The organism is Streptomyces sp. NPDC005866 (assembly GCF_040629895.1).
Classification (GTDB): Bacteria; Actinomycetota; Actinomycetes; order Streptomycetales; family Streptomycetaceae; genus Streptomyces.
Genome location: NZ_JBEXWP010000028.1, coordinates 57672 through 113397 on the forward strand (window position 1 = coordinate 57672; position 55726 = coordinate 113397).

At 70.0% G+C, this 55726-nt stretch carries 51 protein-coding genes, 5 tRNA genes and 3 pseudogenes (2 of these 59 only partly in view); 37 read left to right on the forward strand and 22 right to left on the reverse strand.

All coding sequences use genetic code 11. The features are described from left to right. A protein-coding gene (locus ABZ396_RS32910) for a helix-turn-helix transcriptional regulator (protein ID WP_358922501.1) crosses the window boundary here: on the reverse strand, positions 1–508 show its 5' portion. It extends 353 nt beyond the left edge of the window; 508 of the gene's 861 nt are visible here — the first part of the coding sequence; its start codon is at positions 506–508; the stop codon falls past the left edge of the window. Between the two features lie 88 nt (positions 509–596). Here ABZ396_RS32910 and ABZ396_RS32915 point away from each other — a divergent pair, with 88 nt between their 5' ends. The 3 genes from ABZ396_RS32915 to ABZ396_RS32925 all read left to right on the forward strand — a co-directional run bounded on the left by ABZ396_RS32915 (position 597) and on the right by ABZ396_RS32925 (position 2309). Beyond that, a complete protein-coding gene (locus ABZ396_RS32915; RefSeq protein ID WP_358922503.1) occupies positions 597–1292 on the forward strand; it encodes an SDR family NAD(P)-dependent oxidoreductase in 696 nt (231 codons plus the stop codon). A 20-nt stretch (positions 1293–1312) separates the two neighbouring features. Beyond that, entirely contained in the window at positions 1313–1852 is a 540-nt protein-coding gene (locus ABZ396_RS32920) for a GNAT family N-acetyltransferase (RefSeq protein WP_358922505.1), read from the forward strand. Between the two features lie 325 nt (positions 1853–2177). Continuing rightward, positions 2178–2309 (forward strand): hypothetical protein, encoded by a 132-nt coding sequence (locus tag ABZ396_RS32925; RefSeq protein ID WP_358922507.1) that lies wholly within the window; start codon positions 2178–2180, stop codon positions 2307–2309. A gap of 135 nt (positions 2310–2444) precedes the next feature. Here ABZ396_RS32925 and ABZ396_RS32930 read toward each other — a convergent pair whose 3' ends face one another. Further along, positions 2445–4025, reverse strand: a complete 1581-nt coding sequence (locus ABZ396_RS32930) for a metallophosphoesterase family protein (RefSeq protein ID WP_358922509.1) — start codon at positions 4023–4025, stop codon at positions 2445–2447. A 132-nt stretch (positions 4026–4157) separates the two neighbouring features. Here ABZ396_RS32930 and ABZ396_RS32935 point away from each other — a divergent pair, with 132 nt between their 5' ends. The 4 genes from ABZ396_RS32935 (at position 4158) to ABZ396_RS32950 (ending at position 9027) form a co-directional block, all read left to right on the forward strand. Beyond that, positions 4158–5201 (forward strand): 3-isopropylmalate dehydrogenase, encoded by a 1044-nt coding sequence (locus ABZ396_RS32935; protein WP_358922511.1) that lies wholly within the window; start codon positions 4158–4160, stop codon positions 5199–5201. Between the two features lie 265 nt (positions 5202–5466). Then, positions 5467–6555: a branched-chain amino acid aminotransferase gene (locus ABZ396_RS32940; RefSeq protein ID WP_358922513.1), complete on the forward strand. Its 1089-nt coding sequence runs from the start codon at positions 5467–5469 to the stop codon at positions 6553–6555. An 81-nt stretch (positions 6556–6636) separates the two neighbouring features. After that, positions 6637–7710 carry a hypothetical protein gene (locus ABZ396_RS32945; RefSeq protein ID WP_358922515.1) on the forward strand — a complete coding sequence of 358 codons (1074 nt, stop codon included), beginning with the start codon at positions 6637–6639 and terminating at the stop codon, positions 7708–7710. A gap of 15 nt (positions 7711–7725) precedes the next feature. Beyond that, entirely contained in the window at positions 7726–9027 is a 1302-nt protein-coding gene (locus ABZ396_RS32950) for a lysine 2,3-aminomutase (RefSeq protein ID WP_358922517.1), read from the forward strand. A gap of 88 nt (positions 9028–9115) precedes the next feature. Here the strand turns inward: ABZ396_RS32950 and ABZ396_RS32955 are convergent. Then, positions 9116–9394 (reverse strand): annotated as a pseudogene (locus tag ABZ396_RS32955) (cytosine permease); the annotation flags it as partial. 155 nt (positions 9395–9549) lie between these two features. Here ABZ396_RS32955 and ureA point away from each other — a divergent pair. The 6 genes from ureA to cimA all read left to right on the forward strand — a co-directional run bounded on the left by ureA (position 9550) and on the right by cimA (position 16951). Beyond that, entirely contained in the window at positions 9550–10248 is a 699-nt protein-coding gene (gene ureA / locus ABZ396_RS32960) for an urease subunit gamma (protein WP_358922519.1), read from the forward strand. Next, the gene (locus tag ABZ396_RS32965; protein ID WP_358922521.1) at positions 10245–11957 is read left to right on the forward strand and encodes an urease subunit alpha; all 1713 of its coding nucleotides are present in this window, start codon (positions 10245–10247) and stop codon (positions 11955–11957) included. The genes ureA and ABZ396_RS32965 overlap by 4 nt, the downstream gene beginning before the upstream one ends. Positions 11958–11969: 12 nt before the next feature. Next, positions 11970–13037 (forward strand): agmatine deiminase family protein, encoded by a 1068-nt coding sequence (locus tag ABZ396_RS32970; RefSeq protein ID WP_358922523.1) that lies wholly within the window; start codon positions 11970–11972, stop codon positions 13035–13037. An 18-nt stretch (positions 13038–13055) separates the two neighbouring features. Continuing rightward, positions 13056–13655, forward strand: coding sequence for a TetR/AcrR family transcriptional regulator (locus ABZ396_RS32975; RefSeq protein WP_358922525.1), 600 nt, complete (start codon positions 13056–13058; stop codon positions 13653–13655). Positions 13656–13755: 100 nt separating this feature from the next. Beyond that, entirely contained in the window at positions 13756–15057 is a 1302-nt protein-coding gene (locus tag ABZ396_RS32980) for an MFS transporter (RefSeq protein ID WP_358922527.1), read from the forward strand. 283 nt (positions 15058–15340) lie between these two features. Beyond that, entirely contained in the window at positions 15341–16951 is a 1611-nt protein-coding gene (cimA, locus tag ABZ396_RS32985; protein ID WP_358922529.1) for a citramalate synthase, read from the forward strand. Between the two features lie 4 nt (positions 16952–16955). Here the strand turns inward: cimA and ABZ396_RS32990 are convergent, their stop codons facing one another. Then, positions 16956–17450, reverse strand: coding sequence for a hypothetical protein (locus ABZ396_RS32990; protein ID WP_358922531.1), 495 nt, complete (start codon positions 17448–17450; stop codon positions 16956–16958). 7 nt (positions 17451–17457) lie between these two features. Further along, positions 17458–19371: a ricin-type beta-trefoil lectin domain protein gene (locus tag ABZ396_RS32995; protein ID WP_358922533.1), complete on the reverse strand. Its 1914-nt coding sequence runs from the start codon at positions 19369–19371 to the stop codon at positions 17458–17460. A gap of 127 nt (positions 19372–19498) precedes the next feature. Between ABZ396_RS32995 and ABZ396_RS33000 the strand changes: the two genes are divergently transcribed. The 3 genes from ABZ396_RS33000 to ABZ396_RS33010 all read left to right on the forward strand — a co-directional run bounded on the left by ABZ396_RS33000 (position 19499) and on the right by ABZ396_RS33010 (position 24706). Then, positions 19499–22513: a glycoside hydrolase family 3 N-terminal domain-containing protein gene (locus ABZ396_RS33000; RefSeq protein WP_358922535.1), complete on the forward strand. Its 3015-nt coding sequence runs from the start codon at positions 19499–19501 to the stop codon at positions 22511–22513. A 41-nt stretch (positions 22514–22554) separates the two neighbouring features. Next, positions 22555–23913 carry a hypothetical protein gene (locus tag ABZ396_RS33005; RefSeq protein ID WP_358922537.1) on the forward strand — a complete coding sequence of 453 codons (1359 nt, stop codon included), beginning with the start codon at positions 22555–22557 and terminating at the stop codon, positions 23911–23913. 421 nt (positions 23914–24334) lie between these two features. Then, positions 24335–24706, forward strand: coding sequence for a nuclear transport factor 2 family protein (locus tag ABZ396_RS33010; RefSeq protein ID WP_358922539.1), 372 nt, complete (start codon positions 24335–24337; stop codon positions 24704–24706). Positions 24707–24717: 11 nt separating this feature from the next. On the opposite strand, the gene ABZ396_RS33015 is transcribed toward ABZ396_RS33010, so the two are convergent. After that, the gene (locus ABZ396_RS33015; RefSeq protein ID WP_358922541.1) at positions 24718–24960 is read right to left on the reverse strand and encodes a DUF397 domain-containing protein; all 243 of its coding nucleotides are present in this window, start codon (positions 24958–24960) and stop codon (positions 24718–24720) included. After that, a pseudogene (locus ABZ396_RS33020) lies at positions 24957–25777 on the reverse strand (helix-turn-helix transcriptional regulator). Before ABZ396_RS33020 ends, ABZ396_RS33015 begins: the two are co-directional and overlap by 4 nt. Before the next feature lie 112 nt (positions 25778–25889). Between ABZ396_RS33020 and ABZ396_RS33025 the strand changes: the two are divergent. After that, entirely contained in the window at positions 25890–26303 is a 414-nt protein-coding gene (locus ABZ396_RS33025) for an ATP-binding protein (RefSeq protein ID WP_358922543.1), read from the forward strand. 48 nt (positions 26304–26351) lie between these two features. Here ABZ396_RS33025 and ABZ396_RS33030 read toward each other — a convergent pair whose 3' ends face one another. Together ABZ396_RS33030 and ABZ396_RS33035 are read right to left on the reverse strand one after the other, a co-directional pair. Further along, positions 26352–26810: a MarR family transcriptional regulator gene (locus ABZ396_RS33030; protein ID WP_358922545.1), complete on the reverse strand. Its 459-nt coding sequence runs from the start codon at positions 26808–26810 to the stop codon at positions 26352–26354. Further along, positions 26807–27301 carry a MarR family transcriptional regulator gene (locus ABZ396_RS33035; RefSeq protein ID WP_358922547.1) on the reverse strand — a complete coding sequence of 165 codons (495 nt, stop codon included), beginning with the start codon at positions 27299–27301 and terminating at the stop codon, positions 26807–26809. Before ABZ396_RS33035 ends, ABZ396_RS33030 begins: the two co-directional genes overlap by 4 nt. Positions 27302–27499: 198 nt before the next feature. Between ABZ396_RS33035 and ABZ396_RS33040 the strand changes: the two genes are divergently transcribed. After that, positions 27500–28183 carry a DUF899 family protein gene (locus tag ABZ396_RS33040; protein ID WP_358922549.1) on the forward strand — a complete coding sequence of 228 codons (684 nt, stop codon included), beginning with the start codon at positions 27500–27502 and terminating at the stop codon, positions 28181–28183. A 113-nt stretch (positions 28184–28296) separates the two neighbouring features. Here ABZ396_RS33040 and ABZ396_RS33045 read toward each other — a convergent pair whose 3' ends face one another. After that, positions 28297–28896, reverse strand: coding sequence for a YceI family protein (locus tag ABZ396_RS33045; protein ID WP_358922550.1), 600 nt, complete (start codon positions 28894–28896; stop codon positions 28297–28299). Positions 28897–29390: 494 nt separating this feature from the next. Between ABZ396_RS33045 and ABZ396_RS33050 the strand changes: the two genes are divergently transcribed. Beyond that, entirely contained in the window at positions 29391–30986 is a 1596-nt protein-coding gene (locus ABZ396_RS33050) for an acyl-CoA carboxylase subunit beta (RefSeq protein WP_358922552.1), read from the forward strand. Positions 30987–31020: 34 nt separating this feature from the next. Then, entirely contained in the window at positions 31021–31218 is a 198-nt protein-coding gene (locus tag ABZ396_RS33055; protein ID WP_089098553.1) for an acyl-CoA carboxylase subunit epsilon, read from the forward strand. A gap of 634 nt (positions 31219–31852) precedes the next feature. On the opposite strand, the gene ABZ396_RS33060 is transcribed toward ABZ396_RS33055, so the two are convergent. The 8 genes from ABZ396_RS33060 to ABZ396_RS33095 form a co-directional block, all read right to left on the reverse strand. Beyond that, a complete protein-coding gene (locus tag ABZ396_RS33060; protein ID WP_046729246.1) occupies positions 31853–32434 on the reverse strand; it encodes an ATP/GTP-binding protein in 582 nt (193 codons plus the stop codon). Further along, positions 32415–32978, reverse strand: a complete 564-nt coding sequence (locus tag ABZ396_RS33065; protein ID WP_358922555.1) for a DUF742 domain-containing protein — start codon at positions 32976–32978, stop codon at positions 32415–32417. The genes ABZ396_RS33060 and ABZ396_RS33065 overlap by 20 nt, the downstream gene beginning before the upstream one ends. Positions 32979–33073: 95 nt before the next feature. Continuing rightward, positions 33074–33487 (reverse strand): roadblock/LC7 domain-containing protein, encoded by a 414-nt coding sequence (locus ABZ396_RS33070; protein WP_033321188.1) that lies wholly within the window; start codon positions 33485–33487, stop codon positions 33074–33076. Positions 33488–33497: 10 nt separating this feature from the next. Next, positions 33498–36812, reverse strand: a complete 3315-nt coding sequence (locus ABZ396_RS33075) for a nitrate- and nitrite sensing domain-containing protein (protein WP_358922557.1) — start codon at positions 36810–36812, stop codon at positions 33498–33500. A gap of 381 nt (positions 36813–37193) precedes the next feature. Continuing rightward, positions 37194–37769, reverse strand: a complete 576-nt coding sequence (locus ABZ396_RS33080; protein ID WP_046729249.1) for an ATP/GTP-binding protein — start codon at positions 37767–37769, stop codon at positions 37194–37196. Next, the gene (locus ABZ396_RS33085; RefSeq protein ID WP_019058642.1) at positions 37750–38148 is read right to left on the reverse strand and encodes a DUF742 domain-containing protein; all 399 of its coding nucleotides are present in this window, start codon (positions 38146–38148) and stop codon (positions 37750–37752) included. The genes ABZ396_RS33080 and ABZ396_RS33085 overlap by 20 nt, the downstream gene beginning before the upstream one ends. Before the next feature lie 110 nt (positions 38149–38258). Continuing rightward, the gene (locus ABZ396_RS33090) at positions 38259–38672 is read right to left on the reverse strand and encodes a roadblock/LC7 domain-containing protein (protein ID WP_005479910.1); all 414 of its coding nucleotides are present in this window, start codon (positions 38670–38672) and stop codon (positions 38259–38261) included. A gap of 9 nt (positions 38673–38681) precedes the next feature. Then, entirely contained in the window at positions 38682–42587 is a 3906-nt protein-coding gene (locus ABZ396_RS33095; RefSeq protein WP_358922560.1) for a nitrate- and nitrite sensing domain-containing protein, read from the reverse strand. 571 nt (positions 42588–43158) lie between these two features. On the opposite strand from ABZ396_RS33095, the gene ABZ396_RS33100 reads away from it, so the two are divergent. From ABZ396_RS33100 to ABZ396_RS33140, 9 genes are all read left to right on the forward strand, one after another. Beyond that, complete coding sequence (locus ABZ396_RS33100) at positions 43159–43347, forward strand: hypothetical protein (RefSeq protein WP_358922562.1); 189 nt, start codon at positions 43159–43161, stop codon at positions 43345–43347. Positions 43348–43500: 153 nt separating this feature from the next. Beyond that, positions 43501–44286: a fumarylacetoacetate hydrolase family protein gene (locus ABZ396_RS33105; RefSeq protein WP_358922564.1), complete on the forward strand. Its 786-nt coding sequence runs from the start codon at positions 43501–43503 to the stop codon at positions 44284–44286. Beyond that, the gene (gene gltX / locus ABZ396_RS33110; protein WP_358922566.1) at positions 44279–45763 is read left to right on the forward strand and encodes a glutamate--tRNA ligase; all 1485 of its coding nucleotides are present in this window, start codon (positions 44279–44281) and stop codon (positions 45761–45763) included. The genes ABZ396_RS33105 and gltX overlap by 8 nt, the downstream gene beginning before the upstream one ends. Positions 45764–45841: 78 nt before the next feature. Next, a complete protein-coding gene (locus tag ABZ396_RS33115) occupies positions 45842–46573 on the forward strand; it encodes an HAD family hydrolase (RefSeq protein ID WP_358922568.1) in 732 nt (243 codons plus the stop codon). A gap of 91 nt (positions 46574–46664) precedes the next feature. Next, positions 46665–46736 (forward strand) — tRNA-Gln (locus ABZ396_RS33120). Between the two features lie 39 nt (positions 46737–46775). Then, a tRNA-Glu gene (locus ABZ396_RS33125) sits at positions 46776–46848 on the forward strand. A 22-nt stretch (positions 46849–46870) separates the two neighbouring features. Continuing rightward, positions 46871–46943, forward strand: a tRNA-Glu gene (locus ABZ396_RS33130). A gap of 20 nt (positions 46944–46963) precedes the next feature. After that, positions 46964–47035, forward strand: a tRNA-Gln gene (locus tag ABZ396_RS33135). Positions 47036–47063: 28 nt separating this feature from the next. Then, positions 47064–47139: transfer RNA gene (locus tag ABZ396_RS33140), tRNA-Glu, on the forward strand. Between the two features lie 51 nt (positions 47140–47190). Here ABZ396_RS33140 and ABZ396_RS33145 read toward each other — a convergent pair. Continuing rightward, positions 47191–47368, reverse strand: a pseudogene (locus ABZ396_RS33145) (transcriptional regulator); the annotation flags it as partial. On the opposite strand from ABZ396_RS33145, the gene ABZ396_RS33150 reads away from it, so the two are divergent. Further along, the gene (locus ABZ396_RS33150; RefSeq protein ID WP_358922570.1) at positions 47322–47777 is read left to right on the forward strand and encodes a DUF4188 domain-containing protein; all 456 of its coding nucleotides are present in this window, start codon (positions 47322–47324) and stop codon (positions 47775–47777) included. The pseudogene ABZ396_RS33145 and the gene ABZ396_RS33150 sit on opposite strands and share 47 nt — an antisense overlap. Positions 47778–47863: 86 nt before the next feature. Here the strand turns inward: ABZ396_RS33150 and ndgR are convergent, their stop codons facing one another. Then, positions 47864–48580: an IclR family transcriptional regulator NdgR gene (gene ndgR / locus ABZ396_RS33155; RefSeq protein WP_089098541.1), complete on the reverse strand. Its 717-nt coding sequence runs from the start codon at positions 48578–48580 to the stop codon at positions 47864–47866. A gap of 205 nt (positions 48581–48785) precedes the next feature. On the opposite strand from ndgR, the gene leuC reads away from it, so the two are divergent. The 4 genes from leuC to ABZ396_RS33175 all read left to right on the forward strand — a co-directional run bounded on the left by leuC (position 48786) and on the right by ABZ396_RS33175 (position 52093). Next, positions 48786–50216 carry a 3-isopropylmalate dehydratase large subunit gene (leuC, locus tag ABZ396_RS33160; protein ID WP_358922572.1) on the forward strand — a complete coding sequence of 477 codons (1431 nt, stop codon included), beginning with the start codon at positions 48786–48788 and terminating at the stop codon, positions 50214–50216. Between the two features lie 6 nt (positions 50217–50222). Next, positions 50223–50816, forward strand: a complete 594-nt coding sequence (leuD, locus tag ABZ396_RS33165) for a 3-isopropylmalate dehydratase small subunit (protein WP_358922574.1) — start codon at positions 50223–50225, stop codon at positions 50814–50816. Between the two features lie 288 nt (positions 50817–51104). Continuing rightward, positions 51105–51335, forward strand: a complete 231-nt coding sequence (locus ABZ396_RS33170; protein ID WP_358922576.1) for a hypothetical protein — start codon at positions 51105–51107, stop codon at positions 51333–51335. 140 nt (positions 51336–51475) lie between these two features. Then, a complete protein-coding gene (locus tag ABZ396_RS33175; RefSeq protein WP_358922578.1) occupies positions 51476–52093 on the forward strand; it encodes an HU family DNA-binding protein in 618 nt (205 codons plus the stop codon). Between the two features lie 150 nt (positions 52094–52243). Here the strand turns inward: ABZ396_RS33175 and ABZ396_RS33180 are convergent, their stop codons facing one another. After that, positions 52244–52447 carry a hypothetical protein gene (locus ABZ396_RS33180; RefSeq protein ID WP_358922580.1) on the reverse strand — a complete coding sequence of 68 codons (204 nt, stop codon included), beginning with the start codon at positions 52445–52447 and terminating at the stop codon, positions 52244–52246. 9 nt (positions 52448–52456) lie between these two features. Then, positions 52457–53095, reverse strand: coding sequence for a 2-phospho-L-lactate guanylyltransferase (gene cofC, locus ABZ396_RS33185; protein ID WP_358922582.1), 639 nt, complete (start codon positions 53093–53095; stop codon positions 52457–52459). A gap of 177 nt (positions 53096–53272) precedes the next feature. On the opposite strand from cofC, the gene ABZ396_RS33190 reads away from it, so the two are divergent. The 3 genes in view from ABZ396_RS33190 to ABZ396_RS33200 are tightly spaced (at most 59 nt apart) and all read left to right on the forward strand, a layout consistent with a single transcriptional unit that may run on beyond the window. Further along, on the forward strand, positions 53273–54037 hold the full coding sequence (locus ABZ396_RS33190; RefSeq protein ID WP_358922584.1) for a lysophospholipid acyltransferase family protein: 765 nt from the start codon (positions 53273–53275) through the stop codon (positions 54035–54037). Beyond that, positions 54034–55044 (forward strand): NAD(P)H-dependent glycerol-3-phosphate dehydrogenase, encoded by a 1011-nt coding sequence (locus tag ABZ396_RS33195; RefSeq protein WP_358922585.1) that lies wholly within the window; start codon positions 54034–54036, stop codon positions 55042–55044. The genes ABZ396_RS33190 and ABZ396_RS33195 overlap by 4 nt, the downstream gene beginning before the upstream one ends. A 59-nt stretch (positions 55045–55103) precedes the next feature. Continuing rightward, a protein-coding gene (locus tag ABZ396_RS33200; protein WP_358922587.1) for a D-alanine--D-alanine ligase family protein crosses the window boundary here: on the forward strand, positions 55104–55726 show its 5' portion. Its footprint extends 535 nt past the window's final position; 623 of the gene's 1158 nt are visible here — the first part of the coding sequence; its start codon is at positions 55104–55106; its stop codon lies beyond the right edge, outside the window.

The following is a 55726-nucleotide window of genomic DNA, read 5'->3' on the forward strand; positions in this document are numbered from 1 at the left end:
CGTCCTCGGCGCCGGCCGGAAACCGTTCACGGGCGAAGTTGCGCAGCTCCGGTGCTGTGGCCGACGGGTCGCCGAGGAGCGCCGCCCAGCCGGCGTTCCACCAGAGCAGCTCCCAGTGCGCGGTGAACACGGCGACCGCGACGTCCCCGAGCCGGTTCAGCACGCGGCGCACCCCCGGCGGGAGGTGGTCGGGGACCGGACCGCAGTCCGGGGGGACCAGGCCGGCCATGCGGTAGAGATGCTCGCGCTCGCCGGTGGTCAGCCGCAGGGCGCCGGACAGCGCGGCCACCACCTGTCCGGACGGCGCCGTGGCCCGGCCCTGCTCCAGACGTACGACGTAATCGACCGACACCCCGGCCAGTTGGGCGAGTTCCTCGCGGCGCAGCCCGGTCGCGCGACGGGTCCTGCCGGTCTCCGGCACCCCCACGGCCGTCGGTGACAGCCGCTCCCGCCAGGCACGGATCGTCGAGCCCAGACCGGCTTGCTCTTTCCTGGCCATGGCCCCCATCCTGCCCCAACCCGATGATCCTGGTACTGCGGTTCCTACGGTCGGAGCGTCCCTGGTAGCGTGCCCGCGCCGGGCGGACGATCGGTCCATGACCATCACCTTCGTCACCGGAGCCAACAAGGGCCTCGGGCGCGAGACCGCCCGCCGCCTCGTGGAACTCGGCCACACCGTGATCGTCGGCGCCCGGGACCCGGAGCAGGGCGCCGCGGCCGCCGACGCGCTCGGCGCGCGGTTCGTGCGGATCGACGTCACCGACGACGCCTCGGTCGCCGCCGCGGCCGCCGACGTCGACGCCCTCGAGGGCAGGATCGACGTACTGATCAACAACGCGGGCGTCTCCGGCCCGCACGGCGACGCTAGGGAACTGACCGCCGCCGACGCCCACTCCGTCTTCGACGTCAACCTCTTCGGCGTCATCCGTACGACCACCGCCTTCCTCCCGCTCCTGCGCCGCTCACCGGATCCGGTCATCGTCAACGTCAGCAGCGGCATGGGCTCGTTCGCCGCCACCCACGACGCGGAGCGCGTCGAATCCTCCGTCGTCTCCCCGCTCTACACGGCCTCCAAGGCGGCCCTCACCATGCTCACCACCCAGTACGCCAAGGCCCTGAAGGACATCCGTGTCAACGCCGCCGACCCCGGCTACACGGCGACCGACCTCAACGCCCACAGCGGCCCGCAGACCGTCACCGAGGGCACCGACGCGATCGTCCGGCTCGCCACCGAGCCGTCCGACGCCGGAACGGGCCGCTTCATCGACCGCGACGGCCGCGTCGACTGGTAGTCCCGTACGACACTTGGGCCATGCCGCTCCGCATCGCCCACACCGCCGACCTCGGCCCCGCCGACCTGCGCGCCGCCCGCGCCCTCCTCCACGAGGCGTTCGGCGGGGACTTCACCGACACCGACTGGGAGCATGGTCTGGGCGGCCTGCACGCCCTCGTCCACGACGGCGAGGGGCTCGCCGCCCACGGCTCGGTCGTCATGCGCCGGGCCAGGCACCGCGGCCGCTGGCTGCGCGTCGGCTATGTCGAGGCCGTCGGCGTCCGGCCCGACGCCCGCCGCCGGGGACTGGGCGGGCAAGTGCTGGCGGCCCTTGAGGGGATCGTCGAGCGGGCGTACGACTTCGGTGCGCTGTCCGCCACCGAGGACGGCGCCCGGCTCTACACCGCCCGGGGCTGGGGGCGTTGGGCCGGACGGGTCTGCGCCGTCTCCCCGGAGGACGGGATCGTGCGTCTGGCGGACGAGGAGGGGGACGTGTATGTGTGGCCCGGCCTCGCCGGGGGCGTCCTCGACCCCGCCCACGAACTGGTCTTCGACTGGCGGGACGGCGACGTCATGTAGCCCGCCACGTCCACCCCTCGGGAAACTTCAGCCCCGCCAGACCAGCCAAGCCCGCCGGTCCCGTCCGCCCCACGCGTCAAAGCCCCAGCTCACAGCCGTTCGGCCCACTCCACCGTCTCAGATAGTAGGAAGTCCGAGTAATTGTGCAGACAGAAGCGGGCCGTTCCTCTACTTTTGTAGGAGCCGAACGTATCGCTCGATCAAGCGAACGGCGGTAGTGAGCCGGGCCCCGTGCAGGCAACCCCTGCGGCACCGCTCCCCGCCCCATCCGGCGTCTCGTAACCCCCCTTTCCGTACTCCACGTATGTCGAAGGAGTCGATTCCCATGGCCGAGACGACCGTCCGCCGCCGCGTCCGCCACGTGTCCCGCACGAGCGAGTCCGAGCGCAGGAACGCCGCAGCCGCCCTCCAGCGCGCCCTCGACCGCCGCGACAACGGCGGCGAGACCGGCCACTGAGCGCCTCCGGGAAGCGCCGGCAACACGTGTAACGCCCCCTTGAAAACGTGTAACACCCCTTGAACGGGAGCCGCACCCGCACGGAGTGCGGCGCGGCCGGGACAGCCGCGCCGCACTCTGGGATGTACTCGGTTGTCAGCCGCCCCGCCGTACCTCGAAGTGGTCGATCCGCGCACCGCTCTGCCCCAGCGCCGACACCCTCAGCCTCGGGGTGGTACCCGCCTCCGCCTCGACCTTGAGGAAGGAGAAGCCGGTGTACCGCACCCGCGACCACTCCACCGTCTCCGCCACGTTGTGCTGCCCCTTGGCCCAGTGGAAGCTGCGCACCGCGCCATGCCGGGTGACGTGCCCCTCGTAACTGTCCCTGACCTCGGATGGGAACGAGTACAGGCCGCGCCCGCCGCCGCCCGCCGTGACGTACACGATCCCGTCCCGCGTCGGGTCGGTCGAGCCGCCGATCGGGAGCGCGCGGCCGACCTTGCCGCCCTTCACCGCGTCCGTGCGCTCGTAGACGTGGTTGTGCCCGTTGACGACCAGATCCACCTGGTACCTGGTGAACAGCGGCAGCCAGGCGGCCCGGATCCCGCCGTCGGAGGCGTGCGCGGACGTCGAGTACGCGCAGTGGTGGAAGAAGACGACCACGAAGTCCACGCCCTTCGTCGCCCGCAGCTCCTTCAGCTTCTTCTCCAGCCACTTCGTCTGCCGGCCGCCGCTGTAGCCGAGGTTGGCGGGGATCTCGTACGACACGTCGTTGGCGTCCAGTGCCACGAAACCGACGTTGCCGTAGGTGAACGCGTACACGCCCGGCGCCCCGTGCGGGTCGAAGCCGTTGTCGGGGAGGGCGAAGCGGGCGTACTGGCCGCCATAGCCGTCGGGGGAGTACCAGGCCTCCATGTCGTGGTTGCCGGTCGTCACCATCCACGGCACCGAGCGCGCCACCGGGTCGTTCTGCCTCAGGAACCGGTCCCACTCCCGGGCGTCGTAGCCGTCCGAGGTCCGGCCGGAGCCGTTGCCGTCCGCGTAGCAGATGTCGCCCGCGTGCAGATGGAAGGCCGGCTTCTGCTTCAGCAGCGCGTTGTCGTTGGCCTTTCCGGCCTGGCTGACGCCCTGGTCGCCGAAGGCCGTGAACACGAACCTCTCCGGACGGGCGGGCGCGGTGCGGAAGGAGGTGATGGCGGAGCGGTGGTCGGGGGCGGCCGGGTCCCAGCCGTCGTGGCCGACGCCGTAGTAGTACGTCGTGCCGGGGGTGAGGCCGTCCAGGGCCGCGTGGACGTAGTACTGCTCCACCACCGGGCGCACCCCGCGCACGCCGGGCGTGTGCAGATGCCGGATCTCCGCGGCGACGCGCGTGCCCAGGTCGTCCGGTCGCGTCCCGATCCGTACGAACGGCTTCTTCACCGCGAACGGCACCTGCCAGGAGATCCGCATCCGCGTCCTCGGGTCGGCGCCGAAGGCCAGATGGCGGCCGAAGGGCACGACGGCCACGCCGCGGACCGCCGAGGTGGCCGGCGCCGGGCTCGCCGGCTTCGCCGCGCAGCCGGCCGCCAGGGCACCGCCCGCCACCGCTCCCGCCGTCACCAGCGTGCGGCGGCTCACCAGCCGGCTGCGCAGGTACTCGTACTGCTCGGCCATGCTCATCCGGGCGGCGAGCCGCGGCGGAATGCCGAAGTCAGGGACGGGGGGCTCGGGAGGCGCCCCCCTGGAAGGCTCGGTCATGCCGGAGACGGTTCCCAGCGCAGGCCAACGCCAGCCACACGTAGGGGTGAACGCCTGACGACGGAACACCCCCTGGTGTCCGTATGCCGGACGGAGCGTGTCATCCCATGGGACGAGGAGTAGGGTGCCGACATGTCTCGCAGCATCGATCTCGCAGTGATCCCCGGTGACGGCATCGGGCAGGAAGTCGTGGCCGAAGGCCTCAAGGTCCTCTCCGCCGTCCTCCCGGAGGACGTGAAGCTGGAGACCAAGGAGTACGACTTCGGCGCCCAGCGTTACCACGCCACCGGTGAGACCCTCACCGACGCCGACCTCGACGCGCTGAAGCAGCACGACGTCATCCTGCTCGGTGCGATCGGCGACCCGAGCGTGCCCTCCGGCGTCCTGGAGCGCGGCTTCCTGCTCAAGCTCCGCTTCGCCTTCGACCACCACGTCAACCTGCGTCCGTCGAAGCTCCTCCCGGGTGTCGCCACCCCGCTGGCCGGCGAGCCGCAGATCGACTTCGTGGTGGTCCGCGAGGGCACCGAGGGCCCGTACACCGGCAACGGCGGCACCATCCGCAAGGGCACCGAGCACGAGGTCGCCACCGAGGTGTCCGTCAACACGGCCTACGGCGTCGAGCGTGTCGTCCGGGACGCCTTCGCCCGCGCCCAGGCCCGCCCGCGCAAGAAGCTCACGCTGGTCCACAAGAACAACGTGCTGACCTTCGCCGGGCACCTGTGGACGAACGTCTTCAACAAGGTGGCCGAGGAGTTCCCCGAGGTCACGACGGACTACATCCACGTCGACGCGGCCACCATCTACCTCGTCACCGACCCGGGCCGGTTCGACGTCATCGTCACCGACAACCTGTTCGGCGACATCATCACCGACCTCGCCGCGGCCGTCTCCGGCGGCATCGGCGTCGCGGCGAGCGGCAACATCAACCCGAGCGGCGAGTACCCCTCGATGTTCGAGCCGGTCCACGGTTCCGCGCCCGACATCGCCGGCCAGGGCAAGGCGGACCCCACCGCCACGGTCCTGTCCGTCGCCCTGCTGCTGCGCCACCTCGGCTACGACGCCGAGGCCGCCCGGATCGAGGAGGCCGTCACCGCGGACCTCACCGAGCGCCAGGGCAAGCCCGCCCGCTCCACCTCGGAGATCGGCGACGCGCTCGCCGTACGAGTAGCCGGCTGACACCCGCCGAGCCCCTCGAAGCCTCACGAAGACTTTCGAAGCCGCCGGGTCGCACACGCGCCCGGCGGCTTTCCCATGCCTGCCGCCGGGTGCCACCATCGATCCCGGGTCCGCATTCACCCCGATTCCTTCCGTCCCGGCCCCCGCGCGATAATCGAACGCGGAGCCGCGCCATGAGGGAATGCTCGGACGTCCTACGACAGGGACACCGGCCGTACGGGTGTGAGCGCGGCCCATCACTACAACCGGTGAAGGACTACCACTCATGACGACGCCCACGATCGAGCTCAAGCCGTCCGCGCACCCGCTTTCCGCCGCGGAGCGCGAGGCGATCCTGGCCAACCCCGGATTCGGCCGCCACTTCACCGACCACATGGTGATGATCAAGTGGACCGAGGGCCGTGGCTGGCACGACGGCCAGCTCGTTCCGTACGCGCCGATCCCCCTCGACCCGGCGACCAACGTCCTGCACTACGCCCAGGAGATCTTCGAGGGCCTGAAGGCCTACCGCCGCCCCGACGGCACGGTCGCCACCTTCCGCCCCGACCAGAACGCCAAGCGCTTCCAGCGGTCCGCCCGCCGGCTCGCCATGCCCGAGCTGCCGGTGGAGACCTTCATCGAGGCCTGTGACGTCCTGGTCCAGCAGGACAAGGACTGGGTCCCGGCCCACGGTGGCGAGGAATCTCTCTATCTGCGCCCCTTCATGATCGCCACCGAGGTCGGCCTGGGTGTCAGGCCGGCCAACGAGTACCTCTTCCTGGTCATCGCCTCCCCGGCCGGCGCCTACTTCCCCGGCGGGGTCAAGCCGGTGTCCATCTGGGCCTCCGAGGACCGGGTCCGCGCCGTCCCCGGCGGCATGGGCGACGCCAAGACCGGCGGCAACTACGCGGCCTCCCTGCTCGCCCAGGCCGAGGCCGCCGCCCAGGGCTGCGACCAGGTCTGCTACCTCGACGCGGTCGAGCACAAGTGGGTCGAGGAACTCGGCGGCATGAACCTTTACTTCGTGTACGGCGACAAGATCGTCACCCCGACTCTCACGGGCTCGATCCTCGAAGGGGTCACGCGTGACTCTCTCCTCACCGTCGCCCGCGACCTCGGCTACGAGTCCGAGGAGGCCCGGGTCTCCATCGACCAGTGGCAGCGCGACTCGGAGAACGGCACCCTCACCGAGGTCTTCGCCTGCGGGACCGCGGCCGTGATCACCCCGGTCGGCACGGTCAAGCGCACCGGCGCCGAGTGGCAGCAGTCGGGCGGCGAGCCGGGCGAGGTGACCATGAAGCTCCGCGACGCGCTGCTCAACATCCAGCGCGGCACGGTGGCGGACAAGCACGGCTGGATGCACCAGCTCGGCTGATCGGTCTCCGGCCGTCCGTTCGACGCGTATCGCCTCCCCCGTACGGGTATCTCCTCAGTCCACACGGGGGAGGGAGCACGCATGAGCGGACGGTCGCCCATGCCACGGCTGCGCTGGCTGATGCGGACCTTACGGACGCCGCGCCGTCCGCAGAGCCTCACCGTGCTCGCGCTGCTCACCGCCGTCGCGGCCCTGCTGCTGTGGCGGGCCTCGACGATGGACAACTACGGGCAGAACCTGGCCCTCAACCTCGGCACCGACATCGTCGGCGTGGTCATCACCGTGTTCGTCATCGGCCCGCTGATATCCCGGGCCCAGGAGGGCCGCGTCCGCGAGCACACCCGACTGGACTACGAGTGGTTCGCCGCCCAGGTGTACGGCTCGACGTCCAATGTGAAGGTGCTCGACACCTTCTCCAACCTGTTCGGCCCGCAGTTCTCCGAGCGTCTCTTCCGCGGCGTCAGATCCGCCACAACGAGCGGCGCCCGCGTCCAGATACTGCTGCTGGACCCCGACTCCCTCGCCGTCATCCTGCGCGGCCGCGAACTGGGCGAGCAGAGCGCCGACATCCGCCGCGACATCATGCGCAACCTGCGCACCCTGGACGCGTTCGTGCGGCGCCTGGACGACACCTCCCGGCACCTGCTGGAGGTACGGCTGTGCTCGACCTCCCCCGGTGTCACCCTCTACCGCTGGGACGAGCGCTGTCTGGTCTCCTTCCTCACCGTCGGCCGGCTCTCCGGCGAGGGCGTCCAGCTGGAGGTCGCGGTCCGTTCCCCGCTCGGCACCTTCGTGGAGCAGCGCTTCGACGAACTGTGGCAGCAGGGCAAGCCGATGGAACGGTTCACCCATCTCCCCGTCACCGTCGTCGACGCCACCGACGGGCGACGGGAGTTCGTCTGCCGCTTCGTCTTCCTCGACGACCGCCTGTACGTCGCCGCGCCCGACCTCGTCACCTATCTGGCCCGCCGCCGGCTGGACCAACTCAGCGCGTACAGCGAGGCGCTGAGCGGGGCCGGGTCGCACGAGGTGATCGTCGTCGACGACGAGAGCGAGCTGCATCGACGGCTCCTCCACCACTTCGGGGAGAAGTACGATGCGCACGCGGCCGCCTTCGTGGAGATGCGGCCGTCCACGGTCCTGGTCACGGAATAGAGGGCCCCGCCACACATGTGTTCAGCGCACCACCCCCGTTTCCGCGCCTTCACGCCCCGCGACCTCGACGGCCTGCTGCGGCGGGTCTCACTGACGGACGATCAGCGGCTGGCGCTGCGGGCGGTCTCCTCGGTCCTGCCGTTCCGCACGAACGCCTACGTCGTCGACGAGCTGATCGACTGGGCGGCCGTGCCCGACGACCCGGTCTTCCGGCTGACCTTCCCGCAGGCCGGGATGCTGCCAGCACCCGATGTCCGCCGGATGGCCGGCCTGCTGGCCCGTGAGGCGCCCAGGGCCGAGGTCCAGCGCGCCGCCCACGAGATCCGGATGCGGCTCAACCCGCACCCCTCGGGTCAGCTCGACGCCAACGTCCCCGTCCACGAGGGCGTCCGCCTCACCGGCCTCCAGCACAAGTACCCGGAGACCGTGCTGGTCTTCCCGCGCCAGGGCCAGACCTGTCACGCCTACTGCACGTACTGCTTCCGCTGGCCGCAGTTCGTCGGCGAGGCCGATCTGCGCATCGCCACCGACGACATCGCGGCCACGACCGCCTATCTGCACGCCCACCCCGAGGTCACCAGCGCCCTGATCACCGGCGGCGATCCCCTGGTCATGAGCACCGACGTGCTGCGCCGCTATGTCGAACCGCTCCTGGACATCGACACGGTCCGCTCGGTGCGCGTCGGCACCAAGTCGCTGGCCTTCTGGCCGTACCGCTTCACCACCGACCGCGACGCCGACGACCTGCTCCGTCTCTTCGAACAGGTCGTGGCGAGCGGGCGGCACCTCGCCCTGATGGCCCACTTCACGCATCCGCGGGAGCTCCGCCCGCCCGTCGTACGGGAGGCGATGCGCCGCGTCCGGGACACCGGCGCCGTGATCCGCTGCCAGGGGCCGCTGGTGGCCGGGATCAACGACAGCGCGGACGCCTGGGCCGAGCTGTGGGAGGAGACGACCACCCTGGGCGCGGTGCCCTACTACCAGTTCGTGGAGCGGGACACCGGCCCGCAGGGCTACTTCGGGGTGCCACTGGCGCGCGGCCACCGGATCTTCCGGGACGCCTACGCCCGTGTCTCCGGCCTCGCCCGCACCGTCCGCGGCCCGGTCATGTCGGCGATGCCCGGCAAGGTCTGCGTGGACGGGGTCGCCGAGGTGGCCGGCGAGAAGGTCTTCGTCCTGCATCTGATCCAGGCCCGTGACCCGGACCTGGTGGACCGGCCGTTCTTCGCCGCGTACGACGAGGGCGCGACCTGGTTCACGGACCTCAAGCCGGCGTTCGGGGCGAGCGAGTTCCTGCCGGGGCTGGGGCAGGGCTGACCTGCACGGGTCGGTCGACCGGGACTGCCGCACGAGGAACACCGCTCCGCCCACGGCCCCCGACAGCAGGAAGCTGCAGTCCACCACCGCGCACCCCGAACTGGGCGCCGCAGGAGGTGGAGAGGTTGGTGGCGGTGCGCAGCGAGACCAGGGCCAGCGGGGCCGTGAACACCGTGCCGACCACCGTGCCCGCCACGACCGCGCTCACCGACGCACACCAGCCGAGCCCGAAGGGCGGCGGCAGCGAGCCGAAGATGATCACGCCGAGGCAGAGGTTGGAGCCGAACAGGATCGAGACCAGGTCCTTCGGTCCGCTGGTGCGTTCCTCGTCCGGAACGGTGTCGACTCCGCGCTGTTCTATCGGCATGGCTGGGTCTCCTTCGACGGCCGCCTGAGGGTTAGAGCGACGTTCAATCTCTGTGGTGTGATTCTTGCTGCCAATGTTCCCGCGGAATGAATCCCGCGTTTAGAGTGGTGCTCTAAATCGAGGATGGCAAGAGGGAGACAAAGAGGTGCCGGGACGTGAGACTGACCCCCACGGAACGTGACCGGCTGCTGCTCTTCGGAGCCGCCGAGCTGGCCCGTGCCCGCCGCGCCCGGGGCCTCAGGCTCAACGTGCCGGAGGCCACCGCGCTGATCGCGGACACCGTCTGCGAGGCCGCCCGGGACGGCAGGAGGCTCGCCGAGGCCATCGAGGCGGCCCGCTCCGTCCTCGGCCCGGCCGACGTGCTGCCCGGCGTCGCCGACGTCGTCACCGAAGTGCATGTCGAGGCCGTCTTCGACGACGGCTCACGGCTCGCGGTCGTCACCGACCCGATCGGGGGCGGCGGGCTGGGCGAGGAGGCGCCGGGCGCACTGCTCCCGGGGCCCGAGCACACCGACCCGGAGGCGGTCGTACGGCTCACCGTGACCAACACCGCGAGCGTCCCCGTCTCCGTCACCTCCCACTTCCACTTCTTCGAGGCCAACCCGCGCCTCGACTTCGACCGTGCCGCCGCCTACGGTCTGCGGCTCGCCGTGCCCACCGGGTCCTCCGTGCGGTTCGCGCCGGGGCAGTCGCTGGACGTCGGCCTGATGCCGATCGGCGGCGCCCGCGTCGCCATCGGCTTCGCCGGGCTCGTCGACGGGCCGCTGGACGCGCCCGGAGCCCGCGAGGAGGCGCTGCGCCGCGCGGCCGCCTGCGGCTACCTGGGCATCCACCATGAGGAGGCCGACCGATGAGCCGTCCCGGAGGCCACCCGGCCGAGGCCCGCCGCCTCACGCCGTACGAGTACGCGGCCACCCACGGCCCCCGCGCCGGCGACCGCATCCGCCTCGGGGACTCGGGGCTCGTGATCCGTGTCGAGGACGACTCCCAGCGCTACGGCGACGAGTTCCTGGCCGGTTTCGGCAAGACCGCCCGTGACGGACTGCACCTGAAGGCCGCCGCCGTCCGGGAGACCTGTGACGTCGTCATCAGCAACGTCGTCGTCATCGACGCCGTGCAGGGCATCCGGAAGGTGTCCATCGGTATCCGCGAGGGACGGATCCGCGCGATCGGACGGGCCGGGAACCCCGACACACTCGACGGCGTGGACGTCGTGGTCGGCACCGGTACCTCGATCGTGTCCGGCGAGGGGCTGATCGCCACCGCCGGGGCCGTCGACACGCACGTCCATCTGCTGTCGCCGCGCATCATGGAGGCCTCGCTGGCCTCCGGAGTGACCACGATCATCGGCCAGGAGTTCGGGCCGGTATGGGGCGTCGGCGTCAACTCCCCATGGGCGCTGAGGCACGCGTTCAACGCTTTCGACGCCTGGCCGGTCAACATCGGCTTCCTCGGGCGGGGTTCGTCCTCGCATCACGCTCCGCTGGTCGAGGCCCTCGCCGAAGGGGGCGCCTCCGGCTTCAAGGTGCACGAGGACATGGGCGCCCACACCCGGGCACTGGACACGGCCCTGCGTGTCGCCGAGGCACACGACGTCCAAGTCGCCCTGCACAGCGACGGGCTGAACGAGTGCCTGTCGGTCGAGGACACCCTCAGGGTGCTGGAGGGCCGCACCATCCACGCGTTCCACATCGAGGGCTGCGGCGGCGGCCATGTGCCCAACGTCCTGAAGATGGCCGGTGTCCCCAACGTCATCGGCTCCTCCACCAACCCCACCCTGCCCTTCGGCCGGGACGCGGTCGCCGAGCACTACGGGATGATCGTCTCCGTCCACGACCTGAAGACCGACCTGCCCGGCGACGCCGCCATGGCCCGCGACCGCATCCGCGCCGGGACCATGGGCGCCGAGGACGTGCTGCACGACCTGGGCGCGATCGGCATCACCTCGTCCGACGCACAGGGCATGGGCCGGGCGGGGGAGACCGTCCGCCGTACCTTCGCCATGGCCGGCAAGATGAAGACCGAGCTCGGCGCCCCGGACGACGGCCACGACAACGAGCGCGTCCTGCGCTACCTGGCCAAGCTGACCATCAACCCCGCGATCGCCCACGGGCTGTCGCGCGAGGTCGGCTCGATCGAGGTCGGCAAGCTGGCCGACATCGTGCTGTGGTCGCCCGAGTACTTCGGGGCCAAGCCGCAGCTCGTCCTCAAGTCCGGCTTCCCGGCGTACGGCGTGACCGGTGACCCGGGCGCGGCCACCGACACCTGCGAACCCCTCGTCCTGGGGCCGCAGTTCGGAGCCCATGGGGCGACCCCCGCGGACATCTCGGTGGCCTTCGTCGCACAGGCCGCGCTGGACCAGGGCAACGACACGATGCCCACCCGGCGCCGCCGGGTCGCGGTCCGCGGTACCCGCGGCATCGGCCCCGCCGACCTGCGGCTCAACTCCCGCACCGGAGCGGTCGACGTGGACCAGCGCACCGGCCTGGTCACCCTCGACGGCGAGCCGCTGCGCTCGGAGCCCGCCGACTCCGTCTCCCTCAACCGCCTGTACTTCCTCTAAGGACCCCCCACCATGAACAAGGCCGCCGCTGACGGCTTCCGTATGCCCGCCGAGTGGACCCCGCACGAGCGCACCTGGATGGCGTGGCCGGGCCCCAACCCCACCTTCGACGACCCGGACGACCTCATCGCCGCCCGGACGGCCTGGGCGTCGGTGGCCCGCGCCGTCCTGCGCTTCGAACCGGTGACGGTGGTGTGCGGCCCCGGTCAGTCGGCGGGCGCGCGGGCGCTGCTCGGCCCGGGCGTCGACACCGTCGAGCGCGAACTGGACGACGCCTGGATGCGGGACATCGGGCCCACGTTCCTGACCGACGGGCGTGAACTGGCCGCCGTGGACTGGACGTTCAACGGCTGGGGTGCCCAGCACTGGGCCCGCTGGGAGCACGACGCGAAGATCGCCGCGTATGTCTCGGACCTCGCGGGCGCCAAGACGTACGCCTCGAAGCTGGTGAACGAGGGCGGCGCGATCCACGTCGACGGCGAGGGGACCGTCCTGCTGACCGAGACCGTGCAGCTCGGGCCCGAGCGCAACCCCGGCTGGACCCACGAGGAGGTCGAGGCGGAGATCCACGGGATGCTCGGCACCCGCAAGGCCGTCTGGCTGCCCCGCGGCCTCACCGGCGACTACCCTCCCCCACTGCCTGAACGGCGTGGGGGGACCCCCATGGGCTTCGGCACCCTCGGGCATGTCGACATCGTCGCCGCCTTCGCCCGCCCGGGCGTGGTCGTCGCCCACCACCAGCCGGACCCGGCGCACCCCGACCACGAGGTGACCAAGGAGGTCATCGGCCTGCTCAGGTCCCAGACCGACGCACGCGGCCGCACGCTGGAGGTCGTCGAGGTCCCGGCCCCGACCGTCCTGGAGGCCGACGGCCACTGGGCCGACTACTCCTACATCAACCACTACCTCTGCAACGGCGGGGTCGTGCTCTGCGGCTTCGAGGACCCGCACGACGAGATGGCGGCCGGGATCTTCCGCCGTCTCTTCCCCGAGCGGACGGTGACGCTGGTGGACGCCCGTACGATCTTCTCCGGCGGTGGCGGCATCCACTGCGTCACGCAACAGCAGCCGAAGATCTAGTACCACGAGGAGCAGCACATGGCCGGTGGGCGCAGACAGGCCCCGCCCCGCGAGGACGTGCTTGCCGCCGCCATGGGCATGATCGCCGAACGGGGTCTGGAGAAGCTCACCATGGCCGCCCTCGGCGGTGAGGTCGGGATGAGCAGCGGCCATCTGCTCTACTACTTCCGCTCCAAGGACGAACTGCTGCTCCAGACCCTGGAGTGGAGCGAGGGCCGGCTGGGCGCCGAGCGCGGCCGGCTGCTCACCCGCCGAGGCACCGCCCGTGAGCGCCTCGACGCCTATGTCGACCTGTACGTCCCCGACGGGCACCGCGACCCGCACTGGACGCTCTGGCTGGAGGTCTGGAACCGCTCGCAGAACGCCGACGAGACCGCCCGCGACCGCCAGGCCGCCATCGAGGGCGCCTGGCACCGCGACCTGGTGGCTCTGCTCGCGGAGGGCATCTCGCGGGGCGAGTTCCGGACCGTCGACCCCGACCGCTTCGCCGCGCGCCTGCGTGCCCTGCTCGACGGCTTCTCCATCCATGTGGCGATCGGGCTGCGCGGCACGGACCGGGCCCAGGTTCTCGCTCATGTGCGCGAGTTCCTGGAAGCGGATCTCCTCGTGGCCGCGTGACCTTCCGGCCGGCACGGGGCCACCCACAACGAACAGGACGTATTCGTAAGGCCTTTGCGGTAAAGGAATCTCCTGTTCCCCCGCGGGGCAGGAACGGCCCATGGGACGACAACACTGGAAGAAGATCTGGGTCGGCTCGGCGGGCAACATGGTCGAGTGGTTCGACTGGTTCGTGTACGCGAGCTTCGCCACCTACTTCGCCGGGGCGTTCTTCCCGAGCGGAAACCCCACCGCGCAGCTGATGAACACCGCCGGCATCTTCGCCGTCGGGTTCTTCATGCGCCCGGTGGGCGGCTGGCTCCTCGGCCGGATCGGCGACCGCAAGGGCCGTAAAGCCGCGCTGACCCTCACCGTCACGCTCATGTCGGTGTCCGCGATCCTCATCGCCATCGCCCCGACCTACGACGCCGCCGGCTACGGCGGAGCCTTCGTGCTGCTGGTCGCCCGTCTGCTGCAAGGGCTGTCGGTGGGCGGCGAGTACGCGGCCAGCGCCACCTACCTCACCGAGGCCTCCGACCCGCGCCGGCGCGGCTTCGCCTCCAGCTTCCAGTACGTGTCGATGACCGCGGGCCAGATCGCCGGCCTCGGCCTGCTGATCATCCTCCAGCACACGCTCTCCGACACCGCGCTGCACGACTACGGCTGGCGTATCCCGTTCGTGGTCGGCGCGCTCGGTGCCGCCGTGGTCTTCTATCTGCGCCGGACCATGCTGGAGACCGAGGTCTACGAGGAGGACACCTCGCAAGCGGCCGAGCGCGGCACCCTGCGCGCGCTGTGGCAGCACCGGCGGGAGGCGTTCCTCGTCATCGCGCTGACCATGGGCGGCACGGTCGCCTACTACACCTACACCACCTATCTGACGAAGTACCTCTCCAACTCCGCGGGCCTGTCCAAGGAGACCGCCACCCTCGTCTCCTTCACCGCGCTGACCGTCTTCGCCTGCCTCCAGCCGCTCGCCGGCGCCCTCTCCGACCGCATCGGCCGCCGCCCCCTGCTGATCACCTTCGCGGTCGGCTCCACCGTCCTCACCGTGCCGATCCTGACCCTCCTCAAACACGCGAACGGTTACTGGCCCGCCCTCGGCCTCTCGCTCCTCGCCCTCGTCGTGGTCACCGGCTACACCTCGATCAACGCCTGTGTGAAGGCCGAGCTCTTCCCGACCGGCGTCCGCGCCCTGGGCGTGGCCCTGCCCTACGCCCTCGCCAACGCCCTGTTCGGCGGGACCGCGGAATACGTCGCCCTGTGGTTCAAGAACGCCGGGACCGAGTCCGGCTTCTACTGGTACGTGGCGGGCTGTGCCGCCGTATCGCTTGTGGTCTACGTCACCATGCGGGAGACGAAGGACCTGGATCTGGCGCGGATGAGGTCCCATGAGGCGCCCACCGTGACGACCGCATCCTGAGACGGTCGGTGAGCCGGGGGCGGGTTGTGCCAGACTGCCCCCGTGCTCTCGTTCGCCATGATTATTGGCAGCAGGCGCGCCGGTCCGCAGTGACCATCACGTACGACCAGGTACGGGTGGCCATCGTCGTCCTCGACCCGCGCGCAGACCTCTCGCACCCGCGAGGGGTTTTTTCGTTTTCCGGCCCACCTTCAGCCGGAAGGCAGGCGCGAGGGACCATGGAGGCACGGTGGAGCCGGTCATTCCGGTACGACCGAGATTCGACATCAGGAGCCTTGAGACCATGACCGAGACGGCAACCAACGAGCTGGACGACTCGTTCCACGTCTTCGACACCACCCTGCGCGACGGCGCGCAGCGCGAGGGCATCAACCTCACCGTCGCGGACAAGCTGGCCATCGCACGGCACCTGGACGACTTCGGCGTGGGCTTCATCGAGGGCGGCTGGCCGGGCGCCAACCCCCGGGACACCGAGTTCTTCGCCCGCGCCCAGCAGGAGATCGACTTCAAACACGCCCAGCTGGTCGCCTTCGGCGCCACCCGCCGGGCGGGCGCCAAGGCCGCGGAGGACCCCCAGGTCAAGGCGCTGCTGGAGTCCGGCGCCCCGGTGGTCACCCTGGTCGCCAAGTCCCACGACCGGCATGTCGAGCTGGCTCTGCGCACCACCCTCGACGAGAACCTGGAGATGGTCCGCGACACCGTGTCCTTCCTGAAGGACCAGGGCCGGCGGGTCTTCGTCGACTGCGAGCACTTCTTCGACGGCTACCGCGCCAACCCCGAGTACGCGAAGGCGGTCGTGCGGGCGGCGTCGGAGGCGGGCGCGGACGTGGTCGTCCTGTGCGACACCAACGGCGGCATGCTGCCGGCCCAGGTGCAGGCGGTCGTCGCGACGGTCCTGGCGGACACGGGCGCCAGGCTCGGCATCCACGCCCAGGACGACACCGGCTGCGCGGTCGCCAACACCCTGGCCGCCGTGGACGCCGGCGCCACCCACGTTCAGTGCACGGCCAACGGCTACGGCGAACGGGTCGGCAACGCCAACCTGTTCCCGGTGGTCGCCGCCCTGGAACTGAAGTACGGCAAGAAGGTGCTGCCGGACGGCCGTCTCCGCGAGATGACCCGTACCTCCCACGCCATCGCCGAGGTCGTCAACCTCACCCCCTCCACGCACCAGCCCTATGTAGGTGTCTCGGCCTTCGCCCACAAGGCCGGCCTGCACGCCTCCGCGATCAAGGTCGATCCCGACCTGTACCAGCACATCGCTCCCGAACTGGTCGGCAACACCATGCGCATGCTGGTCTCCGACATGGCCGGCCGCGCCTCGGTGGAACTCAAGGGCAGGGAACTCGGCATCGACCTCGGCGGCGACCGCGAACTGGTCGGCCGGGTGGTCGAGCGCGTCAAGGAACGCGAGCTGAAGGGCTACACCTACGAAGCGGCCGACGCCTCCTTCGAACTCCTCCTCCGCGCCGAGGTCGAGGGCAGGCCGCGCACCTACTTCCGCGTCGAGTCCTGGCGGGCCATCGTCGAGGACCGCCCCGACGGCACCCACGCCAACGAGGCCACCGTCAAGCTCTGGGCCAAGAGCGAGCGGATCGTCGCCACGGCCGAGGGCAACGGCCCGGTCAACGCGCTCGACCGCGCCCTGCGCGTCGCGCTGGAAAAGATCTACCCCCAGCTGGCCAAGCTCGACCTGGTCGACTACAAGGTCCGCATCCTGGAGGGCAAGCACGGCACGCAGTCGACGACCCGGGTCCTGATCTCCACGTCCGACGGCAGCGGCGAATGGTCGACGGTCGGCGTCGCGGAGAACGTGATCGCCGCGTCCTGGCAGGCCCTGGAGGACGCGTACGCATACGGCCTGCTGCGGGCCGGGGTCGAGCCCGCCGAGTAGGCCGTCAGCAGGAGTCCTCGGCGAGCTTCTCGAACTCGCCGAGGCTCATCGCCCGGCCGTCGGCCCAGACCTGGCCGTGCTTCAGCCTCTCGACGTCCTCGGCAGAGAAGTCGGCGATCCCGTTGTAGGAGTCGCCGGTGACGTAGTGCCCGAAGGACAGCGTGTAGCGGTGCCCGGCCAGCAGCTGCTGTGTCCCGCGATGCCGGGCCCGCCACCGCGCGGGCGGTGAGAACAACGGGAACTCGGCATCCCCGCTGAGCTCGCCCTTGATGTCCCACCCGGTGGTGGGGGGCCCGTCCTCGGCCGCGCCCTTGGCCCAGCCGTCCAGCCAGAGCCCCTGGTAGCCGTCGTCCCCGCATGGCCGAATCAGCGCATACGCCGTTCCGTCCGCGCCGAGCCGTACTCCGGCCAGCGGCAGGTCAACGGCACCGCACCCGCTCAGCAACCACGCACCGGCGGCCGTGCCCAGCACGGCCGCCGCCCCCGTCGTACGTCTCATGGTGCCCCTACTGAAGATGCCACTTCTGGTTGGCGGCGCCCGTGCACGTCCAGATCTGTGCCCGCGCCCCGTTCGCCGACGAGTTGCCCGTGACGTCCAGGCACTTGTTGGCCGCCGTGTTCACGACATCACCGGTGGTGGAGTTGTACGACCACTGTTGCGCACCGGTTCCGTTGCAGTCGTACAGCTGGACCATCGCCCCGTCCGCCGTCGAGGCCGAGGCCACGTCCAGGCACTTGCCGAGCGCGCGGACCGAGCCGTCGGACTGCACGGTCCACCGCTGGGCGGTGCTGCCGTTGCAGTCGTAGAGCTGCACGGCCGTGCCGTTCGTGCTCGAACCGCCCGCCACGTCCAGGCACTTGCTCGCGAGCCCCACGAACGCCCCCGTCAGGCTGCCGGCGCCCGACTGGGTGCCGGACCAGGTGAAGGTCGCCGAGGTCTTGCCCGGCAGCGAGTAAGTAGCGTGCTGGGAACCCCAGTTGATGGTCACGGTCTTGGCGGCGGAGGAGTCGTTGTAGGCGATCAGCGCCTTCGAGCCGTCCGGGTTGCGCCAGGCCACGTTCGGCACGGCGGTGGACGCGGTCGAGGCGATCCGCTGCGCGCCCGGCCGGACGAACTTCGTCAGGTGCCCCATCGTGTAGTACTCGACCGTGTAGTCGACGGTCCCGCTCGCGCCGTCCCCGTTGTGCACGGTGATCAGCCCGGTGCAGGTGCCGCAACCGCCGTTGTGCGGGCCCATGTTCTGGTCCACGGCCAGCGACCACTTGGTCACCGACTTCGCCCAGTTACGGGTGTAGTCGATGATGTTGTTCATGTCCTCGCGCTGCTGGTTGGCAATCCAGGTGCCACCGGAGTGCTCGGTGCCGAAGGCGTCCAGGTTCGGGTACTGGTTGTGCACGGTGGTCTGCTTGCCGATGTCACCGCCGTAGCCGTGCCAGGCGATCCCGCCGAAGTTGGGGTGGTTGCGGATCGCCGAGTCGTCGACGCTCGCGGCCGCGTAGGAGTCGTAGACGTCCCAGTTCCAGTCGTGGGCGAGCACCTTGGTGGACAGCCCGGCGGCCTGGAGCTTCGGCAGCAGCTCGCTCTTGAGGAAGTACTGCAGGCCCGAGGCGTTCCAGCTCATCGACGGATAGCCGGAGCAGCACGTCGGCTCGTTCTGCGGGGTGACGTAGGAGACCTTGACGCCCTGCGCCTGGTAGGCCTGGAGGTACTTCACGAAGTACGAGGCATAGGCCCCGTAGTCCTCCGACTTAAGCCAGCCCCCGTTGAGCGAGCCGCTGTCCTTCATCCAGGCCGGTGCGGTCCACGGCGAGGCCATCACCGTCAGGGACGGGTTGAGCTGGAGCGCCTGCTTGGTGAGCGGGGCGACGTCCGCGAGGTCGTGGGAGATGGAGAACTGCGCGAGGTTCGGGTCCGTCTGCCCGGCGGGCACGTCGTCGTACGAGTACCCGTACCGGGCCAGGTCCGAGGCGCCCATCGGATTGCGCAGGAACGACAGCCCGATCCCGTCCGTCGGCGAGAACAGCTTGCGCATCGTCGCGTCCCGGGTGGCCTGGGGCAGCGCTCCGCTGCTGTTCATCAGCCAGGCGGCGGTGTCCGTGAAGGACGCGCCGCCGCCGGTGAAGGTCTGGTAGCGGGTGTTCTCGTCGACGGTGATGTTCTCGCCGCTGCCGCCGCTCCCGGGCTGGAAGGCGAACGGCGTCTGCGCCTGGAGCCCGCGGGTGACATGGCGCCCGCCGGAGTCGTCGGTGGTGGTGAGGTATGCGGTGACCTGCTCACCGGCCGCGTGCGCGGACGGTACGACCGCGCTGACCCCGGCCGCGGTGAGCAGCCCGGCGAGCAGCAGCCGGAGTACGCGGGGCGTTTTTCTCGCCGGCGTGTGGGGAGTGTTTCCCGGCGACACGTGGGGGGTGCTTCTCATCGACACATGGCCCTTCCTGACGGGACGTCTTGACGGGTGTGCGAGCCGTTAGTTAACTCACGACGTGATCTAAGCCATGAGTGAACTGTGAGAACCCTGAGTGAACCAGAGAGTCGAGGGAAGGTCCATGCCAAGAGCCGCCCTGCTCGTCTCCACCGCCCTACTCGCAGCCCTGATGCCCCTGTCCGCGGCCCGCGCCGTCGACGACCCGGCCCCAACTCCCGTCGACCGCTTCGAAGGTGAGGTCCCCTTCGCCTCCCAGCCCGCCGAGGGCATCTTCACCTGGGGAGGCGACAGCGACGACCCGCCCGCCCTGCGGCTCGCCGACCGCGCCGACGCCCCCGAGGGCGCCAAGGTCCTCGCGGGGACCTACGACATCAGCGGCTACGGCGGCTTCACGCACGACTTCGCCGCCACCGAGCCCGCCCACGACTGGTCCGCCCACAAAGGCATCCGCTTCTGGTGGGACGGCCAGGACAACGGCAAGAAGATCGCCTTCGAGATCAAGGACGGCGGCACCAACGGCGAGGCCTCCGAGCTGTGGACGACGTCGTTCACCGACGACTTCACCGGCTGGAAGCAGGTCGAGATCCCCTTCGCGGACTTCGCCTACCGCACGGACTACCAGCCGGTCGGCGGTATCGACCACGTCCTCGGCCTCACGCAGATGTGGGGTTACGCGGTCACGCTCCCGGTCGGCGTCAAGGGCCAGTTCGCCCTGGACGACGTGGAGTTGTACGGCAAGGCCGACCAGGCCCTGCGCGCCTCCGTCACCACGGACGCGGCCGTCTACCCGGTGCGCGAGGGCGGCACGGCCTCGGTGAAGGTGGCCCTCGGCACCACCGGCTCCGCCCCGCTCGACGAGCCCGTGACCGTCGCCTACGAGACGGCCGCGACCGGCACCGCCGGCTCCGGCAAGGACTACACCCCCGTCTCCGGCACCCTCACCTTCCCGGCGGGCACGGCCTCCGGGGCCACGCAGACCATCAAGGTGCCGACCCTTCGCGACAAGGCAGCCGAGTCCGCCGAGACCATCCCGCTGAAGCTCACGGTCACCGGCGCCAAGGCGCCCACCGAGACCCCGCAGGTCGTCATCGACGCGCACGGACTGCCGTACCTGGACAGCAGGCTGCCCGTGAGGAAGCGGGTCGCCGACCTCCTCTCCCGGATGTCCCTGGCGGAGAAGGCCGGCCAGATGACCCAGGCCGAGCGCGGTGCCGTGGGCAACGGCGGTGACGTCGCCGCCTACGGCCTCGGCTCGCTGCTCTCCGGCGGCGGCTCGACCCCCACGCCCAACACCGCCGCCGCCTGGGCGAAGATGATCGACGGCTTCCAGCTGCGGGCACAGGCGACGCGGTTCCAGATCCCGCTGATCTACGGCGTCGACGCGGTGCACGGCCACAACAACCTGGCCGGTGCCACGATCATGCCCCACAACATCGGCATCGGCGCCACCCGCGATCCCGGGCTCGCCGAGCAGACGGGCGCGGTGACGGCCGCCGAGGTCCGTGCCACCGGCGTCCCCTGGGACTTCGCCCCCTGCCTCTGTGTCACCCGTGACGAGCGCTGGGGCCGCTCCTACGAGTCCTTCGGCGAGGACCCGGCCCTGGTGAAGTCCATGGAGACCATGATTCAGGGCCTCCAGGGCCGCGCCGACGGACGGGACCTCAAGGACGACGACAAGGTCCTGGCCACCGCCAAGCACTTCGTCGGCGACGGCGGCACCGAGTACGGCTCGTCCACAACCGGGTCGTACACCACCGACCAGGGCGTCACCAAGGTCACCCGGCAGCAGCTGGAGGCGATCCACCTGGCGCCGTACCAGACGGCCGTGGACCGGGGAATCGGCACGGTCATGCCGTCGTACTCCTCGCTCGACATCCTCGGCGACGGCAAGGGCCCCGTGAAGATGCACGCCCGCGCCGACATGATCAACGGCGTGCTCAAGGGCCGGATGGGCTTCGACGGCTTCGTGATCAGCGACTGGAACGCCATCGACCAGCTGCCCGGCGACTACGCCTCCCACGTCCGCACGGCGGTCGACGCGGGCGTCGACATGATGATGGTCCCGTACAGCTACAAGGACTTCAGTTCCACCCTGATCGACGAGGTGAAGGCCGGCCGCGTCAGTGAGCAGCGCGTCGACGACGCGGTGTCCCGGATCCTCACCCAGAAGTTCGGGCTGGGCCTCTTCGAGCACCCGTACGCCGACAGCAGCGGCGCTTCGAAGATCGGCTCCACCGGGCACCGGGCGGTGGCCCGGCAGGCGGCCGCCGAGTCTCAGGTGCTGCTGAAGAACTCCGCAGGGGTCCTGCCCCTGAAGAAGTCGCAGAAGGTGTACGTCGCCGGGTCCAACGCCGACGACCTCGGCAACCAGACCGGCGGCTGGACCATCACCTGGCAGGGCCAGTCAGGCACCCACACCACGGGCACGACCATCCTCCAGGGCATGAAGAACGCCGGGGGAGACGTCACCTACTCGAAGGACGCCTCGGCGCCGACGGGCGGCTATGACGTGGGTGTGGTCGTCGTCGGCGAGACCCCCTATGCGGAGGGCGTCGGAGACGTCGGCAACGGCAACGATCTCGCGTTGTCCGCCGCCGACCAGGCCGCCGTGGACAAGGTGTGCGCGGCCATGAAGTGCGCGGTGCTGATCGTCTCCGGGCGCCCGCAGCTGATCGGCGACCGGCTCGGCGGGATCGACGCCCTGGTGGCGTCCTGGCTGCCGGGCACCGAGGGCGACGGCGTGGCCGACGTGCTCTACGGGAAGCAGGCCTTCACCGGTCAACTCCCCGTCACCTGGCCGAAGTCCGAGGCCCAGCTGCCGATCAACGTGGGCGACGCGTCGTACGACCCGCAGTACCCGTACGGCTGGGGTCTGACGACCCTGACCACGGCCCCGAAGGGCGGCGAGGCCACCCTGCGGGCGCTCGGCTTCGCGGCGAAGGCCGCGGAGCGGGTGGGCGCCGCCTCCGCCGGCCACAAGCTGGTCACCAAGGCGCGCCTGCTGGTCCAGGCGCAGGTCGGGCAGTCGATCACGGCGGCCGTGTCCAAGCCCTTCGCCGACGCGGACCATCTGCTGCTGGCCGGCAGGTACGGAGCGGCGGTGGACAAGCTGACGGAGGCATACGAAGCAGCATAGGAAATGACTGGGTATGGGGGGTTTCGGGTAAGTTTCGAAGCATGAAGGCCGTGCTGCGGACCCGGACCCGAAGCCTCCCAGGCCTGCTGCTGGCCCTGGCGCTGATCGCCCTGACGGTGCTCGCCCCGCGGGCCTCGGCGGCCACCGGTGTCTCGACGATCGCCGACGCACTCCGCAAGAGCCCGGTGTACGTCGACCCGGCGGCCGCCGGCCAGCTGTCCAGGTCCCAGGCCGACAAGCTGGCCCGCCAGATCAAGGACGCGAACAAACCCCTGTTCATCGCCGTCCTGCCGGCCGGCTACCCCACCCAGAACCTCTTCACGGACCTGCGCACCGCCACCGGCATCACCGGCCTGTACGCCGTCCGGCTCGGCGACCGCTTCGACGCCCGCGCCGACTCCTCGGTGCTCCCCAGGACGGCCGTGCGGAACCTGGTCACCAGCGTCCAGGGCGAGACCGCGGGGGCCCAGCTGACCGACTTCACCGACCGCGCCCTGGCCAACATGGGCGGCAAGGCGCCCTCGACCTGGGGCGGCGGCAGCGCGGGCGGCTCGGGGGTCTCCAGTACGGCGCTGATCGCGATCGGAGTGGTCGTCGTGGCCGGCGGGGCGGGCGCGTACGCCCTGGTCCGCCGCAACCGCCGGCGCCACGAGGAGGAGCAGCGGGCCGCCCTGGACCGGCTCCGGGTGGTCGTGGACGAGGACATCACCGCGTTCGGCGAAGAACTGGACCGTCTCGACTTCCACCCCGCCGAGGCGGGCGCCGACGACGCCATGCGCGCGGACTACGAGCGCGCGCTGAACGCCTACGACCAGGCGAAGCAGTCCATGGCCGACGCGCGCAGACCGGAGGACGTACGCACGGTCACCCAGGCCCTGGAGGACGGCCGGTTCTCCCTGGCCCAGCTGGCCGCCCGTCGCCAGGGCCGCCCGCTCCCGGAACGCCGGCCGCCGTGCTTCTTCGACCCCCGGCACGGCCCCTCGGTCACGGACGCCACCTGGACGCCGCCCGGCGGCTCGCCCCGCGAGGTCCCGGTCTGCGCGGCCGACGCCACCCGCCTCGCCGACGGCCGCGACCCGGTGATCCGCGAGGTCGACACCGACCACGGCCGCCGCCCCTACTGGGACGCGGGCCCGGCCTACGGCCCCTGGGCGGGCGGCTACTTCGGCGGCGGCCTCCTCCCCGGCCTCCTCCTCGGCACTGCCCTGGGCGGCTGGATGTCCGCCCCCGCCTACGCGGCCGACTACGGCACCGGGTACGGCGACTTCGACGCCGGCGGCTACCAGGGGGGCGACCTGTCGGGCGCCGACTTCGACCCCGGGGACTTCGGCGACTTCGGCGGCGGCGGGGACTTCGGCGGCGGGGGCGGCGACAGCGGGGACTTCGGCGGAGGTTTCTGACCTTGGACCTGTCGTTTGGATCATGCCGCAGGATGCGGGGTCTGGCACGCGCATCTGCGGCGTTGTCGTCACTCGCCGACGTCCCCCAGCCTTCGGCCGGGGGTGCCCCCACCGCGTCGACTCCCTCCTCCGCCTTGCAGCTGCGCGCACCAGACCCCGCTCACCAGCGCTGCTTCGGCACTGTCCCTTTTCTGCGACCTGATCCAAACGACAGGCCCTACTCCGGATCCGCCAGCCGCTCCATCACGGAGGCCGCGAGCGACAGCACCCCCCGCTCGGTCTCGCTCAACGCCCCGAACGCCTCGGCCAGCCAGGCGTCCCGCCAAAGGAAGGAGATATCAGCCCACGTCCGTCCGTCCGGCCTCCGGCCCGGCTGCGGCCCGGACTGCCTAGGCTGTCACCGCGACAGAAGGGCGGTGCCATGGACGAGGACTCCCTGACCAGAGCCGCGATCGAGGAGCACTGGCGGGCCTCGGAACGCGGGGACACCGAAGCCGAGCACGCCATCTACGCCACGGACGCGATCCTGGACTACCCGCAGTCGGGTGAGCGGTTGCGGGGACGCGAGACGATCTCGGCGCAACGCGGCGGGCACCCGGCCGAGCGGCACTTCACCGTCCAGCGGATCACCGGTCACGCGGATCTGTGGGTGAGTGAATGCGTCATCACCTACGACGGTGTGCCCTCCTTCTCGGTGAGCATCATGGAATTCGCCGACCTGCACGTGGTGCACGAGACGCAGTACTTCGCCGATCCCTTCGACCCACCGGCCTGGCGGGCCGCGAGTTCCTAGTCAGGTGGCGGTCATGTGGCCGTATGCCCGAGGAAGGCGGTCCAGGCGGTGGGGGAGACGGTGAGAGTGGCGCCATCGACGTTCTTGGAGTCACGGATGTGGATGGCGGCGGGGTGGGCGGCTACCTCTACGCAGTTGCCGCTCTCGCTACCGCTGTAGCTGGACTTGCGCCAGTTGTGTGCAACCTCGACGCAGTCGCCGCCCTGGCTGCCGCTGTAGCTGGACTTGAACCATGTCAGTGCTGCGGTCTTCATGACTCTCCAAGCAGTCCATTCAAGAGGCGCACGCTCTCGTCGGGAGAGAGGGCCTGTGACCGCAGCATTCCATACTGGAGGTGGTAATCGCTGACCTCGTCGGGGTCCTCGACCAGGAAGCTGGCGCGCTGCACCTCCAGGTAGACCAGGCGCTCGAACTCCGGTGTCTCCAACAGCACCATGGGGCCGTCGAGGCACGCGTGCGGTGTCCGCTCCTCAGGCATGATCTGAAAGCTCATGTGGACCGGCTCGGTGTACTCCAGGATCTGGCGGATCTGCCCCCGCATCACCTCCGGGGCGCCGACCTCCCGCCGCAGCACACTCTCCTCCAGCACGAAATGGCCCACGGGCGGCCGGTCCCGCTGCCAGATCAACTGCCGCTCCATACGGGCGTTCACCCACTGCTCAGCGGTCTCGCTGCCGATCGCCGGATATCGATAGCCGAACACGGCACGGCAGTAGTCCCTGGTCTGGAGGAGCCCGGGAACCACCTGACTCTGGTACGAGAGAACACTCACCGCCTCCTGCTCATGGTCGACCAGCCCCTGCGCGAACTGAAGATCCGCTCCCGCACCGGCATCTTCGCCACGAGCACGGCCAACGCCCCACCGGTACCCAGCAGTTCGTCGAACTGCTCCGCCCGATCCGGCTGGAGGGCGAGTCGCCCCTGCTCGATGGAGCCCACCGTGTCGACATGCAGGTTCGCGAGTTCGGCGAAGTGCTCCTGTGTCAGCCGCGCTTGTTTGCGGTAGTGGGCGACGAGCGCTCCGACCGCGTGCCACGAACCGACCTTCTTGGGCTTCCTCGCCACGTGCATGTGTGTGCCCTTCCCCCGCGCGCCCCCGAACCGCTCGTAGTGGACCCGTAGAAGTCAGAACTACGACCTCACTCACTGATCCATGATAGTCACTCACGGTGACACTCGCCTCATGAATCCGGAACCCCAACACCCCCACATCCGCGAGGCGTTCTACCGCCGGGACCGCAGATCCGTCGGCGTGGCCCGCGACTTCACGCGCACGGCCCTGGCCGACTGGGAGGTCGGCCCGCGCGCGGACGACGTACTGCTCTGCGTGAGCGAACTGACCACCAACGCCGTGCTCCACGGCGTACCCCCGGGCCGCGGCTTCCGCCTCCGGCTAACCCTGCACCCCGACGGAGTCCTCCGCACCGAGGTCCACGACAGCGGCCCGGGCGAGCTCCGCTACGGCGACATGTCACCGGAGTCGGAACACGGCCGGGGCCTGCTGCTGATCAGCCTGCTCGCGGACAAGTGGGGGGTGGGGGAGCGGGAGCCGGGGAAGGTGGTGTGGTGCGAGTTCGCGGTGAGGGGTGTTGCTTGAAGCCGATGCCACGCCCGCGCATTTCACTGATCGGGTCTGGTTGGGTGGTCAGGCGGTCAGCGCCGCAAGCTCCGCGTTCGCGCGCTCGGTGACCAGGGCGAGGACGCGGCCGGCGACGGCCAGGTCCTCGGCGGGTATCCCGCCCCAGACGTGGGCGCTGACGGGGGCGGTCTCCGCGGCGACGGCAGCCATCAGATCGCGCCCTGCATCTGTGGCGCGAAGGTGCGCGCCGTCAGCGACGAGCAGCTCTTTGGCCAGCAGTTCGTCGAGGGTGGCGCGGATGTCGGCCGGAGCGGCCTTGAGGGAGTCCTGGACCTGGGTGACAAGTTCGTCCTGCGTCTGCGGGGCGTCGGCAGTGAGGGCGGCGCGCAGGGCGACCTGCTGCTGGAACGTGATGCCGTGTCGGGCCAGGACGTGCTCCAGGACGCCGCGGGCGGCGTAGTGGGCCAGGGCCAGGGTGCGGGCGCCGGCGACGGGTTCGGTGGTGGAGGATGCAGTGGTAGTCATGATGTTGCCCCCTGAGTGCTCTCGTCGTTTGGTACGGATGGAGTGAGAGGTGCGTCGAGCAGGGTCGCCAGCTCGTCGATGAACGTGCGCGTCCGCGGGGCGTCAAGGCCGCCGAGCGGCTCCAGCAACTGCTGAAGCAGTTCCTGGACTGTCGTGATGGCCTGCCGCGTGATGGTCTGGCCCTGCTCGGTGAGCGCGAGCTGCACGGCGCGCGGGTCGCGGGGATCGCGGGTGCGCTCGATCAGACCGGCCGACTCCAGGGCGCGCGCCAGCTTCGAGACGTACAGCGCCTCCAGGCCGGTGTGGTCGGCGAGTTGGCGCTGGCTGGGCCGCTCGCCGGTGCGCTGCATACCGAGCAGCGACGCGACCAGTGCGTACTGCGCGTGTGTGAGACCCAGCGGAGCCACCGCGCGATCGACCGCGACGCGCCACTTGTTGGCGAGCCGCCATACCAGGAAGCCGGGCGTGGGCCCCGGTGAAACCTTGCTCATGGCAGATAGAGTACATGGCTACTATGTCCATGGCTACTATTTTCCGGTGGGTGCGACGGCGCGTGCGGACGTCACCGTGGATCGTGTCGGCAACGTACTTCCCGAAGTTCCGCATTCACCCCCCTCACGACGGGAGTGATCGACCCTGCCGTCCTGGACTTGGGGACCTGGCGGGGGACCCCACCCCAGGAGGACGCGATGGTGCGGCAGACCAGGCTGGCCGGGGAGTCCGAGGAGTACCTCGGTGCCCGTGAGGAGCTGCGGCTGGCCGAGATCGAGCTGATGCGGCGCCGGGAGGAGGTCGCGGCGCTGCGGCGGGCGCTCCCGCAGGGGCCGGCCGTCGACGACTACGTCTTTCTCGAAGGACCCGGCGATCTCGACGCCGGTGACTCACCGGTTCGCGAGGTCGCGTTGAGCGGCTTGTTCACCGGTCCCGAACGGCCGCTGGTCGTCTACCACTTCATGTACGGCAAGCTTCAGCGAAGTGCCTGTCCGATGTGCACGATGTGGATCGACGGGTACAACGGTATCGCCCACCACATGGCCCAGAACTCGGACTTCGTCATCGCCGCGGCCGCCGACCCGCCCACCCTCCGGAAGTACGCCCGCGACCGCGGCTGGCACCGGTTGCGGCTGCTCAGCTGTGGTGACAGCACGTTCAAGTACGACCTCGGGAGCAAGGACGAGGACGGCGCGCAGGACTCCACGGTCTCCGTCTTCACCCGCGACGGCGACGGCACTGTCCGGCACACCTACTCGGCCCATCTTCGTATGGCCGAGGACATCCAGGAGCGCGGTATCGACCTGCTGACGCCCGTCTGGCACCTACTCGACCTCACCCCGCGGGGGCGCGGCGACTGGTACCCGACCATCGACTACTAGGACACGCGCAGGACACCCGGAGACGGCCGAGCGCCCGCCCTCAGGGGAGTGGAGGGCGGGTGCTCAGCGGGCGTGCGCGGTGCGGGCGGGGCCGGCGGTTCGGCGCCGCGGGCTCACGCGTTCTTGATCGCCGAGATGTCGAAGTTCAGCTTGATCTTGTCGGAGACCAGGACACCACCGGTCTCCAGCGACGCGTTCCAGGTCACGCCCCAGTCGGAGCGCTTGATCTCGGCCTTGCCCTCGAAGCCGACGCGCTCGTTGCCGAACGGGTCCTTGGCGGCGCCGTTGAACTCCAGGTCGATGGTGACCGGCTTGGTGACGCCGAGGATCGTGAGGTCGCCGGTGATGCGGTAGTCGTCGCCGCCGAGGGCCTCCGCCTCGGTGGAGCGGAAGGTCATCGTCGGGAACTCGTCCGTCTTGAAGAAGTCCGCCGACTTCAGGTGACCGTCACGGTCGGGGCTGCCCGTGGTGATGCTGTCCATCGTGATGTCGAGCGAGGCAGTGGACTTCGCCGGGTCCTCGCCGTCCAGGTGCAGCGTGCCCTCGAACTCCCGGAAGTTTCCCTTGACGTTGGTGACCATCGCGTGCCGGGCCACGAAGCCGAGCGTGGTGTGCGCCGGGTCGATCGTGTAGTCGCCGGTCAGCGTGGCCGTGTCGGCGGTGGCGCCGGCGGTGGTGGCGGTGTCGTCGTTCTTGCGGCCGAAGATGCCCATGACGTGCTCCTTGGGGGGACGGACGGGTCGCGGCCTCGGAGCGGTGGACACCGAAGGCCGGACCGTTGATGTTTAACGTTCAACGAACTCAACAATCCCCACCGTAGCCCTATTCCGTACAACCTTCAACATCATCCGTCCGTGTTGCGCGACCATTACGCAGCGTAACCTCGCCGGGCCTGTCTCGCGACGCGGCGGCAGGTGTGGCGAGGGTGGGGTTAGGGTCTGATGCGGACGGGCAGGGGTGGGGACGCTGGAGGGCCCCGGGCCGCCGTCCGGGGCCCCCATCACTCCGGGGGTGGTATGGGCCACCCGTGAATGTGAGGCGCGTCTCAGGCGTAGCCTTTGTGGCACTCCTACAACGGCACAGCCCTCTGAGCAGTCGGAACGGCTGCATGCTCTTCTGGTTCTGTTCAGTGGTTCCAGGAAAACGGGTCGGAGACTGTACGGAGTCGACGTCTCGCAATCCTTGGTGTCCTTCGTAAGGTCGCTACATGACCGTTTTGGAAGAGACGACGGGCGAGCCCACCGGCGAACCGACGGACGCGCGCGGGCGGGTCGCCGAGCTGCACGAGATCCGTGCGGCGGCCGTGGCGGGGCCCAGCGAGAAGGCGACCGAGGCGCAGCACGCCAAGGGCAAGCTGACGGCCCGGGAGCGCATCGAGCTGCTCCTGGACCCGGGTTCCTTCCAGGAGGTCGAGCAGCTGCGCCGGCACCGCGCGGTCGGCTTCGGCCTCGAGGCCAAGAAGCCCTACAGCGACGGCGTCATCACCGGCTGGGGCACGGTCGAGGGCCGTACCGTCTTCGTCTACGCCCATGACTTCCGGATCTTCGGCGGCGCGCTGGGCGAGGCCCATGCCACCAAGATCCACAAGATCATGGACATGGCCATCGCGGCCGGCGCCCCGCTGGTGTCGCTGAACGACGGCGCCGGCGCCCGTATCCAGGAGGGTGTCTCCGCCCTCGCCGGCTACGGCGGCATCTTCCAGCGCAACACCAAGGCCTCGGGCGTCATCCCGCAGATCAGCGTGATGCTCGGCCCCTGCGCGGGCGGCGCGGCCTACAGCCCCGCCCTCACCGACTTCGTCTTCATGGTCCGCGAGACCTCGCAGATGTTCATCACCGGCCCGGACGTCGTCAAGGCGGTCACCGGCGAGGAGATCACCCAGAACGGACTCGGCGGCGCCGACGTGCACGCGGAGACCTCCGGCGTCTGCCACTTCGCGTACGACGACGAGGAGACCTGTATCGCGGAGGTCCGCTACCTCCTCTCGCTCCTGCCGCAGAACAACCGTGAGAACCCGCCCCACGTCGACTCCACGGACCCCGTCGACCGCCGCAGCGACGTCCTCCTGGACCTGGTCCCGGCCGACGGCAACCGGCCGTACGACATGACCAAGGTGATCGAGGAGATCGTCGACGACGGCGAGTACCTGGAGGTCCACGAGCGCTGGGCGCGGAACATCATCTGCGCGCTGGCCCGGATCGACGGCCAGGTCGTGGGCGTCATCGCCAACCAACCGCAGGTGCTGGCAGGCGTCCTGGACATCGAGGCGAGCGAAAAAGCTGCGCGCTTTGTCCAGATGTGTGACGCTTTCAATGTTCCGATCGTCACCTTCCTGGACGTACCGGGCTTCCTCCCCGGTGTCGACCAGGAACACGGCGGGATCATCCGCCACGGCGCGAAGCTCCTCTACGCCTACTGCAACGCGACCGTGCCGAGGATTTCGCTGATCCTGCGCAAGGCGTACGGAGGTGCCTACATCGTGATGGACTCCCAGTCGATCGGCGCCGACCTCACCTACGCCTGGCCGACGAACGAGATCGCCGTGATGGGCGCGGAAGGGGCGGCCAACGTGATCTTCCGTCGGCAGATCGCCGCGGCCGAGGACCCCGAGGCCATGCGGCAGAAGATGGTCAAGGAGTACAAGGCCGAGCTCATGCACCCCTACTACGCGGCCGAACGCGGCCTGGTCGACGACGTCATCGACCCGGCCGAGACCCGCGAGGTGCTCGCCAAGTCCCTGGCGATGCTGCACACCAAGCACGCCGACCTGCCGTCGCGTAAGCACGGCAACCCCCCGCAGTAATCCTGCGGAAACCTCTCTCACGGAGACTGAATCCATGAACGTCCCTGACATTCGCGTGGAGAAGGGCAACGCTGACCCGGAGGAAGTCGCCGCCATAACGGCGGTCCTCCTGGCCCGCGCGGCCGCCCGGCCGACCGCCGACACCGAGCAGACCCACCGAGGCCGCGCGAAGGCCGGCTGGCGGCGCCTGGAGCGCGAGAACGGCTTCCGCGCCCCGCACAGCTGGCACTGAGCCCGACGGCAATGTCACCCCGGCCCCGCTTCTCCCTCCGGGAGGGCGGGGCCGCAGTGTGCTCCGCACTTGCGCAGAAGCGCCGTCTTCCCGGAGCCGGCCTCCCCGCGCAGCAGCACCCGCCAGGCCCTCCCAGAGGCGCCTCGCCCCGGCCCTCCTTCCAGAGGATCGTCTCGGGCCGCAGGAATGGCAGGGAACGGCGAGCGAGTCGGGTTCCGCTCTCGTCGCCGCTCGCCGGCAGGTTGACGTATGCACCGGACAGCCGGTCCGTGCCCTGGGGCGCGAAGAGGGATCTGTCCGGCAGCTTCGCCAGGACCCGCGTAGCATTCGGCGCACTCCGCGAACAGCACCTCGTACAGGCGGTCTTCCGCCTCGCCGATGCCGAACGGGGGGCCGTACTGCCCTGGTCGCCCGGCGGATCACCTCCGCCAGGGTCGGCTCGTCCGACAGGTCGGTGGCGGCGACGCGTCGCACATGCCGTTGACCACGGCCTCCGCGAACTCCGCGAACTCCGCGAACTCCGCGAACTCCGCGAACTGCCGTTCCACGCCGCGTTGCGGGCGCGGATCCGGCGCCGGCGGGGTATGACAAAGGGCCCCCTCCGGACGGAAAGAGCCCCTCGTACGGCGAACCGCTAGCGCAGGCGGGCCATCAGCGCGTGCTCCACCAGGGTGATCAGGGCCGACTTGGCGTCCGCGCGATGGCGGGCGTCGGTCGTGATGATCGGGGTGTCGGGGCCGATCTGGAGCGCCTCGCGGACCTCTTCCGGGTTGTACGGCTGATTGCCGTCGAAGCCGTTGAGGGCGATGACGAAGGGGAGACCCGAGTTCTCGAAGTAGTCGACCGCGGGGAAGCAGTCGGCGAGACGGCGGGTGTCCACCAGCACGATCGCGCCGATCGCGCCGCGCACAAGGTCGTCCCACATGAACCAGAAGCGGTCCTGGCCGGGCGTGCCGAACAGGTACAGGATCAGGTCCTGGTCCAGGGTGATGCGGCCGAAGTCCATGGCGACCGTGGTGGTCGTCTTGTCCCCGGTGTGGGTGAGGTCGTCGATGCCGGCAGACGCGGACGTCATCACGGCCTCTGTGCGCAGCGGGTTGATCTCCGAGACGGCGCCGACGAACGTGGTCTTGCCCACGCCGAAGCCGCCCGCCACCACGATCTTCGCGGACGTGGTGGAGCGGGAAGGCCCTCCGCTAGAGCTTGCGAAGTCCACTGAGCACCCTTTCGAGCAAAGTCACGTCTGGCTGGCCACCGGCGTTCTCGTCGCCGCCGGGCTGATGGATGGCGACCAGGCCCGCCTCCGCCAAGTCGGCGACGAGGATCCTGGCCACGCCGAGAGGGATCGACAGGAGGGCCGAGACTTCGGCCACCGACTTGATCTCCCGGCAGAGGTTGCAGATCCGCTGATGCTCGGGCAACTGGCCCTGCATCTGGTGCGGCTGCGCGGTGGTGTGCACCAGCGCCTCGATGGCGAGCTGGTACCGCGGGCGGGTCCGGCCACCGGTCATGGCGTACGGACGCACCAAGGGGTTGTTCGCCGCCGGCGCCGGCTCGGGACGGCGCTGCGGCTGTACCGGCTGAATGCGCGGCGCCGGCGGCTGGTCGTACGGCGACGGGCCGGGGCCCTGCGGAGCGTACGGCTGCCGGTGGCTCGGCGTGGAGGGGAAGTTGTACCGGTTCGCGGAACCGTCGCCCCGGCCCTGCGCAGGACCGTACGACCAGTTGCCGTTATTCGAACCGCCTGGGGGTGTTGCCACTTTCTCTCCTCCTCCGACCTGCCGGGCACCCATCCGTGTGGAGCCGCGTCCCGAAACCTTACGGCCCCGGGACGCGAAAACGCACCGTCTGACTGTTAGTTGAGAAGGCTTCCCTGGAGTTCCGCACGCAGATCCGGGGTAAGAACAGTGCCCGCTCGGTCCACCAAAAGGGCCATCTCGTACCCAACCAGGCCGATGTCGGCCTCCGGGTGGGCCAGGACGGCCAGCGAGGACCCATCGGAAATGGACATGATGAACAAGAATCCCCGCTCCATCTCCACAACCGTCTGGTTCACGCTGCCGCCCTCGAAAATCCGGGAGGCGCCTGCCGTCAGAGACGTCAGACCGGAGGCGACGGCCGCGAGCTGGTCGGCGCGGTCACGGGGGAAGCCTTCGGACATCGCCAGAAGGAGTCCGTCGGCGGAGACCACCACCGTGTGGGACACCCCCGGGGTGTTGTCCACGAAGTTGGTGATCAACCAGTTCAGGTTCTGTGCCGCCTGGCTCATCGGGCTCACACTAACGCTCCTGGTTGTAGGTGCTGTCAGGACCACTGTGTTGATTCCTAGTGGCCTGGCCGTTCGTTTCACTGCCTGCGTTGCGTCCGCGCTGGACGCCCCGACGCAGGTTGCTCAGCCTGCCCCTGACGTCCTCCGGGGCGCGGGAGACCTGTGGGCCTCCCTGATGGGTGCTTTCGGCGGCTCCCTCGACCAGGTTGGCCTTGGGTACCCGCCTCGGCAGGCCGGAGGAGGTGACCCCGCCCGCCTTGGGCCTGCGCAGCTGCGAGGCCTGCTGCCAGCGCTCGTCGTTCGCCGAACGCCAGCTGCTGTCGCCGTTGGACTCCGGAGCCGAGGCCCCCGGGGCCGAGGCCGCGGCCGGAGCCTGCTGCGCGGGGCCCGCACCGTTCGGGCCGCCCGTGCCGCCGGTGACGGATCCCCGGCGGGGCAGCCCGGCGTCGGTCAGCTGGTGGCCGGCGGAGGGAGTCGCTCCCGGACGGACGAAGCCTACGCGGTTCCGCTCCTCCACGTCACCGGCCTGCGCCGACTCCGCTTCCGGAGCGTACTGGGCCGGGTAACCGTTCTGGTAGCCGTCCTGCTGCTGCCCCTGCTGCGGCCAGTCGTCCTGGTAGGGCTGCTCCCCGAACGCCGGGAACGAGTCGGAGGCGGCCGCGGGCGCGGCCCTGGGCTCCTCCTGGACCGGTTCCGGATAGGCGGGCTCCGGGTAGCCGCCGCTGGTGGCGAAGGTGTCGGACGAGAACGTGTCGTTCTGCGGCAGGCCGCCGTTCGGCGCGTAGTACTGCCCGTCGTACGCGCCCTGCGACTGCTCCTGGTACCGCTGCCCGGCGTCGAAGCCCGTGGGCTGCTCCTGGAAGCCCGTACCGCTGGTCTCGTATCCCTGCTGACCCCTGTCGAACTCGTCGGCGTACGCGGGTATCTCCGCGGTCTCCTGCGGGTTCTGCGGGTTCTGTGTGCCCTGCGGGGGCTGCGCCTGGGCCTCCAGGGCCGCACGGCGCTCCTCGCGCATCAGTGAGCGGCCGACGGGGTCCAGCTCGCGGATGTCGTCGGGGACGTCCATGTAGCGGCTGTCGTCGAAGCCGAGCTCGGCCGCCGTACGCATCGGCTGGAGCGGCTGCTGCTGGCTGAAGTTCTCAACCTGGAACTGCTGCTCCGGGATGATCTGCGAGACGGTGAACTCCTCGCGCTCCAGCAGCTGTTCGCCGCCACCACCATGGGTGATGGCGTCCGGCAGCATGACCAGCGAGGTGGTGCCGGCCTGCTCGCCGGAGGGGCGCAGCTGGACCCGGATGCCGTGCCGGTCGGAGAGCCGGCCGACCACGAACAGGCCCATGCGCTGGGAGATCGCGGCGTCCACGGTCGGCGGGTTCGCCAGCTTGTGGTTGATGTCCGCGAAGTCCTCGGCGGTCAGGCCGATGCCCTTGTCGTGGATCTCGATCATGATGCGGCCGTCGGGGAGACGGGTCGCGGTGACGCGGACCTTGGTCTGCGGCGAGGAGAACGTCGTCGCGTTCTCCAGGAGCTCGGCGAGCAGATGCACGAGGTCGGTGACCGCGCGGCCGTGGATCTCGGCCTCCGGGACGCCGGAGAGCTCGACGCGCTCGTACTGCTCCACCTCGGAGGAGGCGGCGCGCAGCACGTCGACCAGCGGGACCGGCTGGTCCCAGCGGCGGCCGGGCTCCTCACCGGCGAGGACCAGGAGGTTCTCGCCGTTGCGGCGCATACGGGTCGCGAGGTGGTCCAGCCGGAAGAGGTTCTCCAGCTGGTCCGGGTCGGCCTCGTTGTTCTCCAGGTCGGTGATCAGGGTCAGCTGGCCCTCGATCAGCGACTGGTTGCGGCGCGACAGGTTGGTGAAGATCGCGTTGATGTTGCCCCGCAGCAGGGCCTGCTCGGCGGCGAGCCGGACGGCCTCGCGGTGGACCTGGTCGAAGGCGCGGGCGACTTCGCCGATCTCGTCGGTCGATGTGATCGGGATCGGCGCCACCCGGGTGTCGACCCGGCCGGGGTCGGTGCGGGAGAGCTGGTCGACCAGCATCGGCAGACGCTGCTCGGCGATGCCGAAGGCGGCGTTGCGCAGCTGGCGCATCGAGCGGGACATCTGGCGGGCCACCATGCCGGCCAGGATGAACGCGGCGAGCAGGGCGACCACGACCGCGGCACCGGTGATGAACGCGGAGGTCTTGGCGTCGTCGGCGATGCCGGACGCCTCGCTCACCGCCTTGTCGGCCATGCCCGACTCGATCTGGCGGTAGGCGTTGTACTTGAGCGTGTTCACCGCCCACCAGTTCTCGGCGGTGACGCCCTTGGTGGCCAGCCCCTGGCGGGTGGCGATGTCCGTGTTCTCCAGCGTCGCGAGCGCCGAGACCATCGTCCTGGGGTTGGACGGCGGGGCCACGTAGTTCGGGTCCTTGGCCTTGGCCTGCTGCACCAGCGCCGCGCCGTCGGCCTTGATCTTCTTCTGGAGGTCGGTCAGCCTCTGTGCGTCCGCCTCGGTGCCACCGCCGATGTACTCCTCGACGGCGATCCCCTCGAGATAGGCGTACGAGGAGAGGGCGACCCGCTGGGAGGCGAGGTTGCCGGCGTCAGGGCCGGGCTTGATCAGCAGGTGCATGCCGATCGAGCGCTCCAGCGACAGGGCCGCCTTGGTGAGCGAGATGGCGTAGACGGTGCGGCCGTAGGAGGTGATGTTTCCGGTGCCCAGACCGAGCTCGTTGGCGAACTCCATCAGGGGGTGGGCGACCGCGACGTACCCCTCTTCCGTCTTCACACCGGTGAGCTTGGTGGTGTACGCGGCGGCGCGCAGGTTCGTGAGGGTGGGCTCGGTCTCACGGAACAGTTTCAGGCGGCGCTCCAGGCCGGCCTTCTGCGGCATGTTCTGCGCGGCCGCGTCGAAGGCGTCGGCGGCCTGGTCGGTCGCGGAGCGCGCGTCGGAGACGGTCTTCTTGTCGGTGGCGTTCTGCAACGAGCCCTTGAGCAGGGGCGCCGCGGTGACGTCACGCTCGGTGTAGAGGGCGTCGGCATACGTGAGGGAGGCGCGGACCAGGCGCGCGGTGTTCTCCGCGTCCCGGGCCTCCTGCCAGGTGTCTATGGAGCTCTTCACCTGGAAGCCGCCCATGACCAGGCCGACGGCCACGGGTATGAGCAGAATCGCGTTCAGCCTGGTCGGCACTCGCCAGTTGCGCGGGGAGAAACGGCCGCCGCTCTTCGCGGGCGCGGCCGGTGGTTCCGCGGCTGGCACAGGGGAGGGCGCCGCAGCGCGCGGCGGCGGGGTGAAGTTGCCCCGTGCCGACGGCTCGGGACCGTTCTTGCTTCGCCTCACTCGACCAACAACCTCTCGGCGGCGGGCACCTATCGTTGTGCCGCAGTCTCTCAGAGCCCGGTGTGTCATCGACCACTACTCAGTACGTCTTTGACTATTGGGCAGTTCAGGCATTCCAGCATGGGGGCCTGCGCACTTCCAAACAGCGGAAAGCGGGGGAGTGCGATGTTGCAAGGCCCACATAAAACGGTCATAAAGAGCGAGCCCCGCCAAAAGGCGGGGCTGTTGTGAGCGCAGCGGTACCGCGTGACCGCGACGCGTGGCGATACGACCCGATTCCTCTGCCGAAACGTTATGAACACCGGAGCCGACCGTGTCAAAGGCCACAGCCGACACCGGTTTCCATACGACAACTGCCGTATGCGTCGAACGACTTGGGTGCTACCGCAGCCGTGCCATGAGGGCGTGCTCCACCAGGGTGATCAGCGCGCTCTTCGCGTCGGCGCGGTGCCGGGCGTCCGTCGTGATGATCGGCGCGTCCGGGCCGATCTGCAGCGCCTCGCGCACCTCCTCGGGCGTGTAGGGCTGGTGCCCGTCGAAGCCGTTGAGGGCGATGACGAACGGCAGACCGCTGTTCTCGAAGTAGTCGACCGCGGGGAAGCAGTCGGCGAGCCGGCGGGTGTCCACCAGGACGACGGCGCCGATCGCGCCTCGGACCAGGTCGTCCCACATGAACCAGAAGCGGTCCTGGCCCGGTGTGCCGAACAGGTACAGGATCAGGTCCTGGTCGAGCGTGATACGGCCGAAGTCCATCGCCACCGTGGTGGTGGTCTTGTCCCCGGTGTGGGTCAGGTCGTCGATGCCCGCCGAAGCGGACGTCATCACGGCCTCCGTGCGCAGCGGGTTGATCTCGGAGACCGCTCCCACGAACGTGGTCTTGCCGACGCCGAAGCCGCCGGCCACCACGATCTTCGCGGAGGTGGTGGCCCGCCCTCCGTCAGAGCTTGCGAAGTCCACTGAGCACCCTTTCGAGCAGCGTCACGTCAGGTGCGCCACCGTTGTTCTCGTCGCCGCCCGGCTGGTGGATGGCGACCAGGCCGGCCTCGGCGAGGTCGGCCACCAGGATCCGGGCCACACCGAGCGGCATGGCGAGCAGCGCCGAGACCTCGGCCACCGACTTCACCTCGCGGCACAGGTGGCAGATGCGCTGGTGCTCCGGGAGCAGCCCCATGAGAGCTGCCGGATCGGCCGTCGTGCTGATCAGCGCCTCGATGGCGAGCTGATAGCGCGGTCGGGTCCGGCCGCCGGTCATCGCGTAAGGACGTACCAGTGGCTGGTCGCCCTCGTCCCCGTACGGTTCCGCGTACGGATCATGAGAGGCGGTGGGCGGGGTCATCGTTCCTCCGGGCGGGACAGCAAGTCGGTCAGTCGTGCCGTCGGACGTGGCCGGTGGGGGGATTGTGGCGGCCGGACGGTGATTTGGTGAGGCGGGTTGGATCCGGGCTGTCAGTGGAGCAGACTGCCTTGCAGTTCGGCGCGCAGGTCGGGCGTGAGCACCGCGCCCGCGCGGTCGACCAGGAGCGCCATCTCGTAGCCGACGAGGCCGATGTCGCACTCCGGGTGGGCCAGGACCGCGAGGGACGAGCCGTCGGAGACGGACATCAGGAAGAGAAAGCCGCGCTCCATCTCCACGACCGTCTGCGCCACGTCGCCGCCCTCGAAGATCCGGGAAGCCCCGGCCGTCAATGAGGTGAGCCCGGACGCGACGGCCGCCAGCTGGTCGGCACGGTCACGCGGGAAGCCTTCGGACATCGCCAGAAGGAGACCGTCGGCGGATACGACGACGGTGTGGGACACACCGGGGGTGTTGTCCACGAAGTTGGTGATCAACCAGTTGAGGTTCTGTGCCGCCTGGCTCATCGGACTCAACTAACGCTCCTGCTGGTGAGTGGGGCTCGGGAAGCTGCCGGTCTGCGGGCCGGTACCGGCCTGCCGTCCCTGCGCGATACCCCGACGGAGATTGGTGAGCCGGCCACGGACGTCATCAGGCGCACGCGAGACCTGCGGACCGGTGTGGTGCTGTTGCTGCTGAGCCGTGCCCGGTACGAGGTTCGCCCGGGGCACCCTGCGCGGCAGACCGGAGGTGGTGACACCGCCCGCCGCCGGCTGCCGTACACGCTCCGCCTGCCGGACGAGGTCGTCGTTCGGGGAGGCGCGCCAGGCTGCCTGTGCGGGACGCTGGGGGGCCGCGGCGGCGGGGGCCGGCGGCTGCTGGGGGACGGGCGGGACCGGCGCCGAGCCGTTTCCGTGGCCGTTGTTCTGCGGGTGCTGCTGTTCCTGCTGGCCGCCGTGGAACCAGTTGGTCTCCAGCGTGTCGTACAGCGGGGTACGACCGTCACCGGGGCCGCTGGCCGGCGGCAGCGCCTCGGGCTCCTGACGGGCCGGCGGGACCGGCGGACGCTGGGGAGCGCCGAAGTCCATACCGCGGCCGTTGGTCTGCGGACGCTCGGACTGGCCCGTGCCGTACTGGCCGTTGCCGCTCTGGCCGCTGCCCGCGAAGCCGTTCTGGCGGCCGGGCAGGGAGTGCTGGCCGGTGGAGCTGCCGTCGTAGGACGGTGCGGCGTACTGGCCGGATGAGCCGTTGTCGTAGGCCTGCGGTGCGGCGTACTGACCGGAGTTGTGGCCGGTGTTCTGGGAGCCGGCCTGCGGCCCGGTCGGCCCGCCGAAGACGTCGGAGCGGACGAACTGCCCCGAGTCCTGCCGGCCGTTCGTGCCAGGGCGCGGGAACGAGCCGGTGTCCTGCGGTCCGTTCATGCCGGGACGCGGGAACGAACCCGTGTCCTGCGGTCCGTTCATGCCCGGGCGGGGGAACGAGCCGGTGTTCTGCGGGCCGTTCGGCAGGTTGAAGTCCGGGCGCGGGAACTCGCCGGTGGACGACGGCCCCTGCGGGATCGCCGGCATCTGCGAGGTGGCGCCCAGGTCCTGCCGGTCGTCGATGCGCGGCATCGGCGCGGTCCGGGTCGGGTCCTGCTCGTCGTGGCCGCGCGGGATGTCCAGCGAGGCACGGGAGACCGGCGGCTGGGCGTTGTCGTCGCTCCAGCTGGGCCTGCCCTGCTGCGGGTTGCCGCCGGGCAGCGCGGCCCGCGGGCCACCGCGCGGCGGCAGCTGGGGCTGACGGCCCTGGTCGGAGGGGGCGGCGGAGCGCTGCGGCGGGACCGGGGGCCGGTTGCTGAAGGCGTCCTGACCGCCGAAGGGGTCCTGCCTGTTGCCGAACGCGTCCTGGTCGCCGAACGCAGCACCGCCGGTGGGCCGGCCCTGCGGGGGAGCCGCCGGACCCTGCGGGCCGCGCGCGCCGCCCGGCGCACCGGGACGGCCGCCGTTCGGGCCCGCGCCGGGCAGCGCGGCCCGGGGACCCTGGCCCGCGCCGACCTGGCCGCGCGGAGCGGCACCGGCGCCGAGCAGTCCACCACCGGCGGGGCCGCCGGAACCGGGGGCGCCACCACGCGCACCGGCCGGGGCGGCACCGCCGCCGAGGGCCGGGGCGGTGGCACCCGCGCCGAGCGAACCGCCGGCACCGCCCCGCCGGGCCGCGGCCGCGCCGGCCGGACCGCCGGACGACGCCGGGGCGCCGGGCTTGCCGGGAGCGGGCTTCTTGCCGCCCTGGGCGACGTCGACCGGGAGCATGACCAGCGCGGTCGTACCACCGGAGTCGGACGGGCGCAGCTGGATGCGGATGCCGTGCCGCTGCGAGAGCCGGCCGACCACGAACAAGCCCATGCGGCGGGAGACGGAGACGTCCACGGTGGGCGGCGAGGCGAGCCGCTCGTTGATCGCGGCGAGGTCCTCGGGGGAGAGGCCGATACCGGTGTCGTGGATCTCGATCAGCACCCGGCCGTCGGGCAGCGCGTGACCGGTGACCTTGACCTTGGTCTGCGGCGAGGAGAAGGAGGTCGCGTTCTCCAGCAGCTCGGCGAGCAGGTGCACGAGGTCGTTGACCACACGGCCGGCCACTTCGGTGGTCGGTACGGCGGCCAGCTCGATGCGCTCGTACTGCTCCACCTCGGACGCGGCGGCGCGGAGCACGTCGACCAGCGGGACCGGGCGGGTCCAGCGGCGGCCGGGCTCCTCACCGGCGAGGACGAGGAGGTTCTCACCGTTACGGCGCATACGCGTCGCGAGGTGGTCGAGCTTGAAGAGGGAGGACAGCTGGTCCGGGTCGGCCTCGCGGGACTCCAGTTCGGAGATGAGCGAGAGCTGACGCTGGATGAGGCCCTGGGAGCGGCGCGAGAGGTTGGTGAACATCGCGTTGACGTTGCCCCGGAGGAGGGCCTGCTCGGCGGCGAGGCGGACCGCCTCGCGGTGCACGTCGTCGAAGGCCGCGGCCACCTGGCCGATCTCGTCCCGGGAGTGCACACCGACCGACTCCACGGACGTGTCGACGTCCTGCGGGTCGGACTCGGACAGCTGCTTGACCAGCTCGGGCAGGCGGTCCTGGGCGACCTTGGTGGCGGTCTCCTGGAGGCGGCGCAGCGAGCGGATCATGGAGCGGGCCACGATGAAGGCGCCGACCAGCGACACACCGAGGACGAGCAGGATCAGCGCACCGGAGATGATCGCTTCCTGCTGGGAGGAGGAGCGCAGCTCGCGGGCCTTCTGTTCCATGTCCTCGAGCAGCGTGTGCTCGATCTTCTTCATCTGGCCGATCTTGGTCGAGCTGTCGTCCACCCAGTCGAGGTAGGACCGCTTGGCGAGCTCGTTCAGACCGTTCTGGGCGCCGAGTGCGCGCTTGGCGTAGGTGTTCGCGGACTGGATCGTCGGGTTGTTCTCGTCGATCGGCTTCAGCAGCTCGGCCGCGTTCCCGGCGTAGACGTTGCGGAAGATCGTCAGCTCGGAGGTCTCGCTCTGCAGCGCCGACTCGGCGTAGAGCCGGTCGTTCTCGGAGAGGTTGCCGGCGGACGTGTTGTTGGCGGGCAGGGCCGCGGCGATGACGGCGCGCTGTACGGACGCGTACTCCTTGGCGGTGGAGAACGCCGCCAGGGCGCGGGTGCGCTGGATCATGTCCGGGTTGCTCGACGCCTGCGCCATGTCCTGCGAGAGGCCGATCAGCTGGGTGATCAGCCGGTGGTAGGCCTCGACCGTCTGGGTCGAGTTCTGCTTCTGCTGATAGGCGTCCTTGCGGATCTTCGCCAGGTCGTCGAGCTGGCCGGCCAGACCGACGAGGCTGTCCCGGACGCCCTGGAGCTGACCGTTCTTGCTCGCGGTGTCGATTTCCTGCGAGGCGTTGAGGAAGTTCTCGCGGGCGCGGTCGGTCTTGTCCTCGCGGCCCTTGACCGTGACGCTGTTGATCGACTGCCCGTGCGCCAGCGGACCGGCCGTCTGGTCGCGCTCCTCCTGGAGCATGGCGGCCAGTTCGGTGGCCTGCTTGGTCATGTCCGTCAGCAGCTTCATGTTGTCGAGCTGCTGGATGCTGTCGAGCGAGTCGTTGATGCGCACCGCGCCCAGCGTCGTCGCCGCCACCACGGGGAGCGCGAGCAGCGACACCAGGCGCGTGGAGATGCGCCAGTTGCGCAGGGCTATGCGCGAGCCGGGGTTGGTCGGGCCCTTGGGGGGTTTGATCGTGGGCGCCGGCGCGGCGGTCGGCTGGGGGCCCGAAGTCGACGAAGTCGCCGAAGACGCCGACACGGCGTGGCGCCCGAGGCGCTCGCCGCCGTCACCACCGCCGACCGGGGCCGGCCCCGGGTTCTGGGCGTGCTGGGGCGAGGAACCGCGGTCGGTCCCGCCGTGCGCCTCCGGCTCCGCCGAAGCGCTGCCATCCCTCTTGAAACGTCCCTGCACTAGCGTCGCAACCTCTGGACCAGGCGCCCCTCCGCTGAACGGAAAGACACGGTGTCGGCGTTGTCGGGGGGAGCGCTCTGAGTGCGCGCCCCCTGTTGGTCGTGAATGTGACCGGCGCTGGTTCCCCCTGTCTCGCCGCCACCCGGCGCTGCGTTGCGCCCCCTGCGCGCCGGCTCGATCCTGCGGCGGTCCGTGGAATTCCAGCACAGTGCCGGATCTCCAACAAGGGCCGTGGGCCGAGCTGTGACCTCCGTGACAGCGTGTGAGTGAGACGTTACGAGACGTCGAAGTCGATCACGTACATACCGGGCGTATCCCTGCCAGTCGCGGGCGCGTGAGGCGTGTCCCAGTCGAGATGATCAGGAGCGGAATGGCAGGTTCAGTTCGCCAATGTCCGTTTCATTGCGGTGAGTTGTCAGTCGGGAATGACCGTTTCGTCCTCGACTTCGTGAGCAAACTCACACGCAGGTCAAGGTCTCTTGGCGGCTTGCGCCGGGAATTCGATGTTTAGCCTGGCGCTTTACAAGAGGGCAGTCTCTGCCAACCCATACATGACGGGGTCAGTACAACCGTGAAGACGACGATGATGTTCCGCAACATAGCCAACCCCCGGCGCACCACCCTCGCCCACCTCAAGGACGCCGAGGAACTGCAGACCCCCGAACTCCCCGAGCACTCCCTCGACCTCCCCGCCCAGACCGCCAACCCGCGGCGCACCATCCTCATGGAGATCCCGGTGGCGGCCTCGGTCGCCGAGTAGCGGGCAGCGAGCAGCGAGCAGCGCGTAGTAAGGGCCACGGCCGCCGTCCACTCACTCACCCGGTCACCGGGTTGTTTTCGCGGCGGCCACCTCTCACCGCGTTAGCCTGGAGCGTCAGACTCCAGTCGGCTCAGTGAGGGGCGCAAGGATCCCGTGCGCATCGCCAGGTTCTCCATCGACGGGAACGTCGCCTTCGGCGCCGTCGAGGGCGACAAGCAGGACGAACTCGTCCTCGACATCATCAAGGGCATTCCGTTCACGGACTTCGAGCTCTCCGGTACGAAGGTCCCGCTGAGCAAGGTACGGCTGCTCCCGCCGGTGCTCCCCAGCAAGGTCGTCGCCTACGGCCGCAACTACGCGGAGCACGCCAGGGAGCTGGGCAACGAGGTCCCGGACACCCCCTTCGCCTTCTTCAAGCCGTCCACCTCGGTGATCGGCCCCGGCGACGAGATCCAGTACCCCTCGTTCTCCCAGGACCTCCACCACGAGGCCGAACTGGCCGTGGTCATCGGCCGTATGTGCCGCGAGGTCCCGCGCGAGCGCGCCCAGGACGTGATCCTCGGCTACACCTGCGCCAACGACGTCACCGCCCGCGACGTCCAGAAGCGCGAGAAGCAGTGGGCCCGGGCCAAGGGCTTCGACACCTCCTGCCCGCTCGGCCCCTGGGTGGAGACGGATCTGGACCTCGCCACCGCGTCCGACCTGACGATCCAGCTCACGGTCAACGGCGAACAGCGCCAGCTCGGCCGTACGAGCGAGATGATCCACCCCATCGCGGACCTGATCGTCAACATCACCGAGGCCATGACGCTGCTCCCCGGCGACGTGATCCTCACCGGCACCCCGGCAGGGGTCGGCCCCCTCAACGTCGGCGACCAGGTCGCCGTCACCATCGAAGGCATCGGCACTCTCACCAACAAGGTTGTCAAGCGTGGCTAGCGCACCCGACCCCGCCGTCCGAGTACGGTTCTGTCCCTCGCCGACCGGTAACCCCCATGTGGGCCTGGTCCGCACCGCCCTGTTCAACTGGGCGTTCGCCCGGCACCACCAGGGCACCCTGGTCTTCCGCATCGAGGACACCGACGCGGCCCGCGACTCCGAGGAGTCGTACCAGCAGCTGCTCGACGCGATGCGCTGGCTGGGCTTCGACTGGGACGAGGGCCCCGAGGTCGGCGGCCCGCACGCGCCGTACCGCCAGTCGCAGCGCATGGACATCTACCGGGACGTCGCCCAGAAGCTGCTCGACGCCGGTCACGCCTACCACTGCTACTGCTCCCAGGAGGAGCTGGACACCCGCCGCGAGGCCGCCCGCGCGGCCGGCAAGCCGTCCGGCTACGACGGTCACTGCCGGGACCTCACCGCCGAGCAGGTCGAGGAGTACAAGGCCCAGGGCCGCACCCCGATCGTCCGCTTCCGGATGCCCGACGAGACGATCACCTTCACGGACCTGGTCCGCGGTGACATCACCTATCTCCCGGAGAACGTCCCGGACTACGGGATCGTCCGGGCCAACGGCGCGCCCCTGTACACGCTCGTCAACCCGGTCGACGACGCCCTGATGGAGATCACCCACGTCCTGCGCGGCGAGGACCTGCTCTCCTCAACCCCCCGGCAGATCGCCCTCTACAAGGCGCTGACCGAGTTGGGCATCGCCAAGCAGACCCCGGCCTTCGGCCACTTGCCGTACGTCATGGGCGAGGGCAACAAGAAGCTCTCCAAGCGCGACCCGGAGTCCTCGCTCAATCTCTACCGCGAGCGCGGCTTCCTCCCCGAGGGCCTGCTCAACTACCTCTCCCTGCTCGGCTGGTCGTTCTCGGCGGACCGGGACATCTTCTCGATCGAGGAGATGGTGGCCGCCTTCGACATCTCCGACGTGAACCCCAACCCGGCCCGCTTCGACCTGAAGAAGTGCGAGGCGATCAACGCCGACCACATCCGCATGCTGGATGTGAAGGACTTCACGGAGCGCTGCGCCCCCTGGCTGAAGGCCCCCGTCGCCCCCTGGGCCCCGGAGGACTTCGACGAGGCCAAGTGGCACGCGATCGCCCCGCACGCCCAGACCCGGCTGAAGGTCCTCTCGGAGATCACCGACAACGTCGACTTCCTCTTCCTGCCCGAGCCGGTCTTCGACGAGGCGTCGTGGACCAAGGCGATGAAGGAGGGCTCCGACGCCCTGCTGGTCACGGCCCGCGAGAAGCTGGAGTCCGCCGACTGGACCTCCCCCGAGTCCCTGAAGGAGGCCGTCCTGGCCGCCGGCGAGGCCCACGGCCTCAAGCTCGGCAAGGCCCAGGCCCCGGTCCGGGTGGCCGTCACCGGCCGCACGGTCGGCCTGCCGCTCTTCGAGTCCCTGGAGGTCCTGGGCAAGGAGAAGACGCTGGCGCGGATCGACGCGGCCCTGGCGAAGCTGACCGCGTAGGGCACGCCCGCGTGAGGGGCGGTCCCGGTTCCTCCCGGGGCCGCCCCTTCGTCGTACCCACCGGGTACCGTCGGCGGTATGACGATCAGAGCCGTGGTCTGGGACGTGGACGACACTCTCTTCGACTACACGACCGCCGACCGGGAGGGCATGCGGGCGCATCTGGCGGCGGAGGGGCTGCTCGCCGGCTGGGAGAGCGCGGAGGCGGCCCTGGTGCGGTGGCGGGAGATCACCGACCAGCAGTGGGCGCGGTTCTCGGCGGGCGAGGTCAGCTTCGAGGGACAGCGGCGGGACCGGGTACGGGTGTTCCTGGGCGAGGAGCTCACCGACGACGAGGCCGAGGCATGGTTCCGCCGGTACCGGAGGCACTACGAGACCGGCTGGGCCCTCTTCCCGGACGTCCTGCCCGCCCTGGACGCACTCGCGGCCGGCCACCGGCACGCCGTGCTCTCCAACTCCAGCCTGCACGTCCAGGAGCACAAGCTGCGCACGCTCGGCGTCCACGACCGCTTCGAGACCGTCCTCTGCGCCGCCGAACTGGGCATCTCCAAGCCCGAGGCCGGCGCCTTCCTGGCGGCCTGCGCCGCGCTGGAACTCGCCCCGCACGAGGTCGCGTACGTCGGTGACCACCCGGAGATCGACGGGCGCGGTGCCGCCGACGCCGGGCTGCTGTCGGTGTTGATCGACCGCCACGGACCGTCCACCAGGGACGACGCCCCCGCCGGCCCGCACCGGATCGCATCCCTCGCCGAACTGCCCGCCATCCTCCGCGCCGATACCCGTTTTGGAGCCCCGTCCACCTTCAGGTAATGTTCTTCCTGCGCCGCCGGGGAACGGGCCGAAAGGCCGGAACCGGAGGAGCGTAGCTAGAACAAAATCCCCTCAGGGGCTTGCGTTCCAGTGGCCTATGGTGTAATTGGCAGCACGACTGATTCTGGTTCAGTTAGTCTTGGTTCGAGTCCAGGTAGGCCAGCTCGCAGAGCTCATCTGCACGCGCGGATCATATCCGCAAGCCCCCGTTGTGTAGCGGCCTAGCACGCTGCCCTCTCAAGGCAGTAGCGCCGGTTCGAATCCGGTCGGGGGTACGGTGATCGAAGGATCGCTAGGGCCCCCGTTGTGTAGCGGCCTAGCACGCCGCCCTCTCAAGGCGGTAGCGCCGGTTCGAATCCGGTCGGGGGTACGAACTGGTCTAAACCACATTGGTCTATGGTGTAATTGGCAGCACGACTGATTCTGGTTCAGTTAGTCTTGGTTCGAGTCCAGGTAGACCAGCTCGGATCTGCGGAAACGTAAGATCCACGCCCCCGTTGTGTAGCGGCCTAGCACGCCGCCCTCTCAAGGCGGTAGCGCCGGTTCGAATCCGGTCGGGGGTACCACATGAAGGCCCTTCGCTTCGGCGGAGGGCCTTCGTCGTCCCCGCTGCCGGCTCACTCGAAGCCGTATCGGCGGGCCGTCTCCTCCTCCTGTGCCAGCCGGTGCAGCGCCGAGCATCGGCTCCACCAGGGCCGCGGCGGCCACCGCTGCCTCCACCTTCTCCTCCTCCGACGGATGCGTCTCCGTGAAGTCGAGGTCGGCGATCGCCGCCTGGTGCATCAACTTCGCGTGGAATGGGGTCCACCAGTGGCTCCCGGTCGCGCTGTCGATGTTCCGCATGCTGCGGGAGCTCGAACGGGACCCTGCCCGGGGGCTGCTGGGGCGCGTGGCGCTGACGGCGTCGCCGCGGACCTACTGCTTCGTCCAGTACCGGGAGTCGAAGGAGAAGCTGTACGCGTACGCGAGCTCGCCCGACCTGTTCCATCACGCGGTGTGGGGCATGGTGAACCGCAAGGAGCGCGCGGGGAAGTTCCGCGGGCATGTGGGGCTGTGGCACGAGGCGTATGTGGCGCCCGAGGGCTCGTACGAGTCCGTCTACTTCGACATGCCCCGCTTCGGAATGGGCGCGGCGAGCGGGGTCGTACCGGTGGAGCGGCGGGGACGGTACGCGAAGGACCGGTTCGCTCATCGACCGGCGTGAGTGCGGCGCCTCTGAGTTTCTGCAGTCCCCTCGGGAAGAGCCTGCCGCGGCGTTGAGGCCGGCTCTCTCCCGGACGGGTGCGGCTCTCAGCCCGTGCGGCGCAGGGCCTCCGACAGGCGGGCCGCCGCGTCGATGACCGCCTGGGCGTGCATACGGCCGGGGTGGCGGGTGAGGCGTTCGATGGGGCCGGAGACCGAGACGGCCGCCACCACACGGTTGGAAGGTCCCCGCACCGGCGCCGACACCGACGCGACGCCCGGCTCGCGTTCGCCGATGGACTGGGCCCAGCCGCGGCGGCGGACACCCGACAGGGCCGTCGCCGTGAAGCGGGCGCCCTGGAGGCCGCGGTGCAGGCGCTCCGGCTCCTCCCAGGCCATCAGGATCTGCGCCGACGAACCCGCCTTCATCGTGAGCGTCGAACCGACCGGCACCGTGTCCCGAAGACCGGACAGACGTTCCGCCGCGGCCACACAGATACGCATGTCACCCTGGCGGCGATAGAGCTGCGCGCTCTCGCCGGTGATGTCCCGGAGGTGGGTGAGCACCGGGCCCGCCGTCGCGAGCAGACGGTCCTCGCCGGCCGCCGCGGCCAGTTCCGCGAGTCGCGGGCCGAGAATGAAACGGCCCTGCATGTCGCGTGCCACCATGCGGTGGTGTTCCAGGGCCACGGCCAGCCGGTGAGCCGTGGGCCGTGCCAGTCCGGTGGCCCCGACCAGACCCGCGAGGGTGGCCGGACCGGACTCCAGAGCGCTCAGGACAAGGGCCGCCTTGTCCAGAACGCCGACGCCGCTACTGTTGTCCATGCAACGATACTCACGTCTCACTCTGTGAAACGCAAGTTCAATTTTCGATGGAACGCGCCACTCTGGATAGACACAGTGGCCCGCGGACCAACGGGCCCGGCGGCGGAAGCCCGGAACCACGACTTCAGGGGCCCGGAGAACGGGCAGCCGCTACCTCAAGATCTCTAGTTGGGCCGGTGCACGTCTGCCGGCCGGAGGGAAAGCGATGGGTAGGACACTCGCGGAGAAGGTCTGGGACGACCATGTCGTCCGGCGCGCCGAGGGCGAGCCCGACCTCCTCTTCATCGATCTGCACCTGCTGCACGAGGTGACCAGCCCGCAGGCCTTCGACGGGCTGCGCCGCAACGGCCGCCAGGTGCGCCGCCTCGACCTCACCATCGCGACCGAGGATCACAACACCCCCACCCTCGACATCGACAAGCCCATCGCGGACCCGGTCTCCCGGGTCCAGTTGGAGACGCTGCGCAAGAACTGCGCCGAGTTCGGTGTCCGGCTGCACCCGCTGGGCGACGTCGAGCAGGGTGTCGTGCACGTGGTCGGCCCGCAGCTGGGTCTGACCCAGCCCGGTACGACCGTCGTCTGCGGTGACTCGCACACCTCCACGCACGGCGCCTTCGGCGCGCTGGCGTTCGGTATCGGCACCTCCCAGGTGGAGCATGTGCTGGCCACCCAGACGCTGCCGCTGGCCCGCCCGAAAACCATGGCCATCACGGTCGACGGCGAACTGCCCGAGGGCGTCACCGCCAAGGACCTGATCCTGGCGATCATCGCCAGGATCGGTACGGGCGGCGGCCAGGGCTACATCCTGGAGTACCGCGGCTCCGCCATCGAGAAGCTCTCGATGGAGGCCCGCATGACCATCTGCAACATGTCGATCGAGGCCGGCGCCCGCGCGGGCATGATCGCCCCCGACGAGACGACCTTCGCGTACATCAAGGGCCGCGCCCACGCCCCCGAGGGTGCCGACTGGGATGCGGCGGTCGAGTACTGGAAGACCCTGAAGACGGACGAGGACGCGGTCTTCGACGCCGAGGTGCACATCGACGCCGCCGCCCTCTCCCCGTTCGTCACCTGGGGCACCAACCCTGGCCAGGGCGCCCCGCTTTCGGCGGACGTCCCCGACCCGGCTTCGTACGAAGACGCTTCGGAGCGCCTCGCCGCCGAAAAGGCCCTGGAGTACATGGGGTTGGAGGCCGGCCAGTCGCTGCGCTCCATCAACGTGGACACCGTCTTCGTAGGCTCCTGCACCAACGGCCGTATCGAGGACCTGCGCGCCGCGGCGGACATCCTCAAGGACCGCAAAGTCGCCGACGGCGTACGGATGCTGGTCGTCCCCGGCTCCGCACGGGTCGGTCTGCAGGCCGTCTCCGAGGGCCTGGACGTCGTCTTCAAGGACGCCGGCGCCGAATGGCGGCACGCGGGCTGCTCGATGTGCCTGGGCATGAACCCCGACCAGCTGGCCCCGGGTGAGCGCTCCGCGTCCACCTCCAACCGCAACTTCGAGGGCCGGCAGGGCAAGGGCGGCCGTACCCACCTGGTGTCGCCGCAGGTCGCGGCCGCCACGGCCGTCCTGGGCCACCTGGCCTCGCCCGCCGACCTGTCCGACGCCGACGTTCGTACGCCCGCTGGAGTCTGATCAGCCATGGAAGCATTCACCACGCACACCGGCCGAGCCGTCCCGCTGCGCCGCTCCAACGTCGACACCGACCAGATCATCCCTGCTCACTGGCTCAAGAAGGTCACCAGGGACGGCTTCGAGGACGGGCTGTTCGAGGCCTGGCGGAAAGATCCCGAGTTTGTGCTCAACCGGCCCGAGCGGCAGGGTGCGACGGTCCTGGTCGCCGGCCCCGACTTCGGCACCGGCTCCTCCCGTGAGCACGCCGTCTGGGCACTGCAGAACTACGGCTTCAAGACCGTCATCTCCTCCCGCTTCGCCGACATCTTCCGGGGCAACTCGCTGAAGAACGGCCTGCTCACGGTGGTCCTGGAGCAGAAGATCGTGGACGCGCTCCAGGAGCTCACCGAGAACGACCCGCAGGCCGAGATCACGGTCGACCTGCAGGCCCGCGAGGTGCGCGCCGAGGGCATCACCGCCTCCTTCGAGCTGGACGAGAACTCCCGCTGGCGGCTGCTGAACGGGCTCGACGACATCTCCATCACCCTCCAGAACGAGGCCGACATCGCCACGTACGAGGCCAAGCGGCCGTCGTACAAGCCGCGGACGCTCCAGGCCTGATCCGGAGCCCGCTTCCGGCCTGGTCGACCACATCTGAACAGGGCTGGTTTCAGCCACCGCAACGCCCCGCCTGTACCCCCGATCGCCACGATTGGGGGTACAGCCATGTCTGCACCCGAACGGGCGCTCGCGTTGTCGCAGGTCTTGCCAACTTCCCACGTTAGGGCGGATGTTGTGGGGGTAGGTGAGTGCTGTGTCCGTGGCTTCCGCAAGTGCCCGGAAGGCCATTTGCGGCGGCAGTTGCCCCCTGCGCAGGCGACAACTCGCCCCAGATGGCACAATCTGTGCATGGAACACGACGGCCAACTCCAGCTCTATGCGGCGGTCGCGGGCCAACTGAAGGAAGCGCACACAAGAGTGCGCGCACTGCAAGTCCCGGAGGGCGTACGGATGGCGCTGACCCGGAAGCTGCTGGTCATTACGGCCGCGGCCAAACACGACCTCGCCGACGCGGCAAGGCGGCTGGAACGGTTCAACGCGGACCTCGAAGCGGGTCGATTCCCCGAAGAGGAACGGTGACTGGACCGTCCAGGACGGCCGAGTCCGTTGCGGCACGAGGGTGATAAGCCCGTTTCGTGTTTGATTTGCGGTATATATCTGCCTAACGTGCGAAAAAGCTTGAACACTTTCGTTCTGGCGATGTCTCCGAAGGGGAAGACGTGAACAAGGCGCAGCTCGTAGAAGCGATTGCCGACAAGATGGGCGGCCGCCAGCAGGCCGCGGAAGCGGTCGACGCGGTTCTGGACGCCATCGTCCGCTCGGTCGTCGCGGGTGACCGGGTCTCGGTCACGGGCTTCGGGTCCTTCGAGAAGGTGGACCGCCCGGCCCGTTACGCCCGCAATCCCCAGACGGGCGAGCGGGTTCGGGTCAAGAAGACCTCCGTGCCGCGCTTCCGCGCCGGTCAGGGCTTCAAGGACCTGGTGAGCGGCTCGAAGAAGCTCCCCCGCGGCGGCGAGGTCTCGGTCAAGAAGGCACCCAAGGGCAGCCTGACCGGCGGTGCTTCGGCGACGGTCAAGAAGGCGGCGGCGAAGAAGAGCACCGCCAAGAAGGCGACCGCGGCGGCCAAGAAGACCACCGCGAAGAAGACGACGGCGAAGAAGACGACCGCCACGGCGAAGAAGACCACGGCCAAGAAGACCACCGCCAAGAAGAGCACGGCGACGGCGAAGAAGGCGGCCGCGCAGAAGGCTCCGGCCAAGAAGGTCACCGCCAAGAAGGCGCCGGCCAAGAAGTCGACGGCTCGGAAGGCCACCGCGAAGAAGACCGCCGCCCGCTGACGCGGGGGAGCGCCGGGGTAACTCACGCGACGGGCCGGACTCCTTTGAGGAGTCCGGCCCGCGGTGTGTTTGGCGTACCAAGAGTTTCGGGTGCGGCGCCGCTGGGGCTGGTCGCGCAGTTCCCCGCGCCCCTGACGGGGCGTTTTCGCCTCAGAGAGTCTGCAAGGTCACCAGGGTGACGCGGAGGTCGGCTCCGGTGCCCTCTGTTTCGATCCGCACCCGCTGCCCCGGCCGGAGCAGCCGCAGGCCTCCCGCCTCGAAAGCGGCTCCCTCGAAGGGCACCGGAGTCCCGTCGTCCAGCAGCACCTGGCCGCTGCGGGTCTCGGGGTCGTACGTGTATGCGGTCGCCTGCATGAGCGCAGCCTACTGGTCCGGGATCAGCAGGCGGGCCGCCACCGCGGCCGTGCGTGGGCCCACGCCCAGGGCCAGTGCCGTCCGCAGGTCCGCGCCGGTGTCCACGTCCTGGCGCACCGAGTCCACGTCGGCCAGTCGCAGTTCCGCGGCGCCCGAGGCGGTGTGGCGGGCACGGGAATCCGGGCCGAATACGGGCGCCAATTCACTGCCGGGGGCCGCGGCCAGCAGGGTGGTGCCGATTGCCGCCGCGTCCGGGAGAAAAGCGCGCGGGAATTCCGCGGCCGCGTCGAGCACCCGGGACAATTCCAGCGGACGCAACGCCGGCAGATCGGCGTTCAGGGCAGCCACCGCGCTTTCCGGACGCGATGCGCGTACGACCGCCGCGCCGTGCCGCAGAGCGGCGTTAAGGCCGCTTCCCGGCGTGTCCGGGACGATGCGCGCGCCCAGCGCCGAAAGCTCGCGTCCTGCCAGCGTGTCGTCCGTGACGACCGCCACATCCTTCACCGCCTGGCAGGCCAGCGCCGCCGCCAGCGTGTCCTGGGCGAAGGCGAGGGCCAGTGACGGACGCAAACCGTCCGTCGCGGTGTCCGCGAGCCTGCTCTTGGCCCGCGCCAAGGGCTTGAGGGGTATCACCAAGGTCCACTGCACCGACGTACCGTCCCTCCCTTGTTGCCTCATTGTCACCCGGGCCCCGGGGTACGCGCGGCAGCGAGGCGTACGGTGTTCCTCGACAGACCGGCGGACCGGGGCCACACTTCTCCCGGCCCCCGGTCCGGGAGAAGAAGTCCCGGAGACCGGGAAGAAGTCCTAGAGGAAGGTGTGCGCGTGCCCCGCCGGAGAATCGGCTTCTGGTACCGCTTCGCTGCGGTGCTGTGCAAACCGCCGCTGGTGGTCATGATCAAGCGGGACTGGCGCGGAATGGACAACATTCCGGCCGAGGGCGGATTTATCACTGCGGTGAACCACAATTCCCACATCGACCCCTTCGCCTACGCTCACTATCAGTACAACACCGGGCGCGTTCCGCGATTCCTGGCGAAGAGCGGGCTTTTCAAGAAGGGATTCGTCGGCGCCGCCATGCGGGGCACCGGGCAGATCCCCGTCTACCGCGAGTCCACCGACGCGCTCAGCGCCTTCCGGGCCGCGATCGACGCCGTGGAGCGCGGCGAGTGCGTCGCCTTCTACCCTGAGGGAACGATCACCCGCGACCCGGACCAGTGGCCCATGACCGGCAAGACCGGCGCCGCCCGGGTCGCCCTGCAGACCAAGTGCCCGGTGATCCCGGTCGCCCAGTGGGGCGCCAACGAACTGCTGCCGCCGTACGCGAAGAAGCTCAACCTGCTGCCCCGCAAGACCCACCACGTCCTCGCCGGCCCGCCGGTCGACCTCTCGCGCTTCTACGGCAAGGACATGACCCAGGACGTCCTCAGGGAGGCGACCGAGGTCATCATGGCCGCCATCACCCGCCAGCTGGAGGAGATCCGCGGCGAGAAGGCCCCCGGGACCGCCTACGATCCACGCCAGGTGCGCATCGAGCAGCGGCGCCGGGCGCGTTCGCAGAGCGGTCTGGAAGAGGAGAGCGGCAAGTGAGCAAGCCTGCCAAGGCGGCGGTCTTCAGCGCGGGTTCGTGGGGTACGGCCTTCGGGATGGTGCTCGCCGACGCCGGGTGCGAGGTCACCCTGTGGGCGCGGCGCGCGGAGGTGGCCGAGGCCGTCAACTCCGGCCGTACCAACCCCGACTACCTGCCCGGCGTGGAACTCCCCGAGAACCTGCGGGCCACGACCGACCCCGCCGAGGCCGCGGCCCGCGCCGACTTCACGTTCCTGTCGGTGCCGTCCCAGACCATGCGGGCCAATCTCGCCGAATGGGCGCCGCTGCTCGCGCCCGGCACGATCCTCGTGTCGCTCATGAAGGGCGTCGAACTCGGCACCGCCATGCGGATGAGCGAGGTCATCGAGGACGTCACCAAGGTCGGCGCGGACCGCGTCGCCGTCGTCACCGGCCCCAACCTCGCCCGCGAGATCGCCGCCCGGATGCCGGCCGCCGCCGTGGTCGCCTGCACCGACGAGACGGTCGCCCAGCGGCTCCAGGCCGCCTGCCACACCCCGTACTTCCGGCCGTACACCGAGACCGACGTGGTCGGGTGCGAGCTGGGCGGTGCCGTGAAGAACGTCATCGGCCTCGCCGTGGGCATCGCGGACGGCATGGGCCTCGGCGACAACGCCAAGGGCTCGCTCATCACGCGCGGTCTCGCGGAGACCGCCCGGCTCGGCATCGCGCTCGGCGCCGACCCGCTGACCTTCTCCGGCCTCGCGGGCCTCGGCGACCTGGTGGCCACCTGTTCCTCGCCGCTGTCCCGCAACCACACCTTCGGCACCAACCTCGGCAAGGGCATGACCCTGGAGGAGACCATCGCGGTCACCAGTCAGACCGCCGAGGGCGTCAAGTCCTGCGAGTCCGTGGCCGATCTGGCCCGCCGGCACGGCGTGGAGATGCCGATCACCGAGACGGTGGTCGACATCGTGCACGAGGGCAAGCCGCCCGTGGTCGCCCTCAAGGAGCTCATGTCGCGTAGCGCGAAGCCCGAGCGACGCTGAGCAAACGCGCCCCGAGGACGCTGTCTCGGGGACCTACCACCGGGTACCCTCAACGCGATATGAGCACCGAGAACCTCCCCCAGAACCCTGAGCAGCCCGCTCGCAAGCCGCGTGTGGCCGTCGTGTTCGGCGGTCGCAGCTCCGAGCACGGGATCTCCATGGTCACCGCCGGAGCCGTCCTGAGCGCCATCGACCGGACGACGTACGACGTCCTGCCGATCGGCATCACCCGGGAAGGCCGCTGGGTGCTCACGGCCGACGAACCCGAACGCATGGCGATCAGCGACCGCCGTACCCCCGAGGTCGGCGACCTCGCCGAGTCCACCGAGGGCGGCGTGGTGCTCCCCGTCGACCCGGCCAACCGCGAGGTCGTCTACAGCGAGCCCGGCTCCGTGCCCAAGGCGCTCGGCGAGGTCGACGTCGTCTTCCCGGTGCTGCACGGCCCCTACGGCGAGGACGGCACCCTCCAGGGACTCCTGGAGCTCTCCGGCATCCCGTACGTCGGCTCCGGTGTGCTCGCCTCGGCCGTCGGCCAGGACAAGGAGTACATGAAGCGGGTGTTCACCTCGTTCGGGCTCAAGGTCGGCCCGTACCTGGTGATCCGTCCCCGCGAGTGGAAGCGGGACGAGTCCGCCGCCCGCAAGCGGATCGTCGACTTCGCGGGCGAGCACGGCTGGCCGCT

Coding starts and splice junctions, on each gene's coding strand:
- ABZ396_RS32915 (WP_358922503.1), top strand. CDS start 597: ATGACCATCACCTTCGTCACCGGAGCCAACAAGGGCCTCGGGCGCGAG.
- ABZ396_RS32920 (WP_358922505.1), top strand. CDS start 1,313: ATGCCGCTCCGCATCGCCCACACCGCCGACCTCGGCCCCGCCGACCTG.
- ABZ396_RS32925 (WP_358922507.1), top strand. CDS start 2,178: ATGGCCGAGACGACCGTCCGCCGCCGCGTCCGCCACGTGTCCCGCACG.
- ABZ396_RS32930 (WP_358922509.1), bottom strand. CDS start 4,025: ATGACCGAGCCTTCCAGGGGGGCGCCTCCCGAGCCCCCCGTCCCTGAC.
- ABZ396_RS32935 (WP_358922511.1), top strand. CDS start 4,158: ATGTCTCGCAGCATCGATCTCGCAGTGATCCCCGGTGACGGCATCGGG.
- ABZ396_RS32940 (WP_358922513.1), top strand. CDS start 5,467: ATGACGACGCCCACGATCGAGCTCAAGCCGTCCGCGCACCCGCTTTCC.
- ABZ396_RS32945 (WP_358922515.1), top strand. CDS start 6,637: ATGAGCGGACGGTCGCCCATGCCACGGCTGCGCTGGCTGATGCGGACC.
- ABZ396_RS32950 (WP_358922517.1), top strand. CDS start 7,726: ATGTGTTCAGCGCACCACCCCCGTTTCCGCGCCTTCACGCCCCGCGAC.
- ABZ396_RS32965 (WP_358922521.1), top strand. CDS start 10,245: ATGAGCCGTCCCGGAGGCCACCCGGCCGAGGCCCGCCGCCTCACGCCG.
- ABZ396_RS32970 (WP_358922523.1), top strand. CDS start 11,970: ATGAACAAGGCCGCCGCTGACGGCTTCCGTATGCCCGCCGAGTGGACC.
- ABZ396_RS32975 (WP_358922525.1), top strand. CDS start 13,056: ATGGCCGGTGGGCGCAGACAGGCCCCGCCCCGCGAGGACGTGCTTGCC.
- ABZ396_RS32980 (WP_358922527.1), top strand. CDS start 13,756: ATGGGACGACAACACTGGAAGAAGATCTGGGTCGGCTCGGCGGGCAAC.
- cimA (WP_358922529.1), top strand. CDS start 15,341: ATGACCGAGACGGCAACCAACGAGCTGGACGACTCGTTCCACGTCTTC.
- ABZ396_RS32990 (WP_358922531.1), bottom strand. CDS start 17,450: ATGAGACGTACGACGGGGGCGGCGGCCGTGCTGGGCACGGCCGCCGGT.
- ABZ396_RS32995 (WP_358922533.1), bottom strand. CDS start 19,371: ATGAGAAGCACCCCCCACGTGTCGCCGGGAAACACTCCCCACACGCCG.
- ABZ396_RS33000 (WP_358922535.1), top strand. CDS start 19,499: ATGCCAAGAGCCGCCCTGCTCGTCTCCACCGCCCTACTCGCAGCCCTG.
- ABZ396_RS33005 (WP_358922537.1), top strand. CDS start 22,555: ATGAAGGCCGTGCTGCGGACCCGGACCCGAAGCCTCCCAGGCCTGCTG.
- ABZ396_RS33010 (WP_358922539.1), top strand. CDS start 24,335: ATGGACGAGGACTCCCTGACCAGAGCCGCGATCGAGGAGCACTGGCGG.
- ABZ396_RS33015 (WP_358922541.1), bottom strand. CDS start 24,960: ATGAAGACCGCAGCACTGACATGGTTCAAGTCCAGCTACAGCGGCAGC.
- ABZ396_RS33025 (WP_358922543.1), top strand. CDS start 25,890: ATGAATCCGGAACCCCAACACCCCCACATCCGCGAGGCGTTCTACCGC.
- ABZ396_RS33030 (WP_358922545.1), bottom strand. CDS start 26,810: ATGACTACCACTGCATCCTCCACCACCGAACCCGTCGCCGGCGCCCGC.
- ABZ396_RS33035 (WP_358922547.1), bottom strand. CDS start 27,301: ATGAGCAAGGTTTCACCGGGGCCCACGCCCGGCTTCCTGGTATGGCGG.
- ABZ396_RS33040 (WP_358922549.1), top strand. CDS start 27,500: ATGGTGCGGCAGACCAGGCTGGCCGGGGAGTCCGAGGAGTACCTCGGT.
- ABZ396_RS33045 (WP_358922550.1), bottom strand. CDS start 28,896: ATGGGCATCTTCGGCCGCAAGAACGACGACACCGCCACCACCGCCGGC.
- ABZ396_RS33050 (WP_358922552.1), top strand. CDS start 29,391: ATGACCGTTTTGGAAGAGACGACGGGCGAGCCCACCGGCGAACCGACG.
- ABZ396_RS33055 (WP_089098553.1), top strand. CDS start 31,021: ATGAACGTCCCTGACATTCGCGTGGAGAAGGGCAACGCTGACCCGGAG.
- ABZ396_RS33070 (WP_033321188.1), bottom strand. CDS start 33,487: ATGAGCCAGGCGGCACAGAACCTGAACTGGTTGATCACCAACTTCGTG.
- ABZ396_RS33085 (WP_019058642.1), bottom strand. CDS start 38,148: ATGACCCCGCCCACCGCCTCTCATGATCCGTACGCGGAACCGTACGGG.
- ABZ396_RS33090 (WP_005479910.1), bottom strand. CDS start 38,672: ATGAGCCAGGCGGCACAGAACCTCAACTGGTTGATCACCAACTTCGTG.
- ABZ396_RS33115 (WP_358922568.1), top strand. CDS start 45,842: ATGACGATCAGAGCCGTGGTCTGGGACGTGGACGACACTCTCTTCGAC.
- ndgR (WP_089098541.1), bottom strand. CDS start 48,580: ATGGACAACAGTAGCGGCGTCGGCGTTCTGGACAAGGCGGCCCTTGTC.
- leuC (WP_358922572.1), top strand. CDS start 48,786: ATGGGTAGGACACTCGCGGAGAAGGTCTGGGACGACCATGTCGTCCGG.
- leuD (WP_358922574.1), top strand. CDS start 50,223: ATGGAAGCATTCACCACGCACACCGGCCGAGCCGTCCCGCTGCGCCGC.
- ABZ396_RS33170 (WP_358922576.1), top strand. CDS start 51,105: ATGGAACACGACGGCCAACTCCAGCTCTATGCGGCGGTCGCGGGCCAA.
- ABZ396_RS33180 (WP_358922580.1), bottom strand. CDS start 52,447: ATGCAGGCGACCGCATACACGTACGACCCCGAGACCCGCAGCGGCCAG.